50 protein-coding genes and 2 pseudogenes (1 of these 52 cut by a window edge) are annotated in these 57,494 nt (G+C 69.2%); 27 read left to right on the forward strand and 25 right to left on the reverse strand.

Translation table 11 applies throughout. The features are described 5' to 3' along the window. The 5 genes from ACIRA5_RS39875 to ACIRA5_RS39895 all read right to left on the reverse strand — a co-directional run. Positions 1-2,441, reverse strand: a 2,441-nt coding sequence (locus ACIRA5_RS39875; protein WP_403699398.1) for a tetratricopeptide repeat protein, incomplete at its 3' end; no start/stop codon positions are given. Positions 2,442-2,624: 183 nt separating this feature from the next. After that, positions 2,625-3,053, reverse strand: a complete 429-nt coding sequence (locus ACIRA5_RS39880) for a hypothetical protein (RefSeq protein ID WP_403699400.1) — start codon at positions 3,051-3,053, stop codon at positions 2,625-2,627. A 651-nt stretch (positions 3,054-3,704) separates the two neighbouring features. Beyond that, complete coding sequence (locus ACIRA5_RS39885) at positions 3,705-4,028, reverse strand: hypothetical protein (RefSeq protein ID WP_403699402.1); 324 nt, start codon at positions 4,026-4,028, stop codon at positions 3,705-3,707. A 4-nt stretch (positions 4,029-4,032) separates the two neighbouring features. Further along, positions 4,033-4,341: a hypothetical protein gene (locus ACIRA5_RS39890; RefSeq protein ID WP_403699404.1), complete on the reverse strand. Its 309-nt coding sequence runs from the start codon at positions 4,339-4,341 to the stop codon at positions 4,033-4,035. After that, positions 4,331-4,882, reverse strand: coding sequence for a bifunctional DNA primase/polymerase (locus ACIRA5_RS39895; protein ID WP_403699647.1), 552 nt, complete (start codon positions 4,880-4,882; stop codon positions 4,331-4,333). Before ACIRA5_RS39895 ends, ACIRA5_RS39890 begins: the two co-directional genes overlap by 11 nt. A 270-nt stretch (positions 4,883-5,152) precedes the next feature. On the opposite strand from ACIRA5_RS39895, the gene ACIRA5_RS39900 reads away from it, so the two are divergent. Beyond that, on the forward strand, positions 5,153-6,523 hold the full coding sequence (locus ACIRA5_RS39900) for a hypothetical protein (protein WP_403699406.1): 1,371 nt from the start codon (positions 5,153-5,155) through the stop codon (positions 6,521-6,523). Between the two features lie 30 nt (positions 6,524-6,553). Here ACIRA5_RS39900 and ACIRA5_RS39905 read toward each other — a convergent pair whose 3' ends face one another. From ACIRA5_RS39905 to ACIRA5_RS39930, 6 genes and pseudogenes are all read right to left on the reverse strand, one after another. Continuing rightward, complete coding sequence (locus ACIRA5_RS39905; protein ID WP_403699408.1) at positions 6,554-7,324, reverse strand: hypothetical protein; 771 nt, start codon at positions 7,322-7,324, stop codon at positions 6,554-6,556. Then, positions 7,317-7,733 (reverse strand): hypothetical protein, encoded by a 417-nt coding sequence (locus ACIRA5_RS39910; RefSeq protein ID WP_403699410.1) that lies wholly within the window; start codon positions 7,731-7,733, stop codon positions 7,317-7,319. Before ACIRA5_RS39910 ends, ACIRA5_RS39905 begins: the two co-directional genes overlap by 8 nt. A gap of 200 nt (positions 7,734-7,933) precedes the next feature. Then, positions 7,934-8,860 (reverse strand): phosphotransferase family protein, encoded by a 927-nt coding sequence (locus tag ACIRA5_RS39915; protein ID WP_403699412.1) that lies wholly within the window; start codon positions 8,858-8,860, stop codon positions 7,934-7,936. Positions 8,861-9,065: 205 nt separating this feature from the next. After that, the gene (locus ACIRA5_RS39920; RefSeq protein ID WP_403699414.1) at positions 9,066-9,749 is read right to left on the reverse strand and encodes a hypothetical protein; all 684 of its coding nucleotides are present in this window, start codon (positions 9,747-9,749) and stop codon (positions 9,066-9,068) included. A 686-nt stretch (positions 9,750-10,435) separates the two neighbouring features. Then, the gene (locus tag ACIRA5_RS39925; RefSeq protein ID WP_403699416.1) at positions 10,436-10,858 is read right to left on the reverse strand and encodes a hypothetical protein; all 423 of its coding nucleotides are present in this window, start codon (positions 10,856-10,858) and stop codon (positions 10,436-10,438) included. 77 nt (positions 10,859-10,935) lie between these two features. Further along, positions 10,936-11,244 (reverse strand): annotated as a pseudogene (locus ACIRA5_RS39930) (site-specific integrase); the annotation flags it as partial. 181 nt (positions 11,245-11,425) lie between these two features. Between ACIRA5_RS39930 and ACIRA5_RS39935 the strand changes: the two are divergent. From ACIRA5_RS39935 to ACIRA5_RS39945, 3 genes are all read left to right on the forward strand, one after another. After that, positions 11,426-11,635: a hypothetical protein gene (locus ACIRA5_RS39935; protein WP_403699418.1), complete on the forward strand. Its 210-nt coding sequence runs from the start codon at positions 11,426-11,428 to the stop codon at positions 11,633-11,635. Positions 11,636-12,014: 379 nt separating this feature from the next. Further along, positions 12,015-12,341, forward strand: coding sequence for a hypothetical protein (locus ACIRA5_RS39940; protein WP_403699419.1), 327 nt, complete (start codon positions 12,015-12,017; stop codon positions 12,339-12,341). Positions 12,342-12,343: 2 nt separating this feature from the next. After that, a complete protein-coding gene (locus ACIRA5_RS39945; RefSeq protein WP_403699421.1) occupies positions 12,344-12,694 on the forward strand; it encodes a hypothetical protein in 351 nt (116 codons plus the stop codon). A 688-nt stretch (positions 12,695-13,382) separates the two neighbouring features. On the opposite strand, the gene ACIRA5_RS39950 is transcribed toward ACIRA5_RS39945, so the two are convergent. Together ACIRA5_RS39950 and ACIRA5_RS39955 are read right to left on the reverse strand one after the other, a co-directional pair. Then, positions 13,383-13,886, reverse strand: a complete 504-nt coding sequence (locus ACIRA5_RS39950) for a CAP domain-containing protein (RefSeq protein ID WP_403699422.1) — start codon at positions 13,884-13,886, stop codon at positions 13,383-13,385. Positions 13,887-14,326: 440 nt separating this feature from the next. Beyond that, a complete protein-coding gene (locus ACIRA5_RS39955; protein WP_403699424.1) occupies positions 14,327-15,166 on the reverse strand; it encodes a patatin-like phospholipase family protein in 840 nt (279 codons plus the stop codon). Between the two features lie 247 nt (positions 15,167-15,413). Here ACIRA5_RS39955 and ACIRA5_RS39960 point away from each other — a divergent pair, with 247 nt between their 5' ends. From ACIRA5_RS39960 to ACIRA5_RS39995, 8 genes are all read left to right on the forward strand, one after another. After that, entirely contained in the window at positions 15,414-17,024 is a 1,611-nt protein-coding gene (locus ACIRA5_RS39960) for a M1 family metallopeptidase (RefSeq protein ID WP_403699425.1), read from the forward strand. A gap of 367 nt (positions 17,025-17,391) precedes the next feature. Beyond that, positions 17,392-19,371, forward strand: a complete 1,980-nt coding sequence (locus ACIRA5_RS39965; protein WP_403699427.1) for an N-acetylmuramoyl-L-alanine amidase — start codon at positions 17,392-17,394, stop codon at positions 19,369-19,371. An 892-nt stretch (positions 19,372-20,263) separates the two neighbouring features. Next, a complete protein-coding gene (locus tag ACIRA5_RS39970) occupies positions 20,264-22,846 on the forward strand; it encodes a Pls/PosA family non-ribosomal peptide synthetase (protein ID WP_403699429.1) in 2,583 nt (860 codons plus the stop codon). Continuing rightward, on the forward strand, positions 22,843-26,091 hold the full coding sequence (locus tag ACIRA5_RS39975) for an amino acid adenylation domain-containing protein (protein ID WP_403699431.1): 3,249 nt from the start codon (positions 22,843-22,845) through the stop codon (positions 26,089-26,091). The genes ACIRA5_RS39970 and ACIRA5_RS39975 overlap by 4 nt, the downstream gene beginning before the upstream one ends. 121 nt (positions 26,092-26,212) lie before the next feature. Then, entirely contained in the window at positions 26,213-27,217 is a 1,005-nt protein-coding gene (locus ACIRA5_RS39980; protein WP_403699433.1) for a TauD/TfdA family dioxygenase, read from the forward strand. Next, positions 27,214-28,308 carry a 2,3-diaminopropionate biosynthesis protein SbnB gene (sbnB, locus tag ACIRA5_RS39985; RefSeq protein WP_403699435.1) on the forward strand — a complete coding sequence of 365 codons (1,095 nt, stop codon included), beginning with the start codon at positions 27,214-27,216 and terminating at the stop codon, positions 28,306-28,308. The genes ACIRA5_RS39980 and sbnB overlap by 4 nt, the downstream gene beginning before the upstream one ends. A gap of 157 nt (positions 28,309-28,465) precedes the next feature. Next, positions 28,466-29,551 carry a 2,3-diaminopropionate biosynthesis protein SbnA gene (gene sbnA, locus ACIRA5_RS39990; RefSeq protein ID WP_403699438.1) on the forward strand — a complete coding sequence of 362 codons (1,086 nt, stop codon included), beginning with the start codon at positions 28,466-28,468 and terminating at the stop codon, positions 29,549-29,551. Positions 29,552-29,812: 261 nt separating this feature from the next. Continuing rightward, positions 29,813-31,573 (forward strand): beta-ketoacyl-[acyl-carrier-protein] synthase family protein, encoded by a 1,761-nt coding sequence (locus ACIRA5_RS39995; RefSeq protein WP_403699442.1) that lies wholly within the window; start codon positions 29,813-29,815, stop codon positions 31,571-31,573. Positions 31,574-31,621: 48 nt separating this feature from the next. On the opposite strand, the gene ACIRA5_RS40000 is transcribed toward ACIRA5_RS39995, so the two are convergent. Beyond that, positions 31,622-32,725: a Ku protein gene (locus ACIRA5_RS40000; protein ID WP_403699445.1), complete on the reverse strand. Its 1,104-nt coding sequence runs from the start codon at positions 32,723-32,725 to the stop codon at positions 31,622-31,624. Positions 32,726-32,913: 188 nt separating this feature from the next. Between ACIRA5_RS40000 and ligD the strand changes: the two genes are divergently transcribed. Then, complete coding sequence (ligD, locus tag ACIRA5_RS40005; RefSeq protein WP_403699448.1) at positions 32,914-33,780, forward strand: non-homologous end-joining DNA ligase; 867 nt, start codon at positions 32,914-32,916, stop codon at positions 33,778-33,780. Positions 33,781-33,969: 189 nt separating this feature from the next. Here the strand turns inward: ligD and ACIRA5_RS40010 are convergent, their stop codons facing one another. Next, positions 33,970-34,773: a nuclease-related domain-containing protein gene (locus ACIRA5_RS40010; RefSeq protein ID WP_403699451.1), complete on the reverse strand. Its 804-nt coding sequence runs from the start codon at positions 34,771-34,773 to the stop codon at positions 33,970-33,972. A 97-nt stretch (positions 34,774-34,870) separates the two neighbouring features. Here ACIRA5_RS40010 and ACIRA5_RS40015 point away from each other — a divergent pair, with 97 nt between their 5' ends. From ACIRA5_RS40015 to ACIRA5_RS40050, 8 genes are all read left to right on the forward strand, one after another. Next, entirely contained in the window at positions 34,871-35,377 is a 507-nt protein-coding gene (locus ACIRA5_RS40015; RefSeq protein WP_403699651.1) for a dual specificity protein phosphatase family protein, read from the forward strand. A 282-nt stretch (positions 35,378-35,659) separates the two neighbouring features. Then, positions 35,660-36,472: a hypothetical protein gene (locus ACIRA5_RS40020; protein ID WP_403699454.1), complete on the forward strand. Its 813-nt coding sequence runs from the start codon at positions 35,660-35,662 to the stop codon at positions 36,470-36,472. Further along, positions 36,469-37,806, forward strand: coding sequence for an ATP-binding protein (locus ACIRA5_RS40025; RefSeq protein WP_403699457.1), 1,338 nt, complete (start codon positions 36,469-36,471; stop codon positions 37,804-37,806). Before ACIRA5_RS40020 ends, ACIRA5_RS40025 begins: the two co-directional genes overlap by 4 nt. Before the next feature lie 101 nt (positions 37,807-37,907). Then, positions 37,908-38,423, forward strand: a complete 516-nt coding sequence (locus tag ACIRA5_RS40030; protein WP_403699460.1) for an SH3 domain-containing protein — start codon at positions 37,908-37,910, stop codon at positions 38,421-38,423. Between the two features lie 80 nt (positions 38,424-38,503). Beyond that, on the forward strand, positions 38,504-39,898 hold the full coding sequence (locus ACIRA5_RS40035; RefSeq protein WP_403699463.1) for an FtsW/RodA/SpoVE family cell cycle protein: 1,395 nt from the start codon (positions 38,504-38,506) through the stop codon (positions 39,896-39,898). Beyond that, a complete protein-coding gene (locus tag ACIRA5_RS40040) occupies positions 39,895-41,349 on the forward strand; it encodes a penicillin-binding transpeptidase domain-containing protein (protein ID WP_403699466.1) in 1,455 nt (484 codons plus the stop codon). The genes ACIRA5_RS40035 and ACIRA5_RS40040 overlap by 4 nt, the downstream gene beginning before the upstream one ends. 131 nt (positions 41,350-41,480) lie before the next feature. Then, on the forward strand, positions 41,481-42,551 hold the full coding sequence (locus ACIRA5_RS40045) for a permease (RefSeq protein ID WP_403699469.1): 1,071 nt from the start codon (positions 41,481-41,483) through the stop codon (positions 42,549-42,551). After that, positions 42,548-43,282: a TIGR03943 family putative permease subunit gene (locus ACIRA5_RS40050; protein ID WP_403699472.1), complete on the forward strand. Its 735-nt coding sequence runs from the start codon at positions 42,548-42,550 to the stop codon at positions 43,280-43,282. The genes ACIRA5_RS40045 and ACIRA5_RS40050 overlap by 4 nt, the downstream gene beginning before the upstream one ends. A gap of 15 nt (positions 43,283-43,297) precedes the next feature. Here the strand turns inward: ACIRA5_RS40050 and ACIRA5_RS40055 are convergent. Beyond that, positions 43,298-43,660, reverse strand: a pseudogene (locus tag ACIRA5_RS40055) (ADP-ribosylglycohydrolase family protein); the annotation flags it as partial. 119 nt (positions 43,661-43,779) lie between these two features. Then, positions 43,780-44,886, reverse strand: a complete 1,107-nt coding sequence (locus tag ACIRA5_RS40060) for a ferritin-like domain-containing protein (RefSeq protein WP_403699475.1) — start codon at positions 44,884-44,886, stop codon at positions 43,780-43,782. Between the two features lie 150 nt (positions 44,887-45,036). On the opposite strand from ACIRA5_RS40060, the gene ACIRA5_RS40065 reads away from it, so the two are divergent. From ACIRA5_RS40065 to ACIRA5_RS40080, 4 genes are all read left to right on the forward strand, one after another. Then, positions 45,037-45,966 carry a diiron oxygenase gene (locus ACIRA5_RS40065; RefSeq protein ID WP_403699478.1) on the forward strand — a complete coding sequence of 310 codons (930 nt, stop codon included), beginning with the start codon at positions 45,037-45,039 and terminating at the stop codon, positions 45,964-45,966. Between the two features lie 85 nt (positions 45,967-46,051). Then, complete coding sequence (locus ACIRA5_RS40070; protein ID WP_403699481.1) at positions 46,052-46,777, forward strand: TetR/AcrR family transcriptional regulator; 726 nt, start codon at positions 46,052-46,054, stop codon at positions 46,775-46,777. A 25-nt stretch (positions 46,778-46,802) separates the two neighbouring features. After that, the gene (locus ACIRA5_RS40075; RefSeq protein WP_352046030.1) at positions 46,803-47,111 is read left to right on the forward strand and encodes a hypothetical protein; all 309 of its coding nucleotides are present in this window, start codon (positions 46,803-46,805) and stop codon (positions 47,109-47,111) included. Positions 47,112-47,213: 102 nt separating this feature from the next. After that, the gene (locus ACIRA5_RS40080) at positions 47,214-48,302 is read left to right on the forward strand and encodes an NlpC/P60 family protein (RefSeq protein ID WP_403699484.1); all 1,089 of its coding nucleotides are present in this window, start codon (positions 47,214-47,216) and stop codon (positions 48,300-48,302) included. A 15-nt stretch (positions 48,303-48,317) separates the two neighbouring features. Here ACIRA5_RS40080 and ACIRA5_RS40085 read toward each other — a convergent pair whose 3' ends face one another. The 5 genes from ACIRA5_RS40085 to ACIRA5_RS40105 are packed head-to-tail and all read right to left on the reverse strand — an operon-like array spanning position 48,318 to position 54,031. Further along, positions 48,318-49,571: a styrene monooxygenase/indole monooxygenase family protein gene (locus tag ACIRA5_RS40085; protein WP_403699487.1), complete on the reverse strand. Its 1,254-nt coding sequence runs from the start codon at positions 49,569-49,571 to the stop codon at positions 48,318-48,320. A gap of 24 nt (positions 49,572-49,595) precedes the next feature. Next, a complete protein-coding gene (locus ACIRA5_RS40090; protein WP_403699490.1) occupies positions 49,596-50,270 on the reverse strand; it encodes a GTP-binding protein in 675 nt (224 codons plus the stop codon). Further along, positions 50,251-50,658: a DUF742 domain-containing protein gene (locus ACIRA5_RS40095; RefSeq protein WP_403699493.1), complete on the reverse strand. Its 408-nt coding sequence runs from the start codon at positions 50,656-50,658 to the stop codon at positions 50,251-50,253. The genes ACIRA5_RS40090 and ACIRA5_RS40095 overlap by 20 nt, the downstream gene beginning before the upstream one ends. Then, complete coding sequence (locus ACIRA5_RS40100) at positions 50,655-51,158, reverse strand: roadblock/LC7 domain-containing protein (RefSeq protein WP_403699496.1); 504 nt, start codon at positions 51,156-51,158, stop codon at positions 50,655-50,657. Before ACIRA5_RS40100 ends, ACIRA5_RS40095 begins: the two co-directional genes overlap by 4 nt. After that, positions 51,155-54,031: a nitrate- and nitrite sensing domain-containing protein gene (locus ACIRA5_RS40105; protein WP_403699499.1), complete on the reverse strand. Its 2,877-nt coding sequence runs from the start codon at positions 54,029-54,031 to the stop codon at positions 51,155-51,157. Before ACIRA5_RS40105 ends, ACIRA5_RS40100 begins: the two co-directional genes overlap by 4 nt. Before the next feature lie 392 nt (positions 54,032-54,423). On the opposite strand from ACIRA5_RS40105, the gene ACIRA5_RS40110 reads away from it, so the two are divergent. Beyond that, complete coding sequence (locus ACIRA5_RS40110; RefSeq protein WP_403699502.1) at positions 54,424-55,212, forward strand: protein phosphatase 2C domain-containing protein; 789 nt, start codon at positions 54,424-54,426, stop codon at positions 55,210-55,212. Positions 55,213-55,230: 18 nt separating this feature from the next. On the opposite strand, the gene ACIRA5_RS40115 is transcribed toward ACIRA5_RS40110, so the two are convergent. Together ACIRA5_RS40115 and ACIRA5_RS40120 are read right to left on the reverse strand one after the other, a co-directional pair. Next, positions 55,231-55,662: a MarR family winged helix-turn-helix transcriptional regulator gene (locus ACIRA5_RS40115; RefSeq protein WP_403699505.1), complete on the reverse strand. Its 432-nt coding sequence runs from the start codon at positions 55,660-55,662 to the stop codon at positions 55,231-55,233. 12 nt (positions 55,663-55,674) lie between these two features. Next, entirely contained in the window at positions 55,675-56,193 is a 519-nt protein-coding gene (locus tag ACIRA5_RS40120) for a MarR family winged helix-turn-helix transcriptional regulator (protein ID WP_403699508.1), read from the reverse strand. Positions 56,194-56,481: 288 nt separating this feature from the next. On the opposite strand from ACIRA5_RS40120, the gene ACIRA5_RS40125 reads away from it, so the two are divergent. Further along, a complete protein-coding gene (locus ACIRA5_RS40125) occupies positions 56,482-57,309 on the forward strand; it encodes a lysozyme (protein WP_403699511.1) in 828 nt (275 codons plus the stop codon). 97 nt (positions 57,310-57,406) lie between these two features. Here ACIRA5_RS40125 and lon read toward each other — a convergent pair whose 3' ends face one another. Further along, a protein-coding gene (lon, locus tag ACIRA5_RS40130) for an endopeptidase La (RefSeq protein WP_403699513.1) crosses the window boundary here: on the reverse strand, positions 57,407-57,494 show its end. The gene runs 2,330 nt beyond the window's last position; the window shows 88 of its 2,418 coding nt (coding positions 2,331-2,418); its start codon lies beyond the right edge, outside the window; it ends in the stop codon at positions 57,407-57,409.

Raw genomic sequence — 57,494 nt, forward strand, 5'->3', positions numbered from 1 at the left:
AGCTCGACGAGAGCACGCGCGGTGCCATAAGCGGTGAGAGCCTCATCATAACGGTGCAGTTTCTCCAGCGCGCTACCGGTATTGCTCCAGGCTACGGCTTGACCGTCTTTATTGTTGGTCGGCTCGGCGAGGGTGCGCGCGGTGTCATAAGCGGTGAGAGCCTCATCATAACGGTGCAGTTTCTCCAGCGCGCTACCGGTATTGCTCCAGGCTACGGCTTGACCGTCTTTATCGTTGGTCGGCTCGGCGAGGGTGCGCGCGGTGCCATAAGCGGTGAGAGCCTCATCATAACGGTGCAGCCTATACAGGACGTTTCCAATACCATTCCAGGTGTTGGCTTGGCTACTTGAGTGGCTGGTTTGTTCGGCGAGGGTGCGCGCGGTGTCATAAGCGGTGAGAGCCTCATCATAACGGTGCAGCTTTTCCAGCGCGCTACCGGTATTGTTCCACACTAGGGCTTGACCGTCTTTATCGTTGGTCAGCTCGGCGAGGGTGCGCGCGGTGCCATAAGCGGTGAGAGCCTCATCATAACGGTGCAGCTTCTCCAGCGCGCTACCGGCATTGCTCCACGCTACGGCTTGCCTGTCTTTGTGGTTGGTTTGTTCAGCGAGGACCCGTGCAGTGCGGTATGCAGTGAGAGCCTCATCGTAACGGTGCAGTTTCTCCAGCGCGTTCCCGGTGCCATTCCACGTGACGGCTTGAGTGTCTTTGTCGTTATTTTGTTCCGCGAGAGTGCGCCCGGTGCTGAATGCAGCGAGGGCCTCTTCGTGACGGTGTAGCGCCTCTAAAGTATTTCCGATGTTGTTCCAGATGTTATTTTGGCCGTCTTTATTGTTGGCTTGTTCGGCGAGGACCTGTGCAGTGCGGTATGCAGTGAGAGCCTCATCGAAACGGTGCAGACTGTGCCGACTATTACCAATGCCGTTCCATGCGCCAGCTTGACTGTCTTTGTTGTTGGTTTGTTCCGCGAGGGTACGTGCGGTGTTATAAGCAGTGAGAGCCTCGTCGTAACGGTGTAGTTCATCCAAGGCGCTGCCAAGGTTGTGCCAGGCGCCTGATTCATTATGGAAATCACCGAGGGCGCGGCAGGTATCCAAAACCAATGCGCCGATTGCTAGAACGTCCTGCGGCCTGTGGCGCCACTCCAGGTAGTCACGGAGAGCGAACCCAAGGCGGGCGGTGCTCTGGGAGGGGGCCTCAGCATGAGCGGTTGCGATGAGATTGCCGCACTCTGCGTCCAGTTGCGTCAGGGCCTCGTCCCTGCCAGAAAATACCGGGGAAGGCTTGCCCTGACCGGACGATGCGATGTGGGTGTCTGCGTTTTCGGCCAGGCGAATGTAGTAGTCAGTGAGACGTTGGCGCGCTTGCTCGTATTTGCGGCGCGCGGTGCGGTTGTCCTGACAGTGGGCCCGAGATTTTTCGTAGGCGTAGTCGCCTAGCAGGTCGTGCATCTGCCACCGGCCACGCACTGAGCTGCGTGCGATGAGATGGGTGGCGGCGAGCTGGCTGAGCTGATTGTCGGTAACTGTCTCGGTTTGGTGGGTGAGAGCGGTGGCTGCGGCTGTGGAGATGTCGGGGCCGGCATTGAGGGACAGCATGCGGAACAGATCTTGCTGTTGTGGGAGCAGACTGTTGAGGGTCTGGTCGAAGACGGTGCGCAGGTCGCGTTCTCCGTCGTTGATGCTGTCCAGCCGTCCCTCTCCTGAGGCAAGGCGTTGAGCGCGTTCGGCCAGAGGCTGTCCGGGATCTTGAACCAACTGCGCGGCGACGATCTGCAGGGCCAGGGGCAGGCAGCCGCACGCAACAGCGATGCGTTCAGCTGCTTCTTTGTCCCCTTCAACGCGCTGGTCGCTGGGATCTGCTTCGCGCAGGGCGAGGTCTAGGAGGCCAACGGCGTCTTCGGGCTGCAGCTGATGTAGGGAGCGGAGGCGGCCGATTCCCGGGAGCGCTTTACGGGATGTAACGATCATCCCGTGCGGTGCGGGCGGCAGCAGGGGTTTGACCTGGGCGGCGCTGGAGGCGTTGTCCGCCACTACCAGCAGCCGCTCACTCTCCCGGGCGCGTTCTACGAGATGGGAGCGGTAAAAGACTTCCCTCTCGGGCCCGGTGGGAGGGATGTGCTCCGCTGACACTCCGAGCAGACGAAGCAGCGAGTCGAGCGCTTGCTCGGCCTGGGCCGGCTGGGAGTCGTAACCGCGCAGGTCCACCAGGAGCACTCCGGTGAACCACTTTTGCTTCAAAGTTTCATGACCGGCGGCGTGAGCCAGCGTTGTCTTGCCCACGCCCCCCATTCCCGCCACCACGACTACCGGCCGCTCGACACCCGACCCCGAATCGAGGAGATCCAGCAGGAAAGCCAGGTCTTCCTCTCGTCCGGTGAACTCGGCAGGCAGTTCCGGCAGCGAGGCGAGCGCGGACGGTGTCGGCGCGTACTCGTGCACGAACGTGTTGTACTGCGTTCCACTGCCCAAAGCCGCGGCACGATCGAACCGACTGCCAGCGAAGCTGTTGTGCCGCCCCGCTCCGGGCCCTGGCCGATCAGCGTCCCGCTGACCGCGGCCGCCGCTCTTCTTGTTCCGTCCCTTGGCCTTGTTCTTGCCCCCCACCAGATGCCGCCCTCTGCGTCAGTTGAAGGTGTTGTGCTGCGTACCGCTGCCTTGCACTGCCGACTTCTCAAACGTCGACCCGCTGAAATCGTTATGCACAGACTGGCTCCCGCCCCCTGCACCGGCCTGCTCGATCAAAGCCCGCAGCTCCGCCGCGGTTCGCTGGCGCTGCGCCTCGGGCAGCTCTTCTAGCAGCATTTCCAGGCGGTTCTGCCAAACCGCTGCCTGCGCCTTACGCACGTGCTCGATCTCATCTTCATTCGAGACCTCCAACACGGCCTGCGTGCGGTCCAACCGCTCCAGTTCACCTTGCTCACGAGCCGCCTCGCCACGGCCCAGCATCCGGGCAATGCCAGCGCGCACCCCGTTCCAGGCATCCGTACCAGCAGCCTGCACGACGGCACCACCACCCGCAGCCGCCAACGCCAACAACGCTTCTACCAGCATCACATCCCCCTCGACGGTCTATCAGCAAGGACTACCAGCCTAGAACCAACCGCCTCACAACAGGCGCTACAACCAAAAAAAGACCGGCTACAGCCCCAGCTCGAGTGTGGTCATAGACGCTCGGGCGCGCTTCGGCCTCACCGTCGCGCTCGACACCGCCGATGACGCCCGGATTTTTCGTCTGACTTCGCCTTGCCTGACATCACCGGCTGACATCAACGTCGCCAGACGACGACGGATCCCGGCGTCCAAAGCTGGATTCCGATTCGGCCAGCGAGCACGAGTCCAAGCAGCCCGCACGGCCCCCGGATCGAACTCCTAAAGCGGTGGTCAGCAACCACGCGGAACAGAAGAAGCCCCCGCATCTCGGCTGTCCCGACAGCAGCTGACCGGCTGTGAGAGGCACAAGGGCTCTCACGTTTAGCCCCGTCTTGTATCCCACTCAGCCCGGTCGGCTCTGCCGCTCGTCCGGGCTGCGGCGCTGGGGCGCCGGTCCCGGCCGGGCGGCAGAGCCGACCGGCAAGCGGAGGTCGTGCACAGGAGAACGCCCCGTACGACGATCGCCGGGGGAGACGAGGTCGCACGGGGCCGGTGCCGACTGGTCGCGGGAGCATGCTCGGACCGCGACGAGCCGGGGTTCTTCAGTGTCAGTCAGGGAGCAGAAGCCCGACTCTTGAGAGCGTCTGTCGGCACTTGAGCCGTAGAGTCGAGCATCTCTGCCGCGAGGCCCGACGTAATCAGCTCGGCCAGCAACAAGGCGGCCTCTGGGCGGATCGTTCCGAGGCGCACCAGGCCCTCGCCCAAGACGTTCACGTCGGCTGAGAGGCCGGGGAAGTCTGACTCCAAGCCCAAGTCGGTTAGCAATGAGGCCAAGGTGCCGGCGCTGTGCCGGGCCTGGGTCCAGCCGCGGACGTAGGGGACGCCTGGCATCAGATTCTCGGCGCGCTTGGCAACGACTCCTCGTCTGTCGGTCATGGGGTCAGTCCTTTCGTATCGGCTGCTCAGGTGCCCGGCTGCATTCATCACCGACGGCCTGCCCACAGGTCAACGCACGCCGCAGTAGTTCGGCCAGGCTCTCCGCGGTTTCTGGTGACACGCGCCCGAGTTCCACCAGGCCGTGTCCGAAGGCGTTCAGGTCTGCGCGGAGGTAGGGGAGGTCCTTCTCCATGCCCGCGTTAATTAAGGCGTCCCGGAGAGCGGTTGTAGCGTTGCGGGCCGCGTACCAACCGTCGCTGTCGATCGGTGACCACTGGGCAGCGTCATGACGGTCGGCTTCGTCATCCCGCATCGGTGGCCGTCCTCTCGGGAAGGGCCATGGCCACGGCGGCGGGAGAGGGGTACTGCTCGCCGTACCGGTCGACGCGCGCCACCAGTTCGGCAGCCGCCACGAGCATGGTTGCCAGGGCAACCGGACGAAGAGGGTTGGCCTCCGGTCGCCGGACCGGGGCGCGAAGCCATTGGTAGCGGTCGCCGGACAGAGGCATAGGGCCAGGAACGACTACCGCGGAGCCAAGGCTCAGGTATCGATGCAGTGGAGGGGTCTGGGTCTCTCGTCCGAGGAAGTGGGCGAAAGTCTCTTGGCTCCGAGAGCTGAGGAAGAAGCCGACGCGCTGGGCCTTGTGATCCAACATGGCGGGTCCCAACGGAAGCCCTCGACACACGAGTTGGTCGAAGGCCTCCAGCCCGATGCGTTCCTCGATCGTCACCACGTCGAAGAGACGGCCGGCGGACAGCATGCACGGCGTGCGGGGGTCGTCCGCCCATACCGCACGGCACATCATCGGATCGTCAGCAGCCGCGGACAGCCACTCGATGCCCCTTCTGGTCATCCTCTGCACGTCATCCCACCTCGGTCCGGCTGCGTAGCGGCCTCAATGCCGCCGTATGTCCAGAGTCGAGGTCAGGGGACTGGCCAGGGCAGATGACGAGAGGTGACGGGGGATGATGCTGCGAGCGGTGGTGCGTCACCCCCGTCACCCATCGAGTAGGGGCGACCTCTGCTTACTGTCCGCGAGAGGGGATCACCAGCGCGTACATTCAATGGCGAGACTGAGTTGTCGTATCGGCGCACATTCAGAGAGGGAACGGTCACGTCTTCGATGCAAACGAGCATCCGCTTACGTGAGGCCCGTACAAGCCGTGGTTGGAGTCAGCCGCGATTGGTGCGTGAGTTGCGCCAGGCCGCCGCCCGGCGTGGTCATCAGCTTCCGTCAGACGCGAGTGTCAAGCGGCGCATTGCCAGTTGGGAGAACGGGCACAGCACCCCGGACGAGTTCTACGGCCCGCTCCTCTGTGACGTCTATGACGTCAGTGCGGCGGAACTCGGCCTGAACCACGGTTCACTGCAGGACTCCGCGCTCCTGGATGCCGGCTACCCCGCCAGTCCGGATGCGGCGATCCAGGGCGTCGGGAAGCTGTGGCGAGCCGACCTAAACCAGTACGAGCTGCTGTTGAACGCCGAGCCGTCCGAGCCCGCGTGGAGTGAAGCCTCCCTGCGCTGGTTGGTGGCGCCCGAGCCTGCGATTCCCCGACCTCGCGCCGAGGGTACGCGTGTCGGGCTGGGGGACGTGGCCACCATCAAGACCACCGCGGACATGTTCGCCCAACTCGACGACCAGTTTGGTGGGGATCACGCGCGGCACGCCATAATCCAGTACCTCAGTAACGACGTTCTGCCTATGTTGCGGGGCAAGTACACAGAGCAAGTAGGGCGAGCCCTCTATTCCACCGTCGCTGAGGCGACGCTGCTTGCCGGCTGGATGTCCTACGACTCGTGTCATCACGGCCTCGCGCAGCGGTATTTCCTCCAAGCGCTCCGATTGGCCCAAGACGCCAACGACCGTCGACTCGCGGGGAGCATCCTCTCCGCGATGAGTCATCAGGCCACGTTCCTCGGCCAGTACACCCACGGCGCGACACTCGCTCGTGCCGCGCTCATGGGCATCTCCCCGGTGGCCACGCCGACCCTGCGCGCCCAGTTCCACGCCATGGAAGCCCGCGCGCTCGCACGTACAGGCGACGTCACCGCTTGCGAGGCCGCGCTGAGTGCAGCAACCAGGTCTCTGGAGAGTCGGAACAGCGACGACGAGCCGGAGTGGATCAGCTACTTCGACGAGGCCGAGCTTGCCGCCGAAGCTGCGCACTGCTTCCGCGACGTGAACAGCGCCCGCCAGGCCGTCGCCCACGCCGAGAACGCCATGAGCGGCAATCACGTGCGCAGCGACTTCTTCGCGACGATGGTTCTCGCTGACGCGCATCTACGAGCAGGCGACGTCGAAGAAGCGTGTCGAGTCGTGCTCGATGCCCTTGATCTTGGGGAGCAACTCAAGTCCGCCCGATGTGTCAGCTATCTCGCCGAGTTCCGGGAGAACCTCGCAGCGACCAGCGGCAGCGTGACCTCGCGGGACTTCGCAGAACAGGTCCGGGAACACAGGTTGTGGGCAGCCTCCGAGGCCCAACTCGATCTCTGATTTTCATCTCAGAGAAGTGTTCCGGGCAGTTCACAGCACGGTGAAACTGTCCTTCACCAGGCTGTAGTTCTTGAGCGCCTGGGTTTCGATGGCAGGCTGGTACCAGGTGCTGATCTCATAGTATTTGCCGTAGGCGTCGAAGCCGACGTTCAGCACGTGCCACTGCGCCCCTCTGACCTTGACGACGTACTCCCAGACGACCGCGGGCCAGCCGCGGAACGTGGCCTCTGTCAGACGGAGCCTCCGGTAGTCCTGGGCTTGGCGAGTGTCCCGCTCTGCGGCCCGCCACTGCTTCATTAAGTCGCCCTGGGCCAAAGCGGAGCGGCCGAGGATCTCCTGTTTGCTGTCTGGCGAGACGTAGTGCACTTCGTCGCCGCTCGCCACCGCCCGTTCCCAGCCCTTGGGCGGGACCCACGCGAACCCTCCAGCCTCCTTGAGCGCCCCTGCGGGCAGCGCGGGCGCGGCACCGATGACCACGGGCGAGGCCGCTGCCCCCTGGTCATTCAGAAAGAACGAGGTGGCGAATCCGGCGCCGAAGACCAGAAGCACGGCAGCGGCGATGGCCAGCCAGCTCCTATGGACGGGAGCCACGACACTCCGGACTTCGGTGATCGGACTGTACTTTGGGTTCCCGACGGGGTCTTTGTCGGTCAGTTCGATGTCGAACAACGAGGCAAGATACCTGCGCCACAAGGTCCAGTCCTTGCGTCGCCCGTGTTCGATGATGTGGTCCAGCAATTCAAGGTTGTCGTCCCTGGAATCAGTCAGCGACGCCCAATAGCGTTGACGCAGACTACTCACGGCCGACCTCCGCCCCATCCGGCAAGGTGGCGGAGTGCTGGACCGGCTCCAAGGCCACAACGGTGGAACGACTTCCGTTGATCGCCGCTTGGACAGTCTTCGCGCTGCCGAGTTGCCGCAGTAGCGCCGGAGCTGAGGCTCCCACCGCGACCGCTGCGAATGCTCCGGTCAGCTGGGGGGAAAAGATCCATCCGGCGCTTGCACCGAGGGAGAGCCGGGTAAGGGCTGCCAGTGCATCGGAAGGTGCGTCGATGTACTTGCCGAGCGGTGGTAGCTGATCTCTCGTCTGGTTTCTCGACAGGGCGCGATGACGGGCCGCTTGCCACGCAGCGATACGCCCGTAGAAGACCACGATCTCGACGATAAGGCCACCCAGTGCGCCACAAGTGATGCACGTCGTCCACTGCATAGCCTCCCCCTGAGCAATGCTCGCAGCTGATGCAGTTCAGCATTCCAGAGCAAGGGTTTGTCCGTGAAGGTAACGCTCCAGAACCTCTTGTGATCTTTTGTGGATGGTTGATCCATGGGCGCCATTCGGACTCAAGGTCCGCATTTCAGGTGCCCGACATTGCTACTCAAACACGGGCGAAAGCTCGCAGAAACACTCCCTCAGAACGGGCCCCACGTGTCTCGCCCCTCACCGGTACGCAGCGATCGCACGCGCCGCGCAAACTCCGCCGCGGAACGGTCGCTGGCAGCGACCTGGTGGCCGAGCCAGGCAACCATCATCAGTTCACGTAGATCCGCCAAGGTCTCATAGCCGGGCCAGTTCATCAGGTCGAAGCCGTATCGGTGGACGAACTCGGCGTACTCGGCCTTCGTATGCCAGCCGTACCGGTCGTAGAACATCGCGGTCTGGATCAGATCCCACTCGCGCGGCGCCAGCGCGAAGCCGTCAAGGTCGATGAGCACCGCGTGACCGTCCCGGTGACGGAGCACGTTGCCTATGCTCGCGTCCCCGTGAATCATCCCGAAGGGAAGCACGAAGTCCAGCCGGCCGTAGTCCTTGTTCAGCTTTCCGGCCCGCTCCTCCAGAAACGTGCGGTCATCTTCCGTGACGCCGTCCATCTGCCCGAGGGACGCCGACAGCTTCGCGAACGGATCGAAGTACGGCAGCCGCAGAGACTCCGGCTCTTCGAGCCAGTGCAAGCGGCGGAGCAGGTCGGCCAGCTCCCCCACCGTCGCGTACTCCTCGCGCTCCTGCACGCTCTCCCAGAAGGTCACAACCCTGCCTCCGACCACCAGCGGTTGCGTGACTCCGGCCGGCACCCGAGTAGCCGGAAGGTCTTCCGCCTCCAGCCACCTGGCGACCCGTACCGCCCGTTCCATCTCGTCCAGAACATCGGGGTCACGAGCAATCCGGACGATAACCGGCGAGCCTGATAGGCGGTACACGGCGTTGGAGCCGAGGCGCAGCAACTCGGCGCCTTCCGGGTCCAGTCCGGCCGTCCCGCACGCCTCTCGTAGGACCGCCTCAAGGCTCTCCGCTGTGAACTCCGTGCCGCCGTCCTGGCCCCCGCCGCTGCCCGAGATCATGCCTTCGACCATACGGCGCCGCCCCACCGCTCAACAGGCCGCCCACGTGATAGGGGCGTAATGATCTCGCTCGGCAGGCTTCTTGGGTGCCGCTCCCCCGCAGGTCAGGCCACTGAAAGGCTCACGGCCTCACCTGGCCTCCGGAGCCGGGTGCCAATGGCTGTCGACTCGGTCTCACAGAAGCGCGCGCACGTATTCGCTGCGGTCAGACCTTCCGCTGGTTTTCCCAGATCGCGTGATCTAGCTCCCACGGAGTACACCTCAAGCGCGCCGCAGCCTCAGAGAGGATACTGATCGCTTGGGCCGTGGTCACCGTGCGCTGCAGCACTGTTTGCAGCCATCGAAGAACCATACGGTCCGGCTTGATGCGGCTGTCGTCTCCCAACAGCATCCACAGGTACCCGAGTCGTGCGCCGGAGCCGTGGCCGGCAACCCCGGCGAGGTCACGCTCAACGGTCTTCAGCTGTTCGAAGTCAGCAAGTAGCGCGTTGGCATCGGCAAGGGTTGCGATGCCGTGGGATACCAGGAGCTCGGCGTACTGGCGGGCAGCCACCACCTTCAGCGGGGCATCGCGGTTTGCCCGTGTGCGCTGCCTGTTCTGTAGGACCTCAGAAGAGAAGGCTTCTTCGCCGTGGGTCTGGATATGCGCAACGAAACCCTGAAGCGGTTGCTCGTCAGGGATAGGGAGCTGTGCGCTACCTGACAGCTGACGTGAGATGCCGGCCCAGGCCGCGTAGCGGTGGCAGGTCGGGACCGTGTGCCGCTCGTAGTGGGCGTTGATAGAGAAGACGGCGTCCAGGACACACAGGGAGGCATGGGCCCACCGGGGGCCTCGCGGTTTGATTGCCAGATGCCCAGCGGCAACGACTACTTGTCCTAGCTCGTCCATCGATCCCCCAGTGATGAAACGGGGAGACATTGTTGCATGCGGCACTGACAGGAGAACCAGGTTCATTCGCATGCCGGGAGAGCGTCGGCAGGGTTTGGGTGCCCTGTCGAATGCGTGTCGAGACTCTTCGGCGAGCACTCCGTAGGCAGCACGACTGTGCAGCTCGGATGCCTACCGAGGTCGAACCGACAGTACGGCCGCGGGCACAGCGGGTGGGTTCCACCGCCGGTGTCCGGGCAGTCTGGTCACAGATGGCTGCAACACCCCGGGTGTTGCAGCCCGTCGGCGGAGCCGACCTTTCAACGGACGCAGGAGCCGGAGGCGACTCCCGACTCCGCACTATTTGCGATACACGAGGGCACCCAACAGCTCCCGGAATCAAGGAAACGGCTGGTCAGAGGCGATCTGTCAGCCAATCTCTGATTGTGCTCCGGAGCCGTGTACGCAGGTTCGAATCCTGCCGGGGGCACCCCTTATGAGGTGCCCAAAGACCCCGTCACCAGCGGAAACGCTGAGGCCGGGGTCTTCGCGTATGTGCAGGCGTATGCGGCCCGAAGCGGCTCCATGTCAGGGTCTGTGGACTATTCGTGGACAGGATCTTGGAGCATCCTCCCTGGTCAGGCCCAGGAAACGCGAAGGCCCCTGGACAGGTCCAAGGGCTTTCGCTGTGGCGCTGTGCCGTTCCTCTAGTCGGCGGTGACTCCCCAGTAGCCGATCTGTGCGGGTTGCCCGTCGCGGTAGAGCACCGTGCAGTTCCCCTGGGTACGACCGGGGAAGGCCAAACAATCGGAATCGAGGGCGTCGTCCCACTCGACGTAGGTGGGTCGGCAACTGGGAGCCCAGGCACGCACCTCACGGTCGGTCAACGGCCGCAGGAACGGACCGTCGTCGGTGTCCGTCGCCTCGATCATGAGGGGGAAGTCCAGCACCGTGCCCGTGCCACCGGTGAAGATGTACTCGTGCCACGTTGGGTCGCTCCACAGTTCCTCTATGGATCGGCCCTCGAAGCCGTGGTTGTCCTTCAGCAGTTCGTCTTCCTGAGCCTGCCGGAATGCGGCCTCCAGATCCGGCTGATACGGGCCCGTGTGACGCCATTGGTCGCCGCTCATCCTCGTCCCTTCCCCATGCGAACTGTTCGATCAAAAGAGCAGCGTAGGAGAGGGCACGGACAGGACACCGCACCTGATCACTCATACTCGCGCAGCAGCCCATCGATCTTGCTGTTGGCGACCTCCTGCCTGCCATCGAGGCACTTCGCCTAGCAGCCGAGCAGAACCTCCACGCTGTTTCCGGCGCGCTCGGCAACCTCCGTCGGATCAACTCCTGCGTTGAGCCACGTCGGCAGAGCGGAGTGGCGAAGGTCGTACGGTCGGCGAGCCAGTGGCGAGGCAGCCGCGGCCGGCGGGAGGGCGAGCAGCCGGGCTTCCTGCCAAGCGCGCGAGTATGTCGAGGAGGCCACCACTCCCCCGCGCTCGCTGCAGAAGAGGCGGCCGTCCCCGGTCGGCGTTAACAACGTGCGTGATCAATACAGCTAGGGCCTGTTCGACGGGTCGCGTCACCGACCCCGCACCCGGCAGCGCTGTCACCCGAATGGCGCAACAGGACGTGCCACCCACATGGGTGAAGATCAAACTGGCTAGTGCCCCACCCGAGGCAATCCGTGAAAGGGAAACCACATGCGCATTCGACGAATCCTCGCCGCCGTCATCGCCACGGCAGCCCTCGCCGGACTCGGCCTCACAGGCGCCGCCACCGCCACCGCCGCACAGGGTGCCCCGTCCTACGTCACCCCCTCTCAGTGCAGGGAGGGCGGCGGAGTGCCCCGGATCGACTTGCCGGGCAACCCCTGCGTGGGCGGTAGGTACGACGGCCAGGCGGTCGACTAGACCCCACAAGGCGCCCCGCAGCCACGCGCCGCGGGGCGCTCCCGCGCGAGCGTAGCCGGGAGAGTCGCAGGGACTGTGCCGACCCGTCGGGCACGCCAGGCCGTGTCGCCGTCTTCTTCCAGCGTCTTTGTGATCTTCGCGTTGGCCGCTTCCTCGTGGCCAACGATGCAGCCGTGATAGCGGCGGTGAATCACCTCGGGAGAGTTACCGACTCTCCGGGCTGCCTCGGCGATCGGTACTCCCGCGTTCAGCCATCGAGTGATGCAGGCGTGTGTACAGGCGATCGCGGGCCTCGGAGGCGCAGCCGTGGCCGCTGTCAGCGTCTTCGGACTGGTCGGTGTCGCCCTGCTCAGCGTGCTCTACATGGAACGTGTGGGACATGGAACGTATGGGACTGACCAGTCCCCTCGACGTCGGCGTGCGCCTGCTGCCGCTGTTCGGAACGTTCCTCCTGGTCACCGTGGTGGCCGCCCGGGTGCTGGTACGCCGGGTCGGCCTGACCTCCTTGATCACCGCAGGTCCCGTCCTCATCGGAGCCGCGTCCCTCGCGCTGCTCGCGACCGATGCCTCGGGAAGCTACGGGGCGATGTGGCCCGGACTGCTCGTGGCGGGCATGGGAGCGGGCCTGCTGACGGCGCCTTCGACGGCTGCCGCGGTCAACGGTGTCCCGCCACAGCAGGAGGGCATGGCGGCGGCGCAGCGGTGAACATGGCTCGTCAGCCGAGAACCGTGCTCGGCCCCGGTGTGCTCGGCCCCGGTGTGCTCGGAACTGTCGTCACCAGTCGCTTCCCCCGGAACCTGCATGACCGTCTCGTCGAGGCAGGCATCCCCTCGCCGCAGGCGGACAGGATCGTGGAGGGTGCGTCACACGGCGGCGGTGCGACGAGCCTTCCCGCATCCCTCGCCCGCGTGGTGGGAACGGCGGTATCGAGGGCGTTCACCGACGCCGTACACGTGGGCAACGTCATGGGCGGAGTCGTACTGATCGTCATGGCCGTGCCTACCGCGCTGTTCGTCCGCCACAAGGTTCACAGTCTCCGGACATCCGCCGAGGCATAAGCGGTACGTCAACGGGACGGTGCGAGGCGCCTACAGGACTTCCGTCCGCACAACGTCCCACCGAACAGCCGGTGTTGATCGTTGAGCACAACCATCAACACCGGCACCGCCCGCGAACCGAGCACCGGTCAAACGGAGGGCCGGACCTCCGGGCGACGCCCACCGCCAACCAGACAGGCGACGCGGCGGCCCTCCTCGCCGGCGGTGGCTTCGTCTGCGGCCACCCCGCCATGGTGTGGAGTGGGGCTCGATCTCCTCGATGGTCAGTCGCCAGTGACGCTCCGCCTCTGCCAGGAGGCTCTTGCCGCCGTTTCCGTGGGCGCGCAGGGCACCGTGATGGCCGCGTATGTGCCGCGCTATGGCGCAGCAGAGCGGGACGTCGGTGCCATAGGGAGTGAGATGGCACCCTGATCGCCCTCGCCGTCCTCGAAGGCGCACCCTTCGACACACCGGCCGAGGCCCAACCGCACACCCCGCCGTTCCTGCGACCCGCTCCGGCGATCCGCATCGACGCCCTCGCGACCGATGCCACCGACGCCACCGATGCCTCCGGCGCCACGTGCGTCCAGCTCACGCGACCGCCGTCCGGCTCGCTGTCCGCGGGCTCCACTCTTTACCCGGCTGAATGCGGCCTCCGCGAACACTGAAGCTCGGGCGAGACGTGTGTTCACGGCTGCCGCACACAGCGTCAGGGTGCGTACTGGCACACCGTGATCGAGCCGGTGGGAACGCCGCTCTTGGTGCCGCAGCCGATCTTCCCGTATCTCTCGCTGATCATGTTGTAGTAGTGACCCCATTTCTTGTAACCGGGGCTGTCGGTGGCGTGGTTGGGGTCGGCGTCGTAGGCGCTCTTCTCCGCGGCCCATCGCCCCGTGGCCTGGGTCGCCGAAGAGGAGGATATGTTTTCGGCGGCGTTGCCGATCGGGCCGTGATGCAGGCTGCCGCCCTCGGTGGATGCCGGGTTGTCGGCCCAGGCCTGGGCCGCCTTGGCGAGCGAGTCGTCCCAGGTCAATGGTGACTGGTCGGCCTGCTGGCGCACACTGTTGGTCTCGGAGACGATGGCCTGCTGATCGGACGGGCTGACCTGGGAGACGGTCGCGGAAGCGCCCGTCGTCAGTACCGTGCCACCGGTCAAGAGCGCCGCCGCGACGATGGTCGCGGCACGACGGTGCAGCAGAGTGGGGTTCTTCATTGCGACTCCCTGACAGCAGGGAAAACAGCAGCGCCGAAAAGGCCTGCTGGGGAGTGTCGGCGAGGAGGACGGCTGCCACGGAAGCGAGCCGCACCGCCGACTCATACCGTGGCCGGACAGCCATCGGCGACAACGTGATCTCGTCGGCGGCCGCATGGCCGCATTCGGTACGACCAGCCTATGCCCGGGGCGCACGTGCAGCGACCGGGAGACGGCGACACGGGGCCAGGGATCGTGGGTTCACATGCCGCCGTGGCGCGGCGTCACCGTCGTGGGGGGGCGAAATGTCGAGTAGCAACTCGGGTGCGGTCGCGGTGAGTTCGGTGGGTACGGCATCGCACTCAGTCCGGCTGATGTGTCACTCAATCGTCCTGTCCCGACACCCAGTTGGCTTCGAGCGACCGCAGCCTCCCGACCCGGATCTCGCACTCGGTCGAGGCTCAGCCGTGCCAGATGGCTCGGACCTCTTCGGCGTACTCGGCCGCCTGGCGTAGGCCTGCCTGGGCCGCGCCCGGAATGCGGGACGCATCCAGCGCGTTGCGGCCGAACGCGCGGCGGGCCGCTCGGTCCGGGACCAGCAGGGCGGCCCGGGTACCGCCCGCCTCGAGGGAGGCCACCTGATCGAAGGCGCTCGGGGTCGCGCCCGGCACGTCGGGGATCGGGGCCAGGACCACAACTCGTCGGCAGTCGTGCGCCAAGTCGGCGTTGGTCGTGGAACGTACGCCCCCGTCCATCCAGCGGCCCGTCCCGATCGTGATCGGCGGGAACAGCGGTGGCAGTGCGCACGTGGCCGACATCGCCGTCACCAGGTCGACGCCACTGTTGGCGCCGAAGCCGGTCGGTTCGCCGGTGAGCGCATCCACCGCGAACAGCCGCACGGGCCGCTCCGGCCAGTCCTCAACCGGCAGTTGGGCGCGGATCGCGTCGAACACGTCGGCCTCCGTCACGTCGCGCACGTTCAGGGAGAGCCGGCCCAGCCGCTTGACCACGGTCGCCGGATCGCGCGAACCGAGCGCCGCCCACAGGTACTTGACCGTCATGAAGAAGGTGAAGTCCACCTCCATCATGGCTCGCTTCCGGGCGACCTGTGCCTCGTACAGGTCGGCGGGCGCCGCTCCTGCGGCCAGTTCCACGGCGAGCAGTGAGCCGGCCGACGTGCCGGCGAGCACGTCGGCATCGCCGAGCTCCAGCCCGGCGTCGGCCAGCCCCGCCAGCATGCCGACCTGCCACGCGTACGCGGTCAGGCCGCCCCCGCCCAACACCAGCGCCGTATCCGCCACGTCCACCCTCCCCACCAACGGGGACTGATCCCCGTTTCCTGCTCTGACGCTAGCACGTAACCGGGGAGCCATCCCCGTTTCTGACGGCAGCACCCCATCGCAGCACCCCATCGCAGTAACCAGTCGCAGTGACCAGTGACAGTGACCAGTCGCAGTACCCACGCGAGGTGACCAGCCATGAAGTGACCGACAAGGATGTGAGCCGAAATAGTCGGTTATGGGCTGATCCTGCTGACATAGTGCGGCCATGGAGATCCACGACCCCCGGCAGCCGAGTCAGTCCCGTGGCCCCCGGGGTCTCCGTGGCCTCCCGGGCCCCCGCACCCGCACCCGCACCCGCCGTACGGCCCTCCTCCTCGCCGTCACCGGCGCCGTCGGGATCGGCGGTGCCGTGGTCCTCGTCGGCGCCCTCCCCCATGGAGACCACCCCTCCCCCGCCCGCCCAGGCACCCTCGCCACCACCGCCCCCTCCAGCACCACCGCCTCCGCCGGATCACCCGGTGCCCCGGGTATCGGCGACCCGCTTCTGCCGCTCGACGGCAACGGGGGGTACACGGTCAGCCGCTACACGCTCGCCTTCGACTGGCGGGCGCCCAGGACACGCTTCGACGCCAGTACGACCATCAGCGCGAGCGCCACGCAGGCCCTGTCCCGCTTCGACCTCGACTTCGCGGGCAACACGCTGCACTCGGTCACCGTGGACGACGTACCGGCGAGGGCCGTACGCGACGGTGACGAGCTCGTTGTCACCCCCGCGAAGCCGATCCCCCAGGGCGGCGCGTTCACCGTGCGGGTCGCCTACACCGCCGACCCGACACAGCGAAGGCACCGCGGCGACGCGATCGGTGACTACGGTTGGGTGCCCACGCCCGACGGCACCGTGCTCTATCCGCAGCCCGACGGGGCCAAGATGATCTTCCCGGCGAACGACCATCCGAGCCTGCGGGCGCCGGTCACCTTCCTCATCACCACTCCACCGGGTGTCAGCGCGGTCGCCAACGGCCGGCTCGTCGAGCGCGCGCCGCGGCCCGACGGACGGGTCCTGTGGACGTACGACTCCGAGCAGCCGGTCGCGGCGCAGCTGGTGCAGATGGCGATCGGGAAGTTCACGTTCGTCGAGAGCACCGGTCCGCACGGGCTGCCCGTCCGGGACGTGGTCCCCGGTGACCTGGTCGCCGGGACCAAGGCCTATCGCTCACTCACTCCCGAGCACCTGACCTGGCTGGAACAGCGGCTCGGCCCCTACCCGTTTCGCCGTTACGGCGTGCTGGTGGGGGACACCGACCTGCCGGTGGCGCTGGAGACGCAGTCGCTGTCCCTTGTGCCGAAGGGCGACCTACAGGGTGACCGGGTCGACGCCGAGCGCGACCTCGTACACGAGCTGACCCATCAGTGGACCGGCGACAGCGTGGCCATCCGGCGGTGGTCCGACCTGTGGCTGAGCGAGGGGCACGCCCGTTTCTACGAGCGTCTCTACTCCGAGGCGCACGACGGCGACAGCATCGAGTCCGCGATGCGGGCGGCGTACGAGCAGCACGACCAGTGGCGTCACGACGACGGGGCGCCCGCCGAACCCCGCACCGAGGCGGCCCTGTTCAAGCAGGTGCGGTACGACGGCTCGGCGCTCGTCCTCTACGCCCTCCGGGAGAAGGTCGGCGAGGGGGCCTTCGAGAAGATCGAGCGGTCCTGGGTGACGAAGTACCAGGGGCGGGCGGCCGGTACCCAGGACTTCGTCGCGCTGGCGTCCGAGGTCGCGGGCGAGGACCTGAAGCCGTTCCTGACGCCGTGGCTGTACGGGGACCGCACCCCGCCCATGCCGGGACACCCCGACTGGCAGGTGGACCCGGTCCAGGACTGAGCCGTCACCTCCCCGTACGGCGGCACTCCCGCGCACCCCGTACGACGGCACTCCCGCGCACCCCGTACGACGGCACTCCCACGCGCCCCGTACGACGGGACTCCCGCGTGCCGCGGCGGGCTCGCGCCGACTCCCCGTCGGCGCGGACGTTCTGCCGCCGACCGGGTGGCCTCTGCCGGGTGGCTGGGCCACACCAGTGACGCTTGGCGCGACGGGGCGTGTCGGGCACGGAAACGTACAGGGGGTGATGCAGAGGGCAACTCCTTTGTCCTGATTGCGACGAGCATGATTGGAGACCCTTGCGATGAGAAGACGTGTCGCCCCCCGTGTCCCCAACTCCCCACGTGAGCACCGCCGTACAGTCCGCATGACCGCCTCCGCGGCGCTCCTGATGCCGCTGCTGGCCGGCCCGGCGGCGTGCGCCGGAGGGACATCGGCCGACCGCCAACTTCAGAACGTCTTCACGGACGCCGCGAACGAATACCACGTGCCGCGCAGTGTGCTTCTGGGCGTGTCCTACCTGCAGTCGAGATGGGACGCCCGGCCGGGCACCCCGAGCGTCGTCGGCGGCTACGGGCCGATGCACCTGGTCGACGCCCGCCAGGCCAAGGACACGTCCCCGACACCGGCTCCGTCGGAGTCGCACCGCGGAGGTGCCCAGCCGCCCGCGGCCGCGGCGGGGTCCTCGGCCTCGCCCGCGGCGGGCTCCCCGGGCGGACGCTCCGCGCAGCCCGCGGACCTGCGCCGGGCCGCCGGCCTGATCGGAGCCCCGGTGGCGCGGCTGCGGACCGATGCCGAGGCCAACGTACGCGGAGGTGCGGCGCTCCTCGCGGAGACACAACGGCAGCTCGGCAAGCCGCTCAGCACCAACCCGGCGGACTGGTGGGAGGCGGTGGCACGCTTCCCGGGGACCGGCGACACCACGTCGGCGGCGGAGTACGCGAACAACGTCTTCGCGGTGATCCGCAAGGGCGCGCACCGCACCACCGACTCCGGACAGCAGGTCACCCTCCCCGCCAGCCCTGGCGTACACCCCCGCACTCCTCACCCCCAGGCGGCACGGCGGCCCAAGGAGGTCGAGTGTCCCGCGGAGCTGACCTGCGACTGGCTCGCCGCGCCGTACGTCGAGTACGACGACAACGGCGACTACGGCAATCACGACCTGGCCGACCGGCCCAGGGACCAGAAGATCGAGTACATCGTCATCCACGACACGGAGGCGGGCCTGCCGTCCATGCGTCAGACCGTGCAGGATCCGACGGAGGCGTCCTGGCACTACTCGATCCGCTCCAAGGACGGCCATGTCACCCAGCACATCAGGACCAAGGACGTGGCCTGGCACTCCGGGAACCAGTTTGTGAACGCCCGTTCGATCGGCATCGAGCACGAGGGGTTCCTCAGGCAGCCCGACGCCTGGTACACGGAGCAGATGTACCAGTCCTCAGCCAAACTGGTGCGCTACCTGGCGAAGAAGTACGACATCCCGCTCGACCGTCAGCACATCTTCGGGCACGACAACGTGGCGGCGCCGACCACCTCGAGCATCCCCGACATGCACGACGACCCCGGCCCCTTCTGGGACTGGCGGCACTACTTCGACCTCCTCGGCGCGCCCCTGCGTGCCACGGCCGGGCCCGACAGCGACCTGGTGACCGTGCTGCCGGACTTCGCCACCCACAAGCCGCTGTTCACGGGGTGCACCAAGAGCGGTGTGAAGTGCGCGCCGCACGGCTCCAGCGCCGTCCGCCTGCACACCGAGCCGGACGAGCACGCGCCACTGATTCAGGACCCGGGCCGGCGTCCCGACGGCGAGGACTCCACGGAGGACGTCAACGACCTGGGGTCGCGGGTCTCCGCCGGCCAGACCTACGCGGTCGCCGGACGCAGTGGCGACTGGACGGCGATCTGGTACCAGGGCCACAAGGCGTGGTTCAAGAACCCGAAGAACCATCCGACGGCCGTCGGTGCGAGCGGCCGGTTCGTGACTCCGAAGGAGGGCTTGAGCGAGATCCCGGTGTTCGGGCGCGCCCTCCCGGAGGAGGAGGCCTACCCGGAGGGGGTGGAGCAGCAGTCCGAGTCCCCGCTCCCGTACACCCTCCTCGCGGGCCAGCGGTACGTGGCGCAGTCCCGGCCTGTCGGTTCCTATATCGACAGATCGACCTTCAGTGACACACCGAGCCTGGTGGTGACGGGGCGCGAGGAGTACTACGAGATCCAGTTCGGCCACCGGATCGCCTACGTCCGCGCGAGCGACGTGGACCTGGTGCGTGTACCTGGCACGGAGAAGGCGCCGTCGGGCCACGCGGCGCCCCCTGCTGGGCAAGAGGCGCCCCCTGCTGGGCAATAAAGGAGTCCCAGTCCGAGCCGGAGGCGTCCACGCGACCACGTGGACGCCTCCGGCTCAGGCATGCCGGGGGTAGCCGGGCGGCTCAGACGTGCCGGGGTGCCCGGCGGCTCGGACGTGACGGGACACCCGGTGGCTCAGACGCGACGGGGCACCCCGCGACTCAGACATGACGGGACACCCGGCGGCTCAGACGCGACGGGGCACCCCGCGACTCAGACATGACGGGACACCCGGCGGCTCAGACGCGACGGAGTGCCCGGCGGCTCGGACATGACGGGGCACCCGGCGGCTCAGACGCGACGGGGTGCCCGGCGGCAGTTCTCTTCGTGGACGCCCCCGCACCCTCTCCTCGCACCCGTAAGCGGCCGCAGGCCCCGCCGCGCCGCGTCTCTCCTCCATATCTCCACAGATCTCCACGCCCCACCGCTCTCCACGTCCTCGCGGATCTCCGCCTGCCCAGAGCCTCCACGCCCACGTCCCGACCCCGTCGGTGGCGTTTCCGCCCGCCCTTCCGGATCAGATACACGCCACTCGTACGCAGTAAGGCGAATCCCGTGCGCAACTCCTCGCCGGCCCGCCGGTCGGGATCATGGAGGAGAGGTGAAAACGGGTGTCGACCGCTCTGTGCCGCGGGCATCGGACGTCAGCAGCGAGAACCCCCTGACGCCGTCGAAGGCCAGTGCCATACCGACACGATCCGGTTCGAGTGGCAGCCCCACGGATGGGCGGCTAAGACTGAGGCAACGGTCCTGTGACCGGGCCGGTTTTGTCACCGGACAACAAATCCCGACCTCATGGCCTCCGGATTACTTGCTCCGGCCATCGAAAAGCGCGCGTGCAGGGCGTCGGCCGTATTGGCAGGCGGCGTTCGAAAGTTCCTCAAGGAGCTCGTATGGAGGAGAAGTCCGTCGAAGTCCTGACGCCTGGTCCGGGTGAATCCTCACTCGACAAGCGTGAGTGCACCGGACCGAAGAGCGACATCGAGAAGGAGCTCGCCGAGGTGTTGGCCGGCGTCATCGACGTCGAACGAGTATCGGTCGAGAGTCACTTCTTCAACGACCTCGGCGCCAACTCATTGGTGATGGCCCAATTCTGCGCACGAATCAGGAAGCGGCCGGATCTCCCGTCGGCGTCGATGAAGGACATCTACCGGCACCCGACGATCCGAAGCCTGGCGACGGGGCTCGCGGACGTCGAACCGCTTCCGGCAGAGTCGTCGGTTCCGGCACCGGCCACGGTGGTGACGCGGGCCGGGACGGCGCGGTACGTCCTCTGTGGAGCGCTTCAGTTCTTGTTCTTCATGGGATATTCCTTCCTCGCCGCAATTGTCGCCGACCGGGGCTACGGATGGGTGTCCGCCGGTTCCAACGCGTTCGGCATCTACCTGCGATCGCTCGTCTTCGGCTCCATCGGTTTCGTCGCTCTGTGCACCTTCCCGATCGTGGCCAAATGGATTCTCGTCGGCAGGTGGAAACCGCGCGAGTTCCCGATCTGGGGACTGACGTATCTGCGCTTCTGGACGGTCAAGGCGCTGATCCACGCCAACCCGATGATCTTCTTCGTCGGCAATCCCCTGTACGTGCTGTACCTGCGCGCCCTGGGCGCCCGGATCGGCAAGGGGGTCACGATCCTCTCCCGCCAGACTCCGGCCTGCCCCGACCTGCTCACGATCGGTGCCGGAACGGTGATCCGCAAGGACTCGTTCTTCCACTGCTACCGGGCGCACGCAGGGCGTATCCAGACCGGGCGGGTCACCCTGGGCCGGGACGCGTTCATCGGCGAGAAGACCGTGCTCGACATCGACACGTCGATGGGCGACGGGGCGCAGCTCGGCCACACGTCCACGCTGTACAGCGGCCAGACGGTCCCGGCCGGCCAACAGTGGCACGGATCCCCGGCACAGCCCACCGAGCACGACTACGTGAGGGTCGAATCGACCGCGTGCGGCACACTGCGCCGGGTCGGCTTCGGCTTCGTCACCCTGCTTCAGGTGTTCTTCCTCTACGTGCCGCTGATGGTCGGGGGCGCGTACATGCTGATCGATCTGATTCCGGCGCTGCACGACCGGCTGGGCCCGGGTTCGGTGGGCTTCACCTCACCAGGTCTCTACGCCGACGCGCTGGCGCTGTCCTTCGTACTGTTCTTCGGCTTCGTCGTCCTCGGCGTGGCGGTGCTGTTCACCCTTCCGCGCCTGCTGAACCTGGTCATCAAGCCGGAGAAGATCTATCCGCTGTACGGATTCCACTACTCGACGTTCCGCGCGATCGGGCGCATGACCAACATCAAGTTCTTCAAATGGCTGCTCGGTGACAGCTCCTTCATCGTCTACTATCTGCGCGGCCTCGGATACGACTTGTCCCGGATCGAACAGACCGGGTCGAACTTCGGCACGGAAGTGCAGCACGAGACCCCGTATCTGTGCTCGGTCGGCAGCGGCACGATGGTCGCCGACGGGCTCTCCATCATCAACGCGGACTACTCGAGCTCCTCTTTCCGGGTGTCCAAGGCCTCGATCGGACCACGCAACTTCATCGGGAACAACATCGCCTATCCGTCGGGGGCCAGGACGGGCGAGAACTGCCTCCTCGCGACGAAGGTGATGATTCCGCTCGAAGGCGAGGTACGCGAGGGGGTGGGCCTGTTGGGCTCGCCGTGTTTCGAGATTCCCCGGTCGGTCGAGCGCGACTCACGGTTCGACCATCTCCGCAGCGGCGAGGAGTTCCGTCGCAGTCTCGCCGCGAAGAATCGTTACAACATCCGCTCGATCGCCCTCTTCCTGATGGTGCGGTGGATCTACTTCTTCGTCCTCACGGTGGTCGCTCTCGCCGATGTCGATCTGTACGACTCGTACGGTCATGTGCTGATCGCCGCGTTCTTGGTGTTCAGCCTCGCTTTCACGCCTTTCTACTTCGTGCTGGTGGAACGCAGTATTGCCGCATTCCGCGGACTGCAACCGCAATTGTGTTCCATCTACGAACCGTACTTCTGGTGGCACGAGCGCCTCTGGAAGGTGCCGGAGAACTATCTCAACATCTTCAACGGGACCCCTTTCAAGAGCCTGATCTGGCGGATGCTGGGCGTTCGGATCGGCAGCAGGGTCTTCGACGACGGGTGCCACCTGACGGAGCGGATGCTCACCACCATCGGGAGCGACTGCACGCTCAACGCGGGAAGCAAGATCCAGTGCCATTCGCAGGAGGACGGCACCTTCAAGTCCGACCGCAGCACGATCGGCGCCGGCTCCACGCTCGGTGTCGGCGCCCACGTCCACTACGGCGTGACGATGGGCGACGGCGCGGAGCTCGCCCCCGACTCCTTCCTCATGAAGGGCGAGGAAGTCCCGGAGCGCGCCCGGTGGGGCGGAAATCCGGCGGCCGAAACGCGCGAGGCCCCCTATCAGCCTGCCGCACTGGCGTACGAGGCACAGCGCGACCGCTCCGGCCTGCAGGCCCAGTCACACGGGAAGATGCGATGAGAGTGCGAGTGGAAGCCGATCGGGAGTTCTGGCGCGGTCAGCTCGTGGCCGGAGGGTTCACCGCGGTGCCGCGGTGGACGCCCCAGCCGGTGGCGGGCGTCGCCGACCACGAGACGACGGTCCCGGAGGACATCGCGGGACCGCTGCGCGGGCTGGCGCAGGACCTGGCGGTACCGCTCGACTCGGTGCTGCTGGCCGCGCACGCCAAGGTGCTCGCCGCGCTGTCCGGTGAGCGCGAGGTCGTGTCCGGCTATGTCCCCGCCGACGGCGGCCGACCGCTGCCCTGCCGCCTGACGACCGAACCCCCGACGTGGCGGGAGCTGCTGCTGAACGCCCATCGGGCCGCGTCGGAGCTGTTGTCGCACAAGGACTTCCCGGTCGACGACCTCAGGCGCGAACTGAGCCTGACCGAAGCGCCGTTCGAGGCCGTCTTCGATCCGGGCGGTGTGGGCGGTGACCTGGCCGAGGACACCGTGGTGTGGATCGGGTTCTCGTGGCGGGACGGCCGGCTCGTGCTGCGGCTGCGGTACCGGACCGACGTACTCGACGCGGACTGCGCCGCCCGGATCGCCGGCTACCACGTCACCGCGCTCGCCCTGATCGCCGTCGGCCCGGATGCCGAGCACGGACGGCAGGGCCTGCTCTCCGCCGAGGAACTCCACTTCCAGCTCGAAGGGCTCGCCGGACCCCACCGGGAGCTGCCCGACCGCCGCATGCACGAGCTGTTCGAACAGCGGGTACGGGAACACCCGGACGCCGTCGCGGCCGTACACGGTGAACGGCGGTGGACCTACCGCGAGCTCAACGCCCGGGCCAACCGGCTGGCACGCGCGCTGCTGGCACGCGGGCTGCGCCGGGAGGGCGTGGTCGCGGTGGTGACCGAACGCAACCTGGACTGGCCGGCCGCCGTGCTGGCGGTCTTCAAGGCCGGGGGCGTGTACCTGCCCATCGAGCCGCACTTCCCGGCCGGTCGCATCGCCACCACCCTCACGCGCGCCGGGTGCGCCCTCGTGCTGACCGAGCACGGCAGCACCACCACCCTCGACCAGGCCCTGGAGTCCCTGCCCGGGATCGGGAAGGTCCTCGTCGACGCGGCCTACGCGGAGGACCACGCCGACGACGATCCGGGCGTGCCCGTGGCAGCGGACCAACTCGCCTACATCTACTTCACTTCCGGCTCCACGGGTGAGCCGAAGGGCGCGATGTGCGAGCACGCGGGGATGCTCAACCACCTCTACGCCAAGATCGACGACCTGGGACTCGGCGAGGGACAGGTGGTGGCGCAGACCGCGCCCCAGTGCTTCGACATCTCGCTGTGGCAACTGGTGTCCGGGCTCCTGGTCGGCGGGCAGACCCTGCTGGTGGAGCAGGAGGTGATCCTCGACGTCCAGCGGTTCGTCGACAAGATCGTCGAAGGCCGGGTCGCCGTCCTCCAGGTCGTGCCCTCGTACCTGGACGTCGTCGTGTCCTGTCTGCGGCAGCACCCCCGCGAGCTGCCGGACCTGCGATGCGTGTCGGTCACCGGCGAGGCGTTGAAGAAGGAGCTCACGGAGCGCTGGTTCGCCGTCCAGCCCGGGATCAAGCTGGTCAACGCCTACGGGCTGACCGAGACCTCGGACGACACCAACCACGAGGTCATGGACCGGGCGCCGGAGCGCATCCTGCTGGGCCGCGCGGTCAGCAACGTGCGCGTCTACGTCGTCGACGAACACCTCACCCCGGTGCCGCTCGGCGCCCCCGGTCTGATCGTGTTCTCCGGGGTCTGCGTCGGCCGCGGGTACATCAACGACCCCGAGCGCACCCGGCAGGCCTATCTGGCCGATCCACACCGTGAGGGCGCCCGGCTCTACCGGGGCGGCGACTACGGCCGCTGGCAGCCCGGGGGCAAGCTGGAGTTCCTCGGCCGCCGGGACACCCAGGTCAAGATCCGTGGCTTCCGGATCGAGATCGGCGAGATCGAGAACACCCTGTTGCGGGTGCCGGGGGTGCGGGACGGCGCGGTGGTCGTCGCCGAGCGGGCCGATCAGAGCAAGCACCTGGTGGCGTTCTACTCGGGCCCGCGAGCCCTCGACGGCGACGCCCTGCCGGCCAGGCTCGCCGAGTCGCTGCCCGAGTACATGGTCCCGTCGGCCTTCCACTGGCGCGAAAGCCTGCCGCTGACCGCCAACAGCAAGATCGACAGGAAGACCCTGCAGGCGCTCGCCGGCGAGATCGACGTGGTCCAGGACGACTACCACGCGCCGACCACACCGACCGAACACCGGCTGGCGGCCGCGTGGGCGAAGGTCCTCGGCGTCCCGGAAGACCGGATCGGACGCCGCGACCACTTCTTCGACCGCGGCGGCACCTCCCTCTCGGCGGTGAAGCTCGCGATCACCCTGGATCGTGCGGTGTCCCTCAAGGACGTCACCCGTCACCCGGTCCTCGCCGACCTGGCCGCGCTGGTCGACGGCAGGTCACAGCGGCGCCCCGAGCTGCTGCACCCGCTGTCGGAATCGGACGACGCGCGGGGCGGAGCCCTGGTGTGCTTCCCGTACGCCGGCGGCAACGCGGTGAACTTCCAGCCGCTGGCCAGGGCGCTGCCGCCCGGCGGGCCCGCCGTCTACGCCGTCGAGCTGCCCGGTCACGACGTGGCCGCCGACCGCGAACCGTTCGCACCGATGACACAGGTGGTCGAACAGGTCGTCGACGAGATCGTCCGGCGTGGCCTGACCAGGATCCTGCTGTGGGGCCACTCCTCGGGCGCCGCGCCGGCCGTGGAGACGGCCAGAAGGCTCCAGGAGCGCGGGGTGGACGTCCAGCGGGTGTTCCTCGGCGCGCAACTGCTCGGCGACGCCGCCCGGCGGCGCGCCGCCATCGACGAGCTGACGGAACTGAGCGACGCCGCGATCGCCGCGAAGCTGAGCGCGGCGGGCGGGTACACCGAACTCGGCGAGCTGGACGCGCGGCACGCCGAGCACGTGGGTGCCGCCTACCGGCACGACTGCGTGTCCGCACACCGCTGTTTCGCCGACCTCCTGGACAACCCGCCGACTCCGAAGCTGTCCGCTCCGGTCACCGTGGTCGTCGCCGCCGACGACCCGAGCACGGCGGACCACCCGCACCGCTACCGCGACTGGCAGCTCCTGGCCGAACAGGTCGACCTGCACGAGCTCGCCGACGGCGGCCACTACTTCCCGCGCACCCGTCCGGCCGAAGCGGCACAGGCCGTTCTGCGCGCCGCCGAACTGTTCGCTCCTTCCTGAGTGACAACTGACTGGTGACAACCGACGAATGACAACTGACGGATGTCAACCGACGAATGACAACCGACGAGTGACTGACCCGAGTGACAACCGACTGAGTGGCTACGGAAAGGAAACCGAGATGTCGTCCACTTCCACGGCGTCGATGGTCGACGTGGAACTGCAGCCCGGCAGACCTCCGCTTCTGCGGGCCGAGGTCACCGGTGGCGCGGCGGGCTGGGCAGCCGCGCACCGGGACGCGCTGCGCACCGTCGTCGCCGAGCACGGCTGCGTTTTGGTCCGCGGTCTCGGGCTGCGCGACGCGGCCGAGACCGGTGCCGTCTTCTCGAAGCTCGCCACCGGTCTGATGACCGAGAAAGAGGTCTTCGCACCGCGACGGACCTACTCCGACGGCGTGTACTCCTCGACGAAGTGGCCGCCGAACCAGCCGATGTGCATGCACCACGAACTGAGCTACACGCTCGAGTTCCCCAAACTGATGATGTTCGCCTGTCTGAGCGCGCCCACCGACGGAGGGGCGACCGCGGTGGCCGACGCACCGACCGTGCTCGACGCGCTGCCCGCCGAGTTGACCGGGCGGTTCGAGCGCGAGGGCTGGCTGCTCACCCGCAGCTACAACGACGAGATCGGCGCGTCCGTCGCCGAGGCGTTCGGCACCGAGGACCGTGGTGCCGTCGAGGGCTACTGCCGCGCCAACGCCATCGCGTTCGAATGGCAGCCGGACGGTGGGCTGCGCACCCGACAGCGCCGCAGCGCCGTGGTGCGCCACCCCGTCACCGGCCGCCGCTGCTGGTTCAACCAGATCGCGTTCCTCAACGAGTGGACGATGGCCCCCGAGGTCCGTGAGTACCTGATGGACGTCTACGGGGCCGACGGGCTGCCGTTCAACACCCGCTTCGGCAACGGCGACCCGATCGGCGAGGACGTCGTGGAGCTGCTCAACAGCGTCTACGAGGCCCACACCGCACGCGAGCCGTGGCAGGCCGGCGACCTGATGCTCGTCGACAACATCCGCACCGCGCACAGCAGGGAGCCCTTCGAGGGACCACGCGAAGTTCTCGTCGCCCTGGCCGACCCGGTGCGTCTGACCGACTGCTCCCCGACCGTCGAGGTGACCGCGTCATGACCACCACCCGTTCCACCACGTCGGAATCCGCACCGGAATCCGCACCGAAGTCCGCGCCGGCCGCGCCGATCACCGTGCCGCCGTTCGCGGTGATCCCCGGCGCCCAGGTCCAGCGCGCGCTGCGCGGACACGAGAAGCAGATCGTGGAGCTGGTCGAGGCCACCTACCGGGTGCACGGCGCCGGTGACTCGGTGAACCCGCCGTCGTACTTCCTGCGGTTCCCCGACCGTCCGTCCTCCCGGATCATCGCGCTGCCCGCCTCGATCGGCGGGGAGGTACGGGTGGACGGTCTGAAGTGGATCTCCAGCTTCCCGCAGAACGTGGCGGCCGGTGTCCCCCGGGCCTCGGCCGTACTGATCCTCAACGACCATGACACCGGCTACCCGTTCGCCTGTCTGGAGAGCTCGATCATCAGCGCCACCAGGACGGCCGCGTCGGCCGCGGCGGCTGCCGACCGGCTCAGCCATGACCGGCCGCGACCTGTGCGGGTCGGCTTCTTCGGGGTGGGCCTGATCGCCCGGTACATCCACACGTTCCTGGTCGGCACCGGCTGGTCGTTCGACGAGATCGGTGTGCACGACCTGTCCGCCGACAGCGCGGCGGGTTTCCGGTGCTACCTGGAACAGTCGGGCGCCACCGGCCGGATCACCGTGCACGACAACGCCGAGCAGCTGATCCGCAACAGCGACCTGGTGGTCTTCGCCACTGTCGCCGGGCAGCCGCACGTCAGCGATCTGTCCTGGTTCGACCACAACCCTGTGGTCCTGCATGTGTCGCTGCGCGACCTCGCGCCGGAGATCCTGCTCGCCTCGACCAACATCGTCGACGACATCGAGCACTGCCTGAAGGCCGACACCTCGCCGCATCTGGCCGAGCAGCTCACGGGCAACCGGGACTTCGTGCGCGGCACGTTGGACGACGTGATGGCCGGACGGGTGACCGTGCCGGCGGACCGGCCGGTGGTGTTCTCACCCTTCGGCCTCGGGGTGCTCGACCTCGCGGTCGGCAAGTACGTCTACGACGAAGTGGTCCGCTGCGGGGAACTGCACGTCGTCGACGACTTCTTCCACGAACTGAGCCGGTACGGATGAGCCGGCCTCGACCCTAGGCCGCAGAAGACAGCGGCCCCTGACGCAGGGCCCTGTCCGACCCGGATGGACACGGCCTCACGCCCGAAAAAGCGAAGAAGCCCGCCCACGGTCGGACGGACATTCCGAAAGTGCTCTGCTCCAGATTGAGGAGACCGTCGTGCCCGTCATTTCCGTTCCCCAGGCCTACAACGAAGAGGATCTCTATGTCGACCTCCGGGCGATCATCGGGCACTCACTCTTCCTGAAGTGCGAGGGATTCAACTTCGCCGGCTCGATCAAGTTGAAGGCCGCCATCGAGATGGTGGAGGCCGCCGAGCGGGACGGAGTTCTGAAGCCGGATTCGATCCTGGTCGAGTCCTCGTCCGGGAACCTCGGCGTGGCGCTCAGCATGATCGCGGCGAGCAAGGGTTACCGGTTCCTTTGCGTGACGGATTCCCGCGGCAACCTGTCGACCAGGATGATGATGGAGGCCCTGGGCAGCCAGGTGCACATGATCGCCGGTCAGGAGGAGAGCAACGGCGGCTATCTCGGCGCGCGGATCGAATACGTGCGTGCCCTGTGCGCCTCCGACGACCGGTATGTATGGCTCAGTCAGTACACCAACCCGAGCAACTGGAAGGCGCACTACCGCAGGACGGCACCGGAGATCGCCCGTCAGTTCCCGCAGCTGGACGTGCTGTTCGTCGGAGCCGGCACCACCGGCACCCTGATGGGCTGCGCGCGCTACTTCCGGGAGTGGCACCGTCCGGTGCGGGTCGTCGCGGTGGACAGCGTGGGCTCGGTGTCCTTCGGTGGTCCGCCCGGCCGCCGGATGATTCCGGGCCTCGGGATGAGCATGCGCCCGCCACTGCTCGACGAGTCCTACGTGGACGAAGTGATACGAGTCGAGGAGAGGGACACCGTCCGTACCTGCCACCGGCTGGCCAGGAGCGGTTTCGTGTTCGGCGGCTCCACCGGCACGGTGGTCAGCGGCGCGACGGACTGGTTGAGCCGGCACGACGCACGCGAACTCACCGCCGTGGCCATCGGTCCGGACCTCGGCGAGCGCTACCTCGACACCATCTACCAGGCCAGCTGGCTGCGGGATCTCTACGGCGACAACGTGCTCAACTCGGAAGTGATCGCCGCCGATTCCTGGTCACCCTCCCCCACGCCACCGACACGGTGGGGCCGGGCGGGCGCCCTCCAGGACAGCGAGCGCGGCAAAACCCAACGCCCTCAACTCCAGGACCGTAAGAGCTAGAGCCTGTCTTCGCGGGTGGGCGGGGTCCGGTACATGCCGGGCCCCGCGGTCCGGGCCGCCCGCTCCGGGGCGGTACTTCGACGAACTCGGCGGCCACGGGATTCGGTTGTCCGACCAGACACGGTAGGGAAGGTGCGGGAGCGAAATACTGATCACTGTTTTCGGTGACGTTGCCCACTATGTGATGGGGACATCTAGGCAATTCCTACATTGTCACCGAAAGTTGGGGACGCAAATCCCCACAGAAAGCAATCGCTCCCCATGCGCCGTTCGTCCGACGTTCCCGTACAGCCCCACGCCGTCACCGTCGCCGAAGTGATCCCTGGTGAACTGATCGCCCTGTCCGAACAGGATGTGGCGGAGAACACCTGGTACGTGGTGATGCACACCCTGCCCGAGACTCCCCACACCATTCGCCTGACATTGCGGCCGCCACTCGGCGGAATTGATCACGACGAGATATTCGAACGCGGTCACCAAGTGACCACGGCCTGCCGCCGAACGGATGTCGGGGCAATTCCCGAGATCACCTCCACCGACCTCGGTCCGGTGGAATTCCGGGACGGCGACCGCATCACCTCACTGCGCGCCGTGGACCCCCGGGCCGTCGAGGAGTCGTACACCCGACGGTGGGGTCACTGGCACCGGGACCTGGACCGCCGGACCGAGGATCCCGTCCCCGACGAGGAGCTGCGGGACCTGGCCGAAAAAGTCACACAAAAGGGATATGTCGTACGGCATTATCCGCGCCCGAGGCGGGCCGCCGAGGTGTACGCACCCCGCCGGGTCGTCGTCACCGGGCTCGGTGCCGTGACGCCGCTCGGTGTCGGGGTCGAGGAGCTGTGGCGGGGCCTGGTCGAGGGCCGGTGCGGGATAAGCGAGTTGGAGGGCGAGGAGTTCGCCGAACTGCCCGTGCGAGTCGCGGGCAGCGTGCCCGTGGACCCCGTCGGACTGCTGCCCCGGCCGCAGGCGCGGCGGATGAACCGGTCCGCCCAGTTCGCGGTGCTCGCCGCCCGGGAGGCCTGGCAGGACGCCGGACTGGACCCGGCCGGCACGACGGAGAGCGGGCTGACGCCCGAGCGGGTCGGTGTCTCGGTCGGGGCCATCCTCGGTGACGCCTCCGTGCTCGTCGGCGGTGACCGCAAGCTGCGGGACAAGGGTCCGCGTGCGGTCTCCCCGCTCACCACTCCGATGACCGTGCCCTCACAGGCGGCCTCCCAGGTGTCGCTCGCGCTGCACATCACCGGCGAGGCCCGCACCGTGACCAGCGCGTGCGCCTCCGGCACCGAGGCCATCGGACAGGCCATCGACCGCATCCGGTACGGCCGGGTGGACGTCGCCCTCGCCGGGGGCGCCGAAGCCGTCGTCACCCCCGCGATCATGGCCTCGTTCGCCGCCATGCGCGCGCTCTCCACCCACGAGCTCGGAGCCACCAGCCCCTCCCGGCCCTTCGCCAGCGACCGCGACGGCTTCGTGAACGGCGAGGGTGCGGGCTTCCTGCTCCTGGAGGCCGAGGAGCACGCCCGGGCACGCGGCGCGCGCATCTACTGCGAGGCCGCGGGCTGGGGACTGTCCGCCGACGCCCACCACATGGCCGCGCCCGACCCGTCCGGCAGCGGCGTGGCACTGGCACTGCGCCGGGCCGTCCACGACGCCGGTGCCCATGTCGTGGACGTCGTCCACGTCAACGCCCATGCCACCGCCACGGTCGACGGCGACCTCGCCGAGGCGAGCGCGCTGCGCGCCGTGCTCGGCGGGAGCGTGCCCGTGACCGCGCTCAAGGGCCACCTCGGCCATCTCCAGGGAGCCGCGGGCGGTGTGGAGGCCGTCGCCACGGTGCTCACCCTCCACCACGGCCTCATCCCACCCACCATCGGCTGCGACGACCAGGACGACGCCATCGACCTGGACGTGGTGACCAAGAACCCCCGCCGACTGCCCGCGCTCGGCGACCTCGCCCTGAGCAACTCGTTCGGGTTCGGCGGGCACAATGCGGTGCTGGCCCTGCGGCGTACGGGGTGAGCCGGACGAGGTGACGGGGCTCCGGGGCCCGCGGGTGCCCCGGGGCGGTCAGGCCGAGGCGCGCCCCCGCGGGGTGGCCTTCTTCGTGGCCGTCTTCTTCCCCGTCGCCTTCTTGGCGGTCGTCTTCTTGGCCGCCGTCTTCTTCGCGGTGGACTTGGTGGCAGCCGCCTTGCCGGCCGCCTGGCCCGTCGACTTCGCCGTGGACTTCGCGACCGTCTTCTTCGCCGCCGTCTTCCGCGCGGTCGACGTGGACTTCTTCCCGCCGACCTCCTTGGGCGCCGTACGGGCCGACCTGCGGGACGGCAGCGCGGTGACCTCGGCGGATTCGCCGGTCCGCGCCCCGGCTTCCTCGCCCGTCTCCTCACCCCGGGACACCTTGGCCGCGCGCACGCTCTTCTCCAGGGCGGCCATCAGGTCGAGCACCTTGCCGCCGGCCCGCTCACCGGCGGGCGGCGCGGCCGGGAGTTCGCCGGAGGCCTTGGCGGCGATGAGTTCCTCGACGGCCTCGCGGTAGTCGTCGTGCAGCTCGGTGAGCTCGACCTCGCCGAGGGTGTCCATGAGGGCGTCGGCCAGGTCGAGTTCCTTGTCCCGTACGGTCACGCTCGCGTCCGGGGCGACCTCCTCCGTGGACCGGATCTCGTCCGGCCACAGCAGCCCGTGCATGGCGATCACGTCGTCCACCACACGCAGCATGCCGAGCCGCTCCCGCCCGCGCAGCGCGAACTTCGCGACGGCGACCTTCTGGCTGCGCTTGAGCGCCTCGCGCAGCAGGACGTACGGCTTGGTGGCGGGGACGCCGTTCGCGGCCAGGTAGTACGCCGTGTCCATCTGGAGCGGGTCGATCCGCTCGGCCGGCACGAACGCCACGATCTCGATCGTCCGCGCGGTGGGGATCGGCAGCGCGGCCAGCTCCTCGTCCGTGACCGGGATCAGCGTGCCGTCCGCGTCCTCGTACGCCTTGCCGATCTCACCGGTGGTGACCTCGCGGTCCTCCAGTTCGCAGAACTTGCGGTACCGGATGCGGCCGCCGTCGTCCAGGTGGACCTGGCGGAAGGAGATCGAGTGGCTCTCCGTCGCGTTCACGACCTTGATCGGGATGCTGACCAGACCGAAGGAGATGGCGCCGTTCCAGATGGATCGCACGTGCGGCACCTTCCTGGTGGTTCCTGCTGACGCGGGTTCTCAGTGGCGTGGGTTCTTGCTGACGCGGGTTCTTGCTGAATCGGGCTCGCGGGTGCGGTTGAGAGCCAGGCTAGACGGGCGTGCGCGACCTCACATCCGCACGGGAGCGGCGGGGTGACCTGGGCGCCTTGATGGCGATTTCATGCGACTCTCGTCGTATGACGCCGATCGCCGAAGTGGAGGGACGGCGGCTCGCGCTCACCCATCTGGACAAGGTGCTGTACCCCGCGACGGGTTTCACCAAGGGTGAGGTCCTGCACTACTACGCGACGGTCGCAAAACCCCTGCTGGCGCACCTCCACGACCGGCCGGTCTCCTTCCTCCGCTACCCCGACGGGCCGGACGGACAGGTCTTCTTCGCCAAGAACGTGCCGCCCGGCACCCCCGACTGGGTCCGGACCGCCGAGGTCCCCCGGACGGCGGGCCCCGCCCGGATGGTCCTGGTCCAGGACCTTCCCTCGCTGATGTGGGCGGCGAACCTCGTCACCGAGTTCCACACGCCGCAGTGGCAGGTGGACACGCCCGGTCTGGCCGACCGGCTCGTGTTCGACCTCGACCCGGGGGCGCCGGCGACGGTCGTCGAGTGCTGCGAGGTCGCGTTGTGGCTGCGGGAGCGGCTGGCTGTGGACGGGATCGAGGCGTACGCGAAGACGTCCGGGTCGAAGGGGCTGCATCTGCTGGCGCCGGTGATGCGGATGCCGTCCTCAGACGTCAGCGCGTATGCGAAGGAGCTGGCCGTGGAGGCGGAGCGGGCGTTGCCGGCGCTCGTCACGCACCGGATGACCAGGAGTCTGCGGCCCGGGAAGGTGTTCGTCGACCACAGTCAGAACGCCGCGCGGAAGACGACGGCCACGCCGTACACGCTGCGTGCGCGGTCCGCGCCCACCGTGTCCGCCCCCGTCACCTGGGACGAGGTCGCGTCCTGCGGGGACCCGTCCGAGCTCGTCTTCCACGCCGACGACATCGCCCCACGCCTCCACCGACAAGGCGACCTCCTCACCCCCCTCCTCACCCCGCCCCCCTGACCAACCCAGGGGTCTTCAGGGGCGCGGGGAACTGCGCGCCAAGCCCCCACCGTCCCGCAGACGAACGAAATCCGGCAGCCCCGTCCAAGGGGCGCAGCCCCGCCCAAGGGGCGCGGGGAACTGCGCGACCAGCCCCCACCCGCCCGCGGCCGAACAGACACCGGCACGCAGCGATCCAGGGCTACGGAGTCACGTCCGTAGCCATGTGTGGCGGTCGCGGGCCATCGCGTGCAGGGCCTCCACGTCCGCCGGCTTCAGGACACCCCCGAGGCGGGCCAGCGAGGACAGGTCGGTGTCCTGCAGGACGCGGACCTCGCGGAGGGGGGCGAGGACGTCGAGGTCGGCGGGGCCGGCCACCGCCAGGACGGCGTGGACCTCGGCGGTCAGCGCGTACGAGGCCCGGTCGGCGTCGGCTCGGACCCGGCGCAGCAGCGGATACGGCTCCCGGCGGCCGACGGTCACCATGGGATCGGCGACGAGAACCCGCTGCTTGCGGGCGTACAGGGAACGCAGGGCGAAGATACCGCCGGGGCCGATCAGCAAGTGGTGGACGCGGTCGCCGCCCGGGAGCGGGATGGAGTGGACGGTGTGCCAGCCCGCGCCCTCCAGGCGGTCCAGTGCCTCCCCGACCGCCTGCTCGGCGGCCAGCGCACGGCGTCGCGGGTCGGGCCGCAGGCGGCGCGCCGGTCCCGGGTCGCGGTCGAGGTCGATCACCAGCGCCTCGCCGGGCCGGTTCGGCGCGAGGTCGTCGTCCGGGTGGAGGGTCAGCCGGGCCAGCTCCGCGGGGGTCGGGACCGGTGGAGGCCCCACCGTCACCGGGCCGGTCAGGAACGGGCCGAGCACGTCGAGCACGTCCTCCCGCCGCTCCTCGCTGAGCAGATTGACGCGGGCTGCCTCACGGTCGTACCAGGCGACGTTCCTCCCGTCGGTCAGGCACACGTACAGGCGCTCCTGCCCGTGGCGCCAGGTCGGTATGACGCGCAGTCCGTTCATGCACCATCACCCCATGACCATGGGAACAGGCGGGGTGCTCCAGGGGCAAGAACCCGGTTACCTTTGTGAGCAGTTGGGGGAGTTGTGGGAGGCGCTGTTGCGGACTCGCAGAAAGCAACCCGAGGTGCCCGCTCCGGACAGCCCGTGGAGCGAGATCGTGCCTGGCCTGTGGATGGGCGGACACGCGTTCGCCGGGCGTGCCGGCGAGCCGGAATTCGCGGTCGTGAGGGATGAGTTCGACCTGGTCCTGACGCTGCTGCGGCTGCCGGGGCACGGCCCCGACCCGGGCGTCGAGCACCATGTGTGGCCGATTCCGGACGGTCCCCTGGACGGGACACAGCTCGCGGGGGTGATCCGGCTCGCGCGGGCCGCGGACGACGCGCTGGAGGACGGACGCCGGGTCCTGGTGCGCTGCTACCACGGCTACAACCGCTCGGGGCTCGTGGTCGCGCACGCGCTGGTCCTCGCGGGACACACCTCCGACGAGGCGATCCGCCTGATCCGCAGCCGCCGCTCGCCCTGGGCCCTGCACAACGAACTGTTCGTGGAGTACCTGCGCGCCGGTCTGCCCACGGCCCGCCTCCTGGAGGAACTGGCGGAGTAGCCCCCCGGCCCTCGACCCCCGACGTCCGACCCCCGATGTCCGACCTCCGGCCTCCGCCGCCCGCACGTCCGGCACTCCACGGCCCCACACCCTCACACGGTCGCGGCCTCACACCGTCACGCCCTCACCAGCCCCACCGACCCCACCGACCCCACCCGCGAACAAAAAGGACTTCCCTACGAATATGGTGTAGGCCGTCGGTTTCGTCGATTTCACGCCGACCTCGCGCACCGAGCCGTCCCCCTGGCCCCGGATCGAGGCCGGCCCGGACGCAGGAGCGCAGTGACCCCCACCCGGCCCAGCCGTCTCGTGCTCGCCGCCCTCGTCGCCCTGCTGGCGGCGGCCGTGGCGGGCTGTGGCGACTCCGGTGCCCTGCGGGGCGCGGGGGCGACGCCCACCGCCGTCGGCCCGGCCCGGCTCTGGCCCGAGCTGCCGCCCGCGTCGACGGCAGCCCTCGACTACGGCGAGGCGGACACCGAGACGGTCACGGGCATCACGGCGCCGGGCGACGACATCCACAAGGTGGACCCGATCGCCGTGTTCCGTGCCGAGGTCGGCCGCCACCCGGACGAGTACAGCGCCGTCCACGCCCCGTACCGTGAGGCGGCCCAGCAGCTCAAGTACTGCACCGGCGAGGACACGCTCGGCGGGAAGTGCCCGATCCTCCAGGCGTACTACCGTGATCTCACGGGTGACCGGAAGGACGACCTGGTGCTCGGCATCCGCTTTCCGCAGCATCAGCTGGCGGTGCGTGTGTACACCTTCGAGCACCACAAGCTGGTCCAGATCATGGGCACCGCGGACAGCACGATCAGCGTCGAGATCGCGGGCCGTGACGTGATCATCCGCTCACCCTCGACCCTGCCGGGTTACGAGTACCGCACGGTGTGGACCTGGGACCCGCACCAGCACGCGATGCTGGCGACCCGGGACGAGATCCTCCGGGTGGGCACGCCCGGCCCCACCAGTCGCGGCACCACCGCACCCGTCCCCTCGGCACCCCCCGCCCCGCCGGTCTCACCCTCCCCGTCGGCCTCGCATTTCGTCTCCCCCTCCGCCTCCCCCACGCCGTCGACCGCCGCGAGCACTCCATGAGGCTGCCCACGCGCCGCTTCCGGTCGCCCCGCCGTCTCCCCCACTGGGCCGCCACCCTCACCTGGAAGGCCGCCGCCTTCATCACGGTGATGTGCTGCGGTCTCGCCGCCCTGCTCGGCGTCCTCATGCATGTCTCGGTGACCAACCAGACCGTCGGCGAGGCCCGCGGCCGGGCGCTCGACCGGCTGGCGGAGGTGACGGCGGCCTACGAGGCGGGCGACCGGCTGCCGCCGGGCGCGGGGCTGGATCTCCCGGGTCTGCCGGCGCCGCTGCGCGAGCTGGCGACGGACGGGCACCGCGGCACGATGGTCGGGGACAACGACCCGCACCCCACCATGTGGGCGGCCGGACCCGCGAGCGGCGGGCGGGCGCTCGCCGTGCAGTTCGACTACTCGCAGGGCGCGCACGCCATCGACGCCCTGGACCGGTCGATCGTGTGGTCCTCGGCGCTGGCGATCGGCGCGACGCTGCTGGTGGGAGTGTTCGCGGTGACGCGGGTGACCCGTCGGCTGCACGCGACGGCACAGGTGGCCCGGCGGATCAGCGCGGGCGACCTGGACGCGCGCGTCAACGATCCCCGTACGGCCGTGGACCCCCGTACGCAGTATCCGGCCGGCCCCCAGGACGAGGTGGCCGCGGTCGCCGGGGCCCTCGACACGATGGCGTCCTCGCTGCAGAGCAAGCTGACGAGCGAGCAGCGCTTCACCGCGGACGTGGCGCACGAGCTGCGCACCCCGTTGACCGGGCTGCACGCGGCGGCGGAGCTGCTGCCGCCGGGCCGGCCGACGGAGCTGGTCCGCGACCGGGTGGCCACGCTGCGGACGCTCACCGAGGACCTGCTGGAGATCTCCCGGCTGGACGCCGGGCGGGAGCTGCTGGAGCTGGACTCGGAGCCGCTGGCCCCGCTGGCCGAGCGGGTGGTGCGGGCGTCGGGCACCGAGACCGAGGTGCGGGTCGTGCGGGGCGTCCGGGTGGAGACCGACCGACGCCGTCTGGAGCGGGTGCTCGGCAATCTGGTGGCCAACGCGCACAAGCACGGGGCGGACCCGGTGATGCTGACCGTCGACGGCCCGGTGGTGACGGTGCGGGACCACGGCGGCGGCTATCCGGAGTACCTGCTGGAGCACGGGCCGCAGCGGTTCCGAACGGAGGGCGGTTCGAAGGGCCATGGGCTGGGGTTGACGATCGCGCTCGGCCAGGCGGAGGTGCTGGGCGCGCGGTTGGTCTTCGCCAACGCTCCCGAGGGCGGTGCGATCGCGACGCTGACGCTTCCTCAGGACGAGCGCGGCGCGCCCGGCCCGACCGGTGGGGAAGGGCCGACCGGGGCACGTTGAGCGTCCTCGCGTCCCCGATGGCTCAGTGCGGCCTGCGCGCGTCCGAGCTCGCTCCTAATGTGGCGATTAGTCAGATTTACCACCTTTCCGGAGGAGCCTCCATGTCCCTGCGCCACACCCTTGCCCGCACCGGGATGGTGCTCGCCGCCGGCACGCTCATCGCGGCCGCGGGCGCCGGACCCGCCCTCGCCGCCGGCAAGCCCACCGCAACCATGGGCACCGGACCCGGCATCGCCGACGACTCCGGGATCCGCGACTGGGACAGCCGCGACTGGGACAACGGAGACTGGGACAACGGGGAGGACCCCTACTTCGACGACGACGGTCTGGGCGACAGCCACTTCGACGACCCGTACTACGACGGACGGCTCGACGACCACCGCCGCTTCGAGGGCCGGATCATCTCCCGCAACGGCCTCGCGCTGCACAACCGGCCCGACCGCCGCAGCCGGATCATCCGTATCGCACCGTTCGGCGAGCGCGTCCACATCTACTGCAAGACCACGGGCGAGCGCGTCGGCGGCAACCCGATCTGGTACCTGATCACCGACGGCACCTGGTCCTGGGGATCGGCGCAGCACATCGACAACATCGGCCCGTCCCCGCGCTGGTGCTGACGCCGGGTCGCGCTCACCGGATCTGCCCGTTTGTCATCACCTAACGGGACATCAGGTTCGGCGCTTGCTACGTTCCGGACATGATTCAGCCCGGAATGCCCGGAATTCCCGGTACGCGGGGAACGACCGTGGCAGCGGACCCGCCCACCCCCGCTGTCCGCCTGCCCCGGCGCCGTGGCATCGAGTTCACCCTGATCGTCATGGCCGTACTGCTGTCCGTGTTCGGCTACTGCGCGGTCGGATACGCCCGGCACGGCACCCTCCCGCCCGGCGCCGCCGTCTACGGCGCCGGGCTCGGCGTGCTCGCGCTCCTCGCGCATGTCGCGGTGCGGCTGCGGGCGCCGTACGCCGATCCGCTGCTGCTGCCCATCGCCGTCCTGCTCAACGGCCTGGGCCTGGTACTGATCTACCGCCTGGACCTGGAGACCCCGGGCGACCGGGCCGCCCCCATCCAGCTCGTCTGGTCGACGCTCGGCGTCTCGCTCTTCATCGCGGCCGTCCTCTTCCTGCGCGACCACCGCGTCCTGCAGCGCTACACCTACGTCTCGGTCGTCACGGCGCTGGGCCTGCTGATCCTGCCCATCCTCTTCCCCGCCGTGAACGGCGCCCGGATCTGGATCCGGATGGCCGGGTTCTCCATCCAGCCGGGCGAGTTCGCGAAGGTGCTGCTCGCGGTCTTCTTCGCCGGCTACCTCGCGGCCAACCGCAACGCGCTCGCCTACGCGGGCCGCCCCGTCTGGCGGTTCAAGCGGCTCCAGCTCCCCACCGGCCGGGTCCTCGGCCCGATCGTCGCGATCTGGCTGCTGAGCGTGCTGGTCCTGGTCCTGGAGCGGGACCTCGGCACCTCGTTGCTGTTCTTCGGCCTCTTCGTGATCATGCTGTACGTCGCCACCGGCCGCACCGGCTGGATCGCCGTGGGCCTGCTGCTCGCCTGTGTGGGCGCGGTCGCCGTCGGCTGGCTGGAACCGCACGTCCACAGCCGGGTGCAGGACTGGCTGCACCCCTTCGCGACGATCGAGGCGGGCCAGGGGCCGAACCAGCTCGCCCAGTCCCTGTTCGCGTTCGCCGCGGGCGGGATGATGGGCACCGGCCTCGGGCTCGGCCACTCCATCCTCATCGGATTCGCCGCCAAGTCGGACTTCATCCTGGCCACCGCGGGCGAGGAACTGGGCCTCTTCGGACTCTGTGCGATCTTCCTCCTCTACGGGCTCCTCGTGGAACGCGGCTACCGCGCCGGCCTCGCCCTGCGCGACCCCTTCGGACGGCTCCTCGCCATCGGCCTCGCCTCGATCGTGGCGCTCCAGGTCTTCGTGATCGCGGGAGGCGTGACCGGGCTGATCCCGCTGACCGGGATGGCGATGCCGTTCCTCGCCCAGGGCGGCTCCTCGGTCGTCACCAACTGGATCATCGTGGCGCTGCTGATCCACGTCAGCGACTCGGCACGCAGCCAGTACGACGGGACGGCGGCGCCATGACCAAGTACATCCGCCGGGCCGCCGCGCTCTGCGCGGTACTGCTGCTGGCGCTCCTCGTCAACGCCACCCGCGTCCAGGTCTTCCAGGCCGGGGCGTACGACGACAACCCGGCCAACCGCCGCCAGACGATCGCCCGCTACGGCCAGCCGCGCGGTGACATCCTCGTCGGGGGCCGGACGGTCACCGGCTCCAGGGACAGCGGCCAGCAGCTCCGCTACGAACGGACGTACACGGACGGCCCGTTGTACGCGCCCGTGACCGGCTTCGCCTCGCAGGTGTACGGGACGACATTCCTGGAGAACTCCGAGGACGGCATCCTCTCCGGCAGCGACCCGCTCCTCTCCCCCTTCCCCCTGTGGAACGACGCCACCCGCGCCCGGAACCCCGCCGGCAAGGTGCTCACGACGATCGACCCCGCCGCACAGCGCGCCGCGTACCGGGGTCTCGGTTCGCGGCGCGGGGCGGTGGCCGCCATCGAGCCGTCCACGGGCAAGATCCTCGCGCTGGTCTCCACCCCGTCGTACGACCCCGGGGAGCTGTCCGGGACAGGCAGGGCGGTCACGCACGCCTGGGAGCGGCTGAACGGGGCGGCGGACAAGCCCATGCTCAACCGGGCGATCCGGCAGACCTATCCGCCCGGGTCGACGTTCAAGGTGGTGACGGCCGCGGCGGCCCTCGACGCGGGGGTGGTGACGGACCTCGACACATCGACCACCTCCCCGGACCCCTACCGGCTGCCCGGCACCACGACCCGGCTGACGAACGAGATCGAAGGCTGCGAGGACGCCTCACTGCGTTACGCCTTCGAGTGGTCCTGCAACACGGTCTTCGCCAAGCTGGGCGTGGACGTGGGACTGAGCGACATGACCCGCACGGCGGCGGACTTCGGTTTCAACGACCGCCTGCGGATCCCCTTCTCCGTCGCCCCCAGCAACTTCGACACGACACTCGACAAGGCGCAGCTCGCGCTCTCCTCCATCGGCCAGTTCAACACCCGCGCCACTCCCCTCCAGATGGCGATGATCTCGGCGGCCGTCGCGGGCGGCGGGTCCGTCAAAACGCCCTATCTGGTGGAGAAGACGACCACCCGGAGCGACAGCACGGTGTCGTCGACCGGTCCCCGCACGCTCCACCAGGCGATGAACCCGGCGACCGCCATGCGGATGCGCGAGCTGATGACCGACGTGGTGACGGAGGGCACCGGCACCAACGCCGCGATTCCCGGAGCGACGGTCGGCGGCAAGACCGGGACCGCCCAGCACGGCATCGACAACCTGGGGATGCCGTACGCCTGGTTCATCTCCTGGGCCCAGGCGGACGGCACGATGGAGCCCGCGGTGGCGGTCGCGGTCGTCGTCGAGGACGCGGCGGCCGACCGCGGGGACATCAGCGGGGGCGGGGACGCGGCGCCGATCGCTAAGGCGGTGATGGAGGCGGTTCTCGGGTTCTGAGACGGGAGTTGGGGCCGCCCCTCGGGAATGAACGCCCCCGCCTGAACGGACGTACCCATACGGGCGTATTTATGGGGAGGGGAACCCACCCACGAGATTCCAGCCCGTGCCCTGCCGGAGGTACCTCGCCCGTGAGCATCACCAAAGCGGCCCCGCCCGGGGCCGACCACCGCGACGCGGACGCACCGGACGGTCCACGGGAACCGACGGACGCACCGGACGGTCCGAGGGAGCAGGCGGCCGCATCCCAGGGCTGGCAGTTCAACTCGCCGCTCGTCCTGGTCATGCTGCTGCTCGTCCTGGTGGTGGCGCAGGGGCCGATCCGCCGGGCGCTGTCGGCGCCGGTGATGCAGAGCTGGATGACCGTGTTCGTCGCGGTGGTCTGCCAGGCGCTGCCCTTCCTCGTGCTCGGTGTGATGCTGTCGGCGGTCATCGCGGTGTTCGTGCCGCCGACGTTCTTCGCCCGGGCGCTGCCCAAGCGGCCCGCGCTGGCCGTGCCGGTCGCCGGGATGGCCGGGGCGGTGCTGCCCGGCTGCGAGTGCGCGTCGGTACCGGTGGCGGGGGCGCTGGTACGGCGGGGGGTCACGCCCGCGGCGGCGCTGGCGTTCCTGCTGTCGGCGCCCGCGATCAACCCGATCGTGCTGACGGCCACCGCCGTCGCGTTCCCCCGCAACCCCGAGATGGTCCTCGCCCGGTTCGTGGCAAGCCTGCTCGTGGCCTGCGTGATGGGGTGGCTGTGGCAGCGGCTGGGGCGGGCGGACTGGATGCGGCCGCCGGCCCGGCCCTCGCACGAGGGGCTCGGCAAGGGCGCCGCGTTCTGGGACTCCGTACGGCACGACGTGATGCACGCCGGCGGGTTCCTCGTCATCGGGGCGATGGCAGCGGCCACGCTGAAGGCCGTCGTCCCGGCGACCTGGCTGCACGCCGCGGCCGCCAACCCGGTGGTGGCGATCCTCGCCCTCGCGGTCCTCGCCGTGCTGCTGTCCATCTGCTCCGAGGCCGACGCGTTCGTCGTCTCCTCGCTGACCCAGTTCTCGCTGACCGCGCGGCTGGCCTTCCTCGTGGTGGGACCGATGATCGACCTGAAACTCTTCGCCATGCAGGCAGGCACGTTCGGCCGCGGGTTCGCCCTGCGGTTCGCGCCCGCCACCTTCGCCCTGGCCATCCTCGGCTCGGTCCTCGTCGGGACGGTGCTGCTGTGAACCGGCAGGCACAGGCGGCGGTCCTGTTCCTCGTCGGCGCGGCGGTCCTGCACGCGGGACTCACCGACCTCTACCTGCGCTACGTCAAGGCGGGGTTGCGGCCGTTGCTGCTGGCCGCCGGGGTCGTGCTGATCATGGCGGCGGTGGCGACGGTCTGGTACGAGCGACGGGGCCGGGGCGAAGCCGGGCACGGCGAGGGCGACGACGGGCACGGGCACGTCCACCGCGAACCCCGTGTCGCCTGGCTCCTCGTCCTCCCCCTCCTCGCCCTGATCCTGGTCTCCCCGCCCGCGCTGGGTTCCTACAGCGCCATGCACGCCGGTACGGCCCTACAGGCGCCCCTGGCCTACCCGTCCCTGCCGGCCACCGACCCGCTCCCGCTCGGCGTCGTCGACTACGCGGGCCGCGCCGCCTACGACCACGGCCGTACCCTGGCCCACCGGCGGGTCGAAGTCACCGGCTTCGTCGCCCTTGCCAAGGACGGCACCCCGTACCTGGTCCGGATGGCCCTCAACTGCTGTGCCGCCGACGCCCAACCGGTCAAGATCGGCCTGACCGGCCACATCCCGCCCGTCCTTCAGCCCGACACCTGGCTCCAGGTCACCGGTACCTACACCGCCAAGCAGACCAAGGACCCCGTCAACGACGGCCGCATCCCGTTCCTCGACGTCACCGCGGCCAAACCGGTCCCGACCCCGCACGACCCCTACGACGAGAGCTGGAACAACTGAGGCGGGCCGGGCCGACTACCCGGCGCCGGGTACCGCCTCGCGGCGGCTCAGCCATTCCTCGGGCACGTGCCCCACTCCCGTACGGGCACCCACGATGCCGCCCGTGATGGCGCAGGCCGTGTCGACGTCGCCGAAGCCCTCCGCCGTGCTCCACAGGGCCGAGGTCGGGTCGTCGGGGTGACGCGCGGCGCACCGGACGGCGAAGGGGATCGCGGGCGCGGTGCCCTCCGGATGGGCATGGATCACCTCTGCCGAGAGCGTCGCCTGTGCGATCACCAGACGCAGGTCGCGCCGGAACCAGGCGCCCAACGGGGCCACCCGCATCGCCGCGCCGTTGCCCAGGGCCAGGCCCTCCAGGCTCCGGCGGGCCAGGGCGCGCGGGGTGAGACGGGGGTTCGGGGCGAAGGTCATGATGTGAGCACGCCGGTCCGGGCGGACCGGCGCACGCGTGTTCGTGCAAGGCTTTCCGGCGGTTCGCCCTACGAGCCCTCACCGCCCTACGAGCCCTCACCCTTCTCGATCATCTCCTCCACCTCCGCCACCCGTTCCCTCTCCTCCGCCGCGAACCGCTCCGCGTCCAACCGCTCGGCCACCTCCTCGTCCTGGGCCATCAGCAGGTCGAGGTTGGAGTCGCCCATCTCGAAGACGCCCATGTCGACGTACGCCCGCTGGAGGCGTTCGCCCCACAGGCCGATGTCCTTGACGCACGGGACGATGCGGCTGAAGAGCAACTGGCGGAAGAGGCGCAGGAATTCGGACTGTTCGCTGTATTCCTCGGCCTCGGCCTTGGGAATACCGAAGTTCTCCAGGACCTCGACGCCGCGCAGCCGGTCCCGCATCAAGTAGCAGCCCTCGATGACGAATTCCTCGCGTTCACGGAGTTCGGCGTCGGAGAGTTGCGTGTAGTAGTCGCGCAGCGCCATCCGGCCGAAGGCCACATGGCGGGCCTCGTCCTGCATCACGTAGGCGAGGATCTGTTTGGGGAGGGGCTTGTCGGTGGTGTCCCTGATCATGCCGAAGGCCGCCAGGGCCAGGCCCTCTATGAGGACCTGCATCCCGAGGTACGGCATGTCCCAGCGGGAGTCCCGGAGGGTGTCGCCGAGGAGCGACTGCAGGTTGTCGTTGATCGGGTAGAGCATCCCGATCTTCTCCTGCAGGAAGCGGGCGTATATCTCGGCGTGGCGGGCCTCGTCCATGGTCTGGGTGGCCGAGTAGAACTTCGCGTCCAGGTCGGGGACCGACTCGACGATGCGCGCGGCGCAGACCATGGCCCCTTGCTCACCGTGCAGGAACTGGCTGAACTGCCAGGACGTGTAGTGCTTGCGCAGCTCGCCCTTGTCCCGGTCGGTCATCTTCGCCCAGTACGGGGTCCCGTAGAGGGTCAGCGACTCGTCGGGGGTACCGAGAGCGTCATGGGGGTCGACCTCCAGGTCCCAGTCGATTCTCTTCCGACCGTCCCACTGTTTGTCCTTGCCCTTCTGGTAAAGGGCGAGGAGTCGGTCGCGGCCGTCGTCGTACTCCCAGCTGAAGCGTGCCGCCCCTGAGGCCGGTACCTGCCAGAGGGGGTCTCCCGGGTCCTTGGCGTACAGCTCGTGCGTCGGCATACCTCGCAGGCTCACACGAGGTAGACGCGTCGTCAACAAGTCGCGCGCAAGGGATTGACGAGCTTGCTGACAAGCAGTCTCATAAGTCGTGACCGTCGGTAACCCAGACGGATCCCGTGCCAGATCCCGTACGACGAGGTGGGAACAGCCATGACGACCGTGACGGAAGTGGATGTGCTGCGCGATGCGCTCGGTCTGCTCAAGGACCGGGAGCAGGTCGCCGAGCGGCTGCTCGACTCCTCCGCCAAACACTCCTTCGACCCGGACAAGGAGCTGGACTGGGACGCGCCCTTCGAGGAGGGCAAGTGGTTCTGGCCGCCGGAACTGGTGTCGCTGTACGACACCCCGCTGTGGAAGCGGATGGGCGAGGAGCAGCGGATTCTGCTCTCGCACCACGAGGCCGCCGCGCTGGCTTCACTGGGAATCTGGTTCGAGATCATTCTGATGCAGTTGCTGGTGCGGCACATTTACGACAAGGCGGCGACGAGTGCGCATGTGCGCTATGCGCTGACCGAGATCGAGGACGAGTGCCGGCACTCGAAGATGTTCGCCCGGCTGATCTCGCACGGTGGAACGCCGTACTACCCGGTGAGCCGGACACATCGGAATCTGGGGCGGGTCTTCAAGACCATCTCGACCACGCCCGGGTCCTTCACGGCGACTCTGCTCGGCGAGGAGATCCTCGACTGGATGCAGCGGCTGACCTTTCCGGACGAGCGGGTGCAGAGCCTGGTACGGGGGGTCACGCGCATCCACGTGGTGGAGGAGGCGCGGCACGTGCGGTACGCGCGGGAGGAGCTGCGGCGGCAGATGGTGACGGCGCCGCGGTGGTCGCAGGAGTTCACGCGGGTGACGTCGGGCGAGTTCGCCCGGATCTTCTCCGTCGCCTTCGTCAATCCCGAGGTCTACACGAACGTCGGCCTCGACCAGCGGGAGGCCGTGGCGCAGGTACAGGCGAGCGGGCACCGGCGGGAGGTCATGCAGACCGGCGCCAAACGGCTGACCGACTTCCTGGACGACATCGGGGTGCTGCGGGGGGTCGGACGGCGACTGTGGAAGGCGTCGGGGCTGCTGGCCTGAGGGCCGGGGCGCCGGGTGCCGGTGGGGGGGTCGGGGCCGGCCGCGGGTGGGAGGGGGCTCGTGTCCTGGCCGTTACGCTGCCGATATGACCTCGCAGGCTCCCACCCCCGCATACCGTCGGCTGAGTGTCGAGGAGCGGCGCTCACAGCTCCTCGAGGCGGCGCTGTCCCTTTTCGCGCACCGGGCACCCGAGGAGGTCTCGCTCGACGACGTGGCGGAGGCGGCGGGCGTGTCACGGCCTCTTGTGTACCGGTACTTCCCGGGCGGCAAGCAGCAGCTGTACGAGGCTGCCCTGCGGTCCGCCGCGGAGGATCTGGAGCACTGTTTCGCGGAGCCCCCCGAAGGGCCGTTGAGCGAGCGGCTGGCCCGGGCCCTGGACCGGTACCTGGCGTTCGTGGACCAGCACGACGCCGGGTTCACCGCGTTGCTTCAGGGAGGCAGTGTCGTCGAGACCTCCAGGACGACGGCCATAGTGGACGGCGTGCGGCGGGCGGCGGCGGAGCACATTCTGGATCATCTGGGCGTGAAGGATCCGGGGCGACGGCTGCGGATGACCGTGCGGATGTGGATCACGGCGGTGGAGGGCGCCTCGCTGAGCTGGCTGGACGGGGGCAAGGAGCCGCCGTTGGACGAGCTGCGGGACTGGCTCGTGGAGCAGTTCGTGGCGATGCTCGTGGTCAGTGCCGGACGTGATCCGCAGACCGCCCGCGTGGTGCAGGCCGCGCTCGTCCTGGAGGAGCGGGAAGGGGCCCTGGGAAAGCTGGCCCGGGCGGTCCTTCCGGTGATCGGTGATGCCGCTCGGCTGCTGTGACGGACGCGTTTGTGACACTGGTGCCGTGAAGAGCGAAGACACCCCCTTCGAGGGCGGCCCGCTGGACGGGCGTGTGCTGCCCGTCCTGCTCGGTCTGACCGGACACCCACCGAAGGTGTACCGGGTTCCGGTTCCGGATGCCGACGGCGGCCCGCCGACCGTGCTCGTCTACCGACGGGTCCAGGCGCGGGTGAGCAAGCGGCTGGGGCTGCATCAGGCGTGGAAGTACGAGTACGACCCCTCGGGCGACGCGGGGAGCGGACGCAAGTGGCCGTGGTCCAAGCCCGGCGGCAAGGGTGCGGGAGCCACGCCGGAGTCCCACGCCGACGAGTGAGGTTCTTGGGCCGAACCGGCCAGTCGGCGCGCGCTCGGGATGCGCCTCCCTGATCCTGCCGGTGCGAGGTGGAGGTACCACCTCGGCACCGGAGGTGATGACGTGTCAGGAAGGCTTGTACGTCTGGCTTGTACGGCCGCGATGGCGTCGGGGGTGCTGCTGGCCGCCGCGCCGGCGGTGGTGGCCGCGCCGGATCCCGGGGCCGAAGAGCGGTCCGTGACCCAGCTGCTGACGGATCTTCAACAGCTCTACCAGGACGCCGAGCGCGCCACCGAGACGTACAACGCCACGGCGGAGAAGCTGAAGAAGCAGAAGGCCGAGGTCGCCCGGCTCGACGGGAACCTCGCCAGGGCCCGGCTCTCGCTGGACGACAGCCGCGCGGCGGCGGGGCGGCTCGCCCGGCAGCAGTACCAGAACAGCGGCGAGATCTCGTCGTACGTACGGCTGCTGCTCGCCCGTGATCCGCAGCACGCTCTGGACGAGGGGCACGTGATCGGACAGCTGGCACAGGAGCGGGTCGAGACCGTCGACCGGCTGCAGGGGACGGAGCGCAGGACCGACGGTCTTGCACGGAAGGCGCGCAAGGCACTCGACGGTCAACTCGCTCTCGCCGAACGGCAGAAGAAGGAGCGCGACGACGTGCGGGGGCGGCTCAAGGACGTCGAGCGGCTGCTCGCCTCGCTCAGCGCCGGTCAGCTCTCCGAGCTCGCCCGGCTGGAGAAGTCGGGAGTCGCCGAGGCGCAGCAGAAGTTCGTGGCGTCAGGGGCGCTCAGCAGTGCGCGGCCGCCCACGCAGGAGGGCGAGAAGGCGGTGCGGTACGCCGTGAAGCAGATCGGGAAGCCGTACGTGTGGGGGGCCGAGGGTCCCGGGGCGTACGACTGCTCGGGGCTCACTTCGCAGGCCTGGGTGCACGCCGGGCGGCCCATCCCCCGGACCAGCCAGGAGCAGTGGGCCCAGTTGCCCCACATTCCGCTGAGCGAGCTTCGCCCCGGGGATCTGGTGATCTACTTCCCCGAGGCCACCCATGTCGCCCTGTACCTGGGGGACGGCCTGGTCGTGCAGGCCCCGAGACCGGGAACCGACGTCAAGGTCTCCCCCATCGCCGCCAACCCGTTGCTCGGGGCCGTCCGCCCGGACCCGGACGGAAAGCCCCTGCGGCACTACACACCACCGAGGCTCGCGTCCCATTAGAAGTACCCGACAGGCTCAGGCCCCGGCCACGGAGGCCAGGTACGCCTCGGTCTTCTCGGGCTCATAGAAGAAGTTCTCGAAGTCCGCAGGGTCGTTGAACCCGTTGGCGAAACGATGCGCCACCGCCGGAATCTGCCCCCCGGCCCCGATCAGGTTGAGGACGTGCTCCGGCGGCACGCCCAGCATGGCGTTCGTCCACTTCGTCACGTGCTGGGCCGTGTCCCAGTACCGGTCGAACGCGGACCGCATCCACGCCTCGTCGAACTCCTTGTCCTCGTGCTCGAGGATCGCGCCGAGGTACGCCGCCGCGCACTTGGAGGCGGAGTTGGAGCCCTGGCCGGTGATCGGGTCGTTGGCGACGACCACGTCGGCGACGCCCAGGACCAGGCCGCCGCCGGGAAGGCGGCCGATCGGGTTGCGGACGGTGGGGGCGTAGCGCCCGGACAGTGTTCCGCCCGCGTCGGTGAGTTCGACCTTGGTGGCCCGGGCGTACTCCCACGGCACGAACTTCTCCATGAGTTCCAGGGTCAGGGAGAGGTGTTCGGCGGGGTCCTTGATGCCGTTGAAGGCGTCGACCGGGCCGCCGGGTATGCCCTCCCAGAAAAGGATGTCCGCACGGCCGGTGGTGGTGAGGGTCGGCATGACGAAGAGCTCGCCGACGCCGGGGACCAGGTTGCAGCGGACCGCGTCGTAGTCGGGGTGCTCGGGGCGCGGGCCCAGACCGTGGACGTAGGCGACGGCGAGGGCGCGCTGCGGCTCCGCGTACGGGGAACGGGCGGCGTCCCGGCCGAACATGGAGACCAGCTCACCCTTGCCGGCCGACACCAGGACCAGGTCGTACGTACGGGCGAAGTAGTCCAGGTCGGAGACCGCCGCGCCGTGGATGACCAGTTGGCCACCGCGCTGGGCGAAGGTCTCCATCCAGCCGGCCATCTTCACCCGCTGGTCGACCGACTGCGCGTAGCCGTCGAGCCTGCCCACCCAGTCGATCGCCCGCTGGGTCGGACCGGGGTCGTGGGAGCCGGGGGCGGCGACCGAGACGCCGAGTCCTTCGATCTTCGGGGCCTGGGACTCCCAGAAGTTCAGCTGGAGATCGCGCTCGTGCTGGAGTGCCGTGTGGAACATGCACTGCGTCGACATGACGCGGCCGGTGCGGATCTCGTCCGCCGTCCGGTTCGACATCAGGGTGACCTCGTACCCGTGCGACTGGAGGCCGAGGGCAAGCTGGAGTCCGGACTGACCGGCTCCGACGACGAGTATCTTCCGCATGCGTGTCCTCACTCCGTGTACGTCTTATTCGGGGCTCACGTCGAGCGCGTGCCCCACCAGCGCGAGCAGGGTCTCTACGACCGTGATCCGGCGCCTGGCATCCATGATCATGACAGGTATGTGTGGGGGTACCGTGAGGGCCTCGCGCACGTCGTCGGCGTCGAACCGCTCGCTGCCGTCGAAGTGGTTGACCGCGACGACGTACGGCAGTCCGCAGCTCTCGAAATAGTCGAGCGCCGGGAAGCAGTCCTTGAGGCGGCGGGTGTCGGCGAGGACCACGGCGCCGATCGCGCCGCGCACCAGGTCGTCCCACATGAACCAGAACCGCTGCTGGCCCGGCGTCCCGAAGAGGTACAGGACCAGGTCGTCGGCGAGGGTGATGCGGCCGAAGTCCATGGCCACGGTCGTGGTCACTTTGTCCGGGGTGCCGGTGAGGTCGTCCGTCTCCTCGCTGGCCTGGGTCATCAGCGCCTCCGTCTGGAGGGGCGTGATCTCGGAGACCGCGGTCACCAGCGTGGTCTTGCCCACGCCGAAGCCGCCCGCCACCACGATCTTCGTCGCGATCGGAGCGCGGGTGCGGTCGGTCTGCCAGGCCTGGAGGTTCTCGTCGGACTCGGGCAGCGGCACCGGGGCCAGAGGCATCGGAGCCGAGGCGGGGGAGGCCGTTCTCGGCGCACCCTCAGAGACGACGGAGTCCATTCAGCACCCTTTCCAGCAGAGCGCGGTCCGGCTGTCCCGGGCCGTGACCTGTTCCGTACACACGGATCTTTCCCTGGTCCGCCAGGTCGCTCAGGAGGACGCGGACCACGCCCAGCGGCATCCTGAGGAGGGCGGCGATCTCGGCCACCGTACGCATCCGGCGGCAGAGTTCGACGATGGCCTGCATCTCGGGCATCACCCGGGTCGCGAGGGAGCTGTTGGTCAGCTCCTTGCGCTCCTCGGGGGCCTCGAGCGCCGCCACGAACGTCTCGACCAGCAGCACGTGCCCGAAACGGGTACGGCCGCCGGTGAGCGAGTACGGGCGCACGCGGGCCGGTTTGCGGTCCCCGCCACGTATGGGGAGCTTGGGCGCGGAGGAAGAACTCACTGGGCACTCCCCGTCGGCTTGGCTTCGAGTGACTGGCGTAGCTCGGTGCGGAGTTCGGGCGTCAGGACGTGTCCGGCGCGGCCGACGAAGAGCGCCATGTGGTACGCCACCACGCTCATGTCGCAGTCCGGGGCGCCGTGCACCCCGAGCAGCGAGCCGTCGCTGATCGACATGACGAAGAGGCTGCCCTCGTCCATCGCGACCATCGTCTGCTTCACCCCGCCCGCGTCCATCAGCTTGGCGGCGCCGATGGTGAGGCTGCCGATGCCGGAGACGATGGTGGCGAGGTCCGCGGAGGATCCCTTGGGGCCGGTGGGGCGCGCCTCCGCCCCGGTGCGGGCCTCCGCGTTCCTCCCGGGGTCGGAGGACAGCAGCAGCAGACCGTCTGAGGAGACGACCGCGACCGACTGGAGGCCCGGCACCTCCTCGACGAGGTTCGTCAGCAGCCAGTGCAGATTGCGGGCTTCACTGCTCAAACCGAAGGTACTGGGCGCGGTCAACTGCTTGCCTCCTCGACGGTGCCCCCCGATGCGTCTACTGCGTCCTGCTGTCGCACCGCGTCCTGCGCTTGGTCCTGCGCGGTGTTCCGTGCGGTGTGGTGCGGGGTGGGTGTCCGGGCCGTCTGTTCGGCGATCTCGGCCTCCACGTCGCGGCGGCCCTCCGTCGCGCCCCGGTGGAAGCCGCCGAGCCTGCGCCGCAGCGCCTCGGCGTCCACACCGCCGACGCGCGGCCGGGGAACCGGTGCGGGCGCCGAGATCTTCGGCGTCCGCTTGGGCAGTCCCTTGTCGGTGACCCGGTCCGTCTCCTCGTCCGACACCCGTTCGTGGGAGTCGGGGCCGATGGCGTAGGGGTCGGCCGTGGTGGCGGACACCGCGGGCTCGTGCGCCGGTGCCACCGGCTCGTCCGGCGGGACCAGCGGTGCCAGCAGCTCCATGGTGGTCTCGGAGAGCGTCGGCTCGGGGGCGTACGCCACCTGCGCGGCGGCGTCCGACCGTACGGCCTCCTCCGCGGCGGCGTCGCGTACGGCTTCCTCCGCGGCGGCGATCAGCGGGTCCTCGTCACCGGCGGGAGCGGTGGGAACGGCGGGGCTCGCCTGGCCCCGTGCCGTGAGGGCCGAACGGCCGTGCAACACGTTCGAGTTGGCCTCCGCGTCGGCGCCCGGGAGGACGACCGAGGGGGCGGCTCCGGCGACCGGGGAGGCCGAGGGGACCGTGACGGCGGGGGCGGTCGCGAGCAGCGTCTTGGGGAGGACGACCACGGCCGCGGTGCCCCCCTGCTTCTGCTCCCGCAGCTGTACGCGGACGCCGTGCCGGTGGGCGAGCCGGGCCACCACGTACAGACCGAGCCCGAGTCCCTCGCCGCTCTCCTGGTCGTAGGTGTCCTCCGGGTCGAACGCGGAGAGGCGGCCGTTGAGCTGGGCCATCCGGTCGGCGGCCATGCCGATGCCCTCGTCCTGCACGGAGAGCATCACCTCGCCGTTCTCCAGCAGCCAGCCGGAGACCTCGACGGGCAGGTCGGGTGGCGAGAACGAGGAGGCGTTCTCCAGGAGTTCGGCCACCAGGTGCGAGAGGTCGTCCGCGGCGAACCCGGCGAGGTGCGCGTGCGGCGGCAACACGGCGATACGGACGCGCTCGTACCGCTCGATCTCGCTGACCGCGGCCCGTACGACGTCGACCAGCGGGACGGGGCCCGCGTGGTGCTGGACGTGCTCGTGGCCGGCGAGGACGAGCAGGTTCTCGCTGTGGCGCCGCATGACGGTCGCGAAGTGGTCCAGCTTGAAGAGCGTGCCCAGCCGGTCCGGGTCCTGCTCGCGCTCCTCCAGTCCCTCGATGACCCCGAGCTGCCGCTCGACCAGGCCGAGGGTGCGCAGCGCGAGGTTGACGAAGGTGCCGTGGATGGTGCCGCGCACCTGCTCCAGGTGGGCCGCCGCGTCGGCGAGTTCCGCGCGCAGCCTGTCGCGCTCGTCGGCCATCAGCTGGCGCTGCCCGATGAGGTGCTTGCGGTCCGCTTCGAGGGTGGTCAGCCGTTCGTGGAGCGCGGCGGCGTGCGCGTGCAGCGCGTTGACGGAGCGGACCACCTGGGCGAACTCGTCGTTGCGCCCGGTGAACTTCACCGGCTCCTGCGCTCCCGGGTCCGCGGCGAGGCGGGCCGAGCCCAGACGCAGCACGGCCAGCGGGCGGGTGAGCGTGCGGGCCATGGCCATCGAGACGCCGACCGCGACCAGCAGCAGGGTGCCGATGAGGGCGATCCGGATCTCCAGCGCGGTGACGTCGTCGTCCCGCAGCCGCTCCAGGTCCTTGGTGCGGTGGTCGTTGAGCGAGGCCTCGGCGCCGCGCATCAGCTCGACGCGGGCGGAGAGCGCCGCGTCCACCTTGTTCGTGCTGGAGTCGAGCTCGGAGTCGGAGAGCGTCGGCTGGTCGGTGAGGTCGGTGAGGTACTTGTCCGCGGTCGTGACGTCGGGTCCGGTGACCGTGGAGTCGTACGAGGCCTTGGCGTCCTTGGGGGCCGTCTCGCGGAAGTCCGCGAGGGCCGCGTCCGAGCGGAGCCGGGCCTGCTGGGCGGCGGCGCTGAGCGCGTCGCGCTGCTTGGTGTCGGCGGGGGACGAGCCGCTGGTGGTGGAGGCCAGGCCGGTGATGGGGTTGATGACCGTCTGGGTGGTGCGCGGAATGCTGAGGGCCGCGAGGAGCAGTCCGCGGGCGGCGGCGGACTGCTGGACCGCGGAGTCCAGCTCGGCGAGGGCGTGCGCGCCGGAGCCCGCGCGGGGCGGCAGCTGCTCGGCCAGGTCCTCGGCGAGGGCGTGGAGTTCGGTGATGACGTCGGAGTACGCCTCGTGCGCTTCGAGAGCGGTGCTCTTGCCGGTGAGCGCCGCTCTGCGGGCGGTGCCGATGCCGTCCAGGTCCTTCAGGAGGACGGCGGGCGCGTCCTCGTCCGCCCGAACCTCGTCGACCTGCCGGTCGACCCGCGCGCTGCGCTGCTCGGAGGGCGCCTTGGACTTCGGCCGGCCCGCGGCGATGTACGAGGTGACCTCGTCGCGCTCGTCGGCCAGCGAGTGGGCGAGCGTCAGCGCCTGCTGGGTCCGCCCGGCGAGCGTCACCAGGTTCTGGGAGTCGTTCAGCTGCTCGGAGGCCGCGAGGACCGTGGGGGCTCCGGCGCCGGCGATGGCGGCCGCGACGACCGCCACGGCGACGATCAGCCGATTACGCACGCGAGCGGAGCGGCCCTTGCCCGCAGGGGTCTGCCCCGCGGCACCCGGCGTGCGCTCCGCGCCCCCTTCGGAGGCCGACTGCCCGGCTTCGGAGGCCGACTGCCCGGCTCCGGAGGCCGCCTGCTTGCCTGTGCGCCGAGACCGCATCTTCTGCACCGGTGCTCGCATTCCTGACTCGTGTACCCAAGGGCCCGGGTGACGTTCCGTCAACTGGGCGTCCGCCCTCCCCAAGCTCTCGACTTCGCTCGAGCAGGGGGTGTCCCATCGGCTCCCGACCCTCCCAGTGCCGGTGGGCAGTGGTCCCGCATCGTCCGGCCCGCCACCCGAAGGAGTGAACCCCGGACGGGAGTTGGCGGGCAAGTTCCTCTGGCGCGTGCGGCCCCCTTGCGCGGCGGGCCGGTTGGACGTCTGCGGCGCGCTTTGGCAATATTCGCCGCCACGCCTTGCCGGAGTCGATCATTCCGTGCCAAACCCGGCGGCTGAGCTGCTGGTCCGCACCGGTCCTGCGACCGTTGCCAGCCTTTCGTGGACCTTGTGAAGGGCTGGTGCAGACTGGCTGGATGCGCACCGAACTAGTCTCCGAGCCGGGTGACCCGGCCCGCCCCAATGAGGACTTCGCATCGGTCGGCCTTCCGGCGTCAGGGCAAGGAGGATCACTGGTCGTCCTCGACGGCGTGACTCCCCCGCCGGGCGACGACGGCTGTCTGCATTCCGTCCACTGGTTCTCCGCGCGCCTCGGCGGAGCCCTGACCGAACTGTCCGTTTCCCGCCGGGATCTGACCTTGGCGGAGATCCTTTCCCGGTCCATCCGGCGCACTTCCGAGGCCCACTCCGACACCTGTGACCTTTCTCACCCGCGCACGCCCCAGGCAACCGTGGTCCTCGCCCGCTGGTCAGCCGACCTCGTCGAGTACCTGGTCCTCTCGGACTCGGCCCTTTTGCTGGAGTCCCCGGCGGGCGAGGTGACACCGGTCCTGGACGGCCGCCTCACCCGTGTCCCCCGCGCCTCTCTCGCCTCGGACGCGATCGCCGACGCGACCGTCCGCAACAAGGAGGGGGGCTTCTTCACGGCCGCCGCCGATCCGTCGGTCGCGGCCCGGGCGGTGACGGGGACCGTGCCCCGGGCCGAGGTCCGTGCACTGGCCGCCCTGACGGACGGCGCGACCCGCTGGGTGGAGAAGTTCGAGGAGGACGACTGGGGCGGCCTGTTCACCCTCGTCCGCAAGGAGGGCGCCCAGGCCCTCGTGGACCGCGTACGGACGCTGGAGCGGGCCGACGCCGAGACGCGGGCACGGCTGAGGCGGAGCAAGACGCACGACGACGCGACGGTGGTCTTCGTGGAGTGGTGAGCGGGGCGGATCGGAGTGTTATTTCTCCATGCCCTGGTTCAGCTGGTGGAGCAATCGGGCCAGTTCGGCGACCTCGCCCGGGTCCCAGCCCGCGAGTTCACGGACGTACCGTGCCCGGCGCGCCTCCCGCACCGTACGGAACCGGTGCCGGCCCTCGTCCGTGAGACGGACGAGCCAGGCACGCCCGTCGACGGGGTCGGGCTCACGGGCGACCAGACCGAGCTCCTCCAGGGCATGGAGCTGACGGGACATCGTCGCCTTGCCCACGCCGATGTACGCGGCCAGTTCGGTGGCGCGCTGGCGGCCGCACTCGTCGAGGCGGAAGAGGAGCCCGTACGCGGAGGACTCCAGGTCGGGATGGACCGCGCGGGCCATCTCGCCGGAACTGGCCCGGGCACGCCGCAGCAACAGGGTCAGCTCCCGCTCCAGCGCGGGGAATTCCTGGTCCACGCCCGCCTCCTCCTACTTCTCCATGCCGAGGTTCAGCTGGTGCAGCAGCCGCGCCAGCTCCGCGACCTCGCGAGGATCCCAGTGGGCGAGCTCGCTCACGTACCGGGCGCGCCGCGCCTCACGCACCTGGCCGACCCGGCCGCGGCCCTCCTCGGTGAGGTGGACGAGCCAGGCACGGCCGTCGGCGGGGTCGGGCTCACGGGCGATGAGGCCGAGCTCCTCCAGGGCGCGCAGCTGGCGGGACATGGTGGCCTTGCCGACGCCGATGTAGGCGGCCAGTGCGGTGGCACGCTGGCGGCCCCACTCGTCGAGGCGTACGAGGAGTCCGTACGCGGCGGACTCCAGGTCCGGATGCACCTCGCGGGCCATCTCGCCCTGGTTGGCGCGGGCACGGCGCAGGAACACGGTCAACTCGCGCTCCAGGGAGAGGAATTCCGGGTCCGGGCCGCCGTGCGCGGCGGGCTGGTCCACACCCCTGCCCGGCCCGTCGAGGCCGGCCGGCCGCCGGCCTCCGTTCCTGTCCTCGCGCACGTCTGCCCCTCACCCGGTTTCCCGACTCTGAAAGTTTCCGCCAACGGTGGCCATAGCCACAGCTCCGCAAGTATTTCTCAGGCGTAGACCAACGGCAGCCCACGGCCCCTCTTCCCAGCGCGTTCTCCCCGTGCGTAGCTTCGTGAACAGGCACCCAATGGCATGCCCACGCCGCCAGGTCGACGAGGACCTGCCCCCCCTCACGGCGCGCATGCCCGCACCACTCACGGCACGCATGTCCGCACCGTTCCCCCCACCTGGCTCCATCGAGCCCTTCGGAGGCACGTCATGCCCGTGCACGGATCCGGAACGCCCCACCGCCTGCGCCTGCTCGCGCTGGGAACCCTGCTCGCCGCCTTCTCCCTCCTCTCCGCCCTCTCCGCCCCGCCCTCCGCCGCCGCCGACACCCCCGCCCGGGGCTCCGCCCGCATGGGCATGGGCGTCCTCGCGCACGACGGCCAGGCCGGCACACCCCACACGAGTGACGCGACCCAGACGGAAGGCGTGGACGTCAGCGGCTACCAGGGCAACGTCGCCTGGTCGACCCTGTGGAACAGCGGGGTCAAGTGGGCCTACACCAAGGCCACCGAGGGGACGTACTACACGAACCCCTACTTCGCCCAGCAGTACAACGGCTCGTACAACGTCGGCATGATCCGCGGCGCCTACCACTTCGCGACCCCCGACACCACGAGCGGCGCCACCCAGGCCAACTACTTCGTGGACCACGGCGGCGGCTGGTCCGGCGACGGCAGGACGCTGCCGGGCACGCTCGACATCGAGTGGAACCCGTACGGGGCCGCCTGCTACGGCAAGACGCAGAGCGCGATGGTCAGCTGGATCAGCAGTTTCCTCGCCCAGTACAAGGCGCGCACCGGCCGGGACGCCGTGATCTACACGGCGACCAGCTGGTGGAGCGACTGCACCGGCAACTACAGCGGCTTCGCCTCCCTGAACCCCCTGTGGATCGCCCGTTACGCCGCCGACCCCGGCACGCTGCCGGCCGGCTGGGCGTACTACACGTTGTGGCAGTACACCTCGTCCGGACCGACGGTCGGTGACCACGACAAGTTCAACGGCGGGCTGGACCGGGTGCGGGCACTGGCCAACGGCTGACCGATGGCAGATGTCGGCTGACGGCTGACGGCTGACAGCACGGCGAAGGCCCGGGCCTCCCTCACGGGACCCGGGCCTTCCCTACCGGCAGCGTCCGTCACGCCGCTGCCGGAACCTCCGGCATCGCGCCGTTCGTCGCCGGCGACAGCGCCAGTTCCAGGACCTGGCGGACGTCCGTGACGGCG

Origin of the sequence: Streptomyces sp. NPDC096311 (genome assembly GCF_044763085.1) — a bacterium.
Taxonomy (GTDB): Bacteria; Actinomycetota; Actinomycetes; order Streptomycetales; family Streptomycetaceae; genus Streptomyces.

Coding starts and splice junctions, on each gene's coding strand:
- ACIRA5_RS39880 (WP_403699400.1), bottom strand. CDS start 3,053: ATGCTGGTAGAAGCGTTGTTGGCGTTGGCGGCTGCGGGTGGTGGTGCC.
- ACIRA5_RS39885 (WP_403699402.1), bottom strand. CDS start 4,028: ATGACCGACAGACGAGGAGTCGTTGCCAAGCGCGCCGAGAATCTGATG.
- ACIRA5_RS39890 (WP_403699404.1), bottom strand. CDS start 4,341: ATGCGGGATGACGAAGCCGACCGTCATGACGCTGCCCAGTGGTCACCG.
- ACIRA5_RS39895 (WP_403699647.1), bottom strand. CDS start 4,882: ATGACCAGAAGGGGCATCGAGTGGCTGTCCGCGGCTGCTGACGATCCG.
- ACIRA5_RS39900 (WP_403699406.1), top strand. CDS start 5,153: ATGCAAACGAGCATCCGCTTACGTGAGGCCCGTACAAGCCGTGGTTGG.
- ACIRA5_RS39910 (WP_403699410.1), bottom strand. CDS start 7,733: ATGCAGTGGACGACGTGCATCACTTGTGGCGCACTGGGTGGCCTTATC.
- ACIRA5_RS39915 (WP_403699412.1), bottom strand. CDS start 8,860: ATGATCTCGGGCAGCGGCGGGGGCCAGGACGGCGGCACGGAGTTCACA.
- ACIRA5_RS39920 (WP_403699414.1), bottom strand. CDS start 9,749: ATGGACGAGCTAGGACAAGTAGTCGTTGCCGCTGGGCATCTGGCAATC.
- ACIRA5_RS39925 (WP_403699416.1), bottom strand. CDS start 10,858: ATGAGCGGCGACCAATGGCGTCACACGGGCCCGTATCAGCCGGATCTG.
- ACIRA5_RS39935 (WP_403699418.1), top strand. CDS start 11,426: ATGCGCATTCGACGAATCCTCGCCGCCGTCATCGCCACGGCAGCCCTC.
- ACIRA5_RS39940 (WP_403699419.1), top strand. CDS start 12,015: ATGGAACGTATGGGACTGACCAGTCCCCTCGACGTCGGCGTGCGCCTG.
- ACIRA5_RS39945 (WP_403699421.1), top strand. CDS start 12,344: ATGGCTCGTCAGCCGAGAACCGTGCTCGGCCCCGGTGTGCTCGGCCCC.
- ACIRA5_RS39950 (WP_403699422.1), bottom strand. CDS start 13,886: ATGAAGAACCCCACTCTGCTGCACCGTCGTGCCGCGACCATCGTCGCG.
- ACIRA5_RS39960 (WP_403699425.1), top strand. CDS start 15,414: ATGGAGATCCACGACCCCCGGCAGCCGAGTCAGTCCCGTGGCCCCCGG.
- ACIRA5_RS39965 (WP_403699427.1), top strand. CDS start 17,392: ATGACCGCCTCCGCGGCGCTCCTGATGCCGCTGCTGGCCGGCCCGGCG.
- ACIRA5_RS39970 (WP_403699429.1), top strand. CDS start 20,264: ATGGAGGAGAAGTCCGTCGAAGTCCTGACGCCTGGTCCGGGTGAATCC.
- ACIRA5_RS39975 (WP_403699431.1), top strand. CDS start 22,843: ATGAGAGTGCGAGTGGAAGCCGATCGGGAGTTCTGGCGCGGTCAGCTC.
- ACIRA5_RS39980 (WP_403699433.1), top strand. CDS start 26,213: ATGTCGTCCACTTCCACGGCGTCGATGGTCGACGTGGAACTGCAGCCC.
- sbnB (WP_403699435.1), top strand. CDS start 27,214: ATGACCACCACCCGTTCCACCACGTCGGAATCCGCACCGGAATCCGCA.
- ACIRA5_RS39995 (WP_403699442.1), top strand. CDS start 29,813: ATGCGCCGTTCGTCCGACGTTCCCGTACAGCCCCACGCCGTCACCGTC.
- ligD (WP_403699448.1), top strand. CDS start 32,914: ATGACGCCGATCGCCGAAGTGGAGGGACGGCGGCTCGCGCTCACCCAT.
- ACIRA5_RS40010 (WP_403699451.1), bottom strand. CDS start 34,773: ATGAACGGACTGCGCGTCATACCGACCTGGCGCCACGGGCAGGAGCGC.
- ACIRA5_RS40025 (WP_403699457.1), top strand. CDS start 36,469: ATGAGGCTGCCCACGCGCCGCTTCCGGTCGCCCCGCCGTCTCCCCCAC.
- ACIRA5_RS40030 (WP_403699460.1), top strand. CDS start 37,908: ATGTCCCTGCGCCACACCCTTGCCCGCACCGGGATGGTGCTCGCCGCC.
- ACIRA5_RS40035 (WP_403699463.1), top strand. CDS start 38,504: ATGATTCAGCCCGGAATGCCCGGAATTCCCGGTACGCGGGGAACGACC.
- ACIRA5_RS40040 (WP_403699466.1), top strand. CDS start 39,895: ATGACCAAGTACATCCGCCGGGCCGCCGCGCTCTGCGCGGTACTGCTG.
- ACIRA5_RS40060 (WP_403699475.1), bottom strand. CDS start 44,886: ATGCCGACGCACGAGCTGTACGCCAAGGACCCGGGAGACCCCCTCTGG.
- ACIRA5_RS40065 (WP_403699478.1), top strand. CDS start 45,037: ATGACGACCGTGACGGAAGTGGATGTGCTGCGCGATGCGCTCGGTCTG.
- ACIRA5_RS40070 (WP_403699481.1), top strand. CDS start 46,052: ATGACCTCGCAGGCTCCCACCCCCGCATACCGTCGGCTGAGTGTCGAG.
- ACIRA5_RS40085 (WP_403699487.1), bottom strand. CDS start 49,571: ATGCGGAAGATACTCGTCGTCGGAGCCGGTCAGTCCGGACTCCAGCTT.
- ACIRA5_RS40090 (WP_403699490.1), bottom strand. CDS start 50,270: ATGGACTCCGTCGTCTCTGAGGGTGCGCCGAGAACGGCCTCCCCCGCC.
- ACIRA5_RS40105 (WP_403699499.1), bottom strand. CDS start 54,031: ATGCGAGCACCGGTGCAGAAGATGCGGTCTCGGCGCACAGGCAAGCAG.
- ACIRA5_RS40110 (WP_403699502.1), top strand. CDS start 54,424: ATGCGCACCGAACTAGTCTCCGAGCCGGGTGACCCGGCCCGCCCCAAT.
- ACIRA5_RS40125 (WP_403699511.1), top strand. CDS start 56,482: ATGCCCGTGCACGGATCCGGAACGCCCCACCGCCTGCGCCTGCTCGCG.